The sequence below is a fragment of the Arthrobacter sp. TRD_SC_6 genome, from assembly GCF_055361185.1.
In genome coordinates, this window is the sequence record NZ_CM143953.1 from 1637908 (window position 1) to 1694137 (window position 56230).

Here is a 56230-nt window from a genome sequence, read left to right on the forward strand (position 1 = left end):
TGGTGGAGATCGGCTGGTCAGGAGTGAGGGCCATGGGGGTTTGCCCGTAGGGCTCGCCGCCTCGTTTGAGCTTTTCACGGATGATGAGGTGCTCGCCGTCGCGGTCGGCGTAGCTGTCGATGACCTCGGTGCCGAACCAGCCCGCCCGGCCGCCGACCTTCCCATCGAAAGGTTCAAGGCCCTCCGGGAGCGGCTCACCGTACATCCGGAACCAGGAGCTGCCCGGCCTGAATTCGGAGCCCTCCGAGGCGATTCCGCAGAGGTCGAGCACGCGAACAGGGTTGCTGCGTGCGTTCGGTTTCGTCCAGTCTTCGAGGACGGTTACGCGCCGTACGGCGAAGACATCACGGGTGTCGGACCAGTCATCCAACGGGGATCCGAGGCGGTCGAAGTGCTCCCACCAGTACTGCTTGGCTTCCCGGCGGTGGTAGCCCACGGCCGCCGCGACCATGGCGATTGCCTGCTCGTCCTTGCTCAGCGCACGGTGTGTCGGCAGCGACGTCACGTGGTTCAGCAGCAGCTGTTCCTCGGGCGAAGGAGGCTCTGACTTGTCCACCTTCTGTTCCCGCGGCTGCGCAGGGGGGATGTTGCGCGCCGACGCCAGCCCTAGCAGCCAGTTCCGCAGTTCAAGGGTGGAGAGGCAGTCGTACTGGTTGTAGTCGCTGATCCCGGCGAGGATCTCGGCCGCCTCATCCGCGTTCCCGCTGTCCCTCGCCTCGCAGAACTGGGCGTAGGCAACCACCGAGGCGCCGGCATCGGTCACGTCACCGGAGCGCAGGTTGCTGCCCATGTACAAGGGTTCGAGCTTTTTGATGCTGTAGGAGCGGTCGGAGATGCGCAGGCTGGTGCGCACCGTCTCATACAGGTCCACCAGTACGCCCTCGCGGAGCAGCGTATCCACCGTCTCTTCGCCGATGAGGTGGATGAGGGACAGGTTCCGCAGCGCCGACTTCTCGTAGGCCGCGTAGTGGTAGATGTGCAGGTTGGGATAACGACGGCGGCGCTCGGCCACGTAGTCGAGAAAGCTCGCGAACGCCTCGCGTTCCTCGGCGCGATCGTGCGCCCAGAAGGGTACGAACGGCGGCTCGGCATCCGGAGTGGCCGGGTTCTCGACGACACCGAACAGGTACTCGATACCCCAGCGGCCGGACAGGGGATCCTGCCACAGCGGGTCTCCCTCGAAGTCGAAGAAGATGTCGCCCTCATCCGGTTCCGGCAGGTTCGCCAGCGAGTTCTCCTCCAGGACGCGGTAGCTGAGCGTCTGCGTTTCGCCGTGCTTGTCGCGGTATTCGACGCTGCCGTCAATGTCGGCTATGCCGGTTTGCATGCGCGCCTGGTCGATGAGGGGACTCAGGCTCTCTTCCTCCTCGAAGGCGTCCAGGGCGGCCAGCTCATCAATGGTGTAGATGCCGTCCTGGTGCAACTTTGCCCGGCGGGTGGTGCTCATCCGGCCCACCAGCAGCAGATCCCGGGTTTCTGCGACCATGAGCTGGCAGTACTCGCACCGGCCGCACGCGAAGTGGGTTTCGGCACCCCATTGCACGGGATCAGGCTGGCTGCGATGACGGTCAACGAGGGTGAGGTAGCGGCTGCGGCGCTCGCGGTACACGGGCAGCAGGTCCGCGAGCCGATGCTCGCTGTGCTGTTGGTCGCCAAGCACCAGCGTGACCAGTGGCGCCGGCGTAATGCCGGCCTTCAGCATCTGGTCACCGTAGGCCGCGAGCTGCAGGAGGGCCCCGACTTTCGCATGCCGGGCGAGCTTCGTATCCCACACGGCGTACGAGCCGTCCACCTTCACCAGGAAGTCCGACCGCCCATGGAACTGCCCGTCGAAGAATGCCGCCTGGAAGACGACGTCGGCGCCGCTCCGCAGGGCGTCGATAGACTCCGCGTGCTTCGCGAGCAAGAGTGAGCGCTCCATGCCCTCCGCGGGAACGACGTCGTACACTCCCGTTCCGCGCGTTGGATCCCATTTGCCGTGCTCGGCGAGGAACTGCTCGAGGACGCGGTGTTCGTGGACGTCGCCCAGGCGGGCGGTGCGATCAAGCATCTCATCGGCGTCGAACGTTGGTTTATCCGCGCGGCCGAGCTTCTCGTCGAGGATGCGCAGGGTCCGGTACTCGCACACGGAGGCATTGACCAGGTCCGTGGCCGAGAAGATGAGGTCAGGCCCGGCGCCCGGCGTGGTTGGTTCGAGCAGGAACATAGTGCCTCCGTGAACTGTGCGTTACACCCATCGAATCATGCGTCGGTGACAATTCCGATGGACACCCGGAATCACTCGTTTTCGACAGGCAGCGGATCATTCGGCGCAAGGTAGTCCGCGAGGACCAGGATGGGCAGGTGGTCGGACGCGCCGCGGGGGAGTGTCTCCACTTTCTGGATCTTCAACCCGCGTGATGTTGCGAAGTCAAAGTGCCCCCGGAACACCATGTAGCGGGTGTAGGTGCGCCGGTCGCTGAGCGAGAGGTCGTAGCCGGCGTCGTTCATGTCCTCGGTGAGGCGCTGGGTGAAGAACGGGTAATTGAAGTCACCCACCATGAGTGTTGCCTGGCCGGTCCCCATCTCCAGCAGCTCGGCGTGCGCGGCATGGATCTGCTTGCGGCGGAGGGCGTTCGACGCCGTGAGGGGAGCTGCGTGGAATGAACCGGCGACCAGCTCGTGATCCGTTTTCAGGTCCACCAGTTTGACGCCGATCAGCCGCTCGTGGGCGGGGGTGAGGACGCGGTCATGGAGCGACTTCTTCAGCGAGAACGAGTCCGCGCGGACCATGTCGAACCGGTCGCGCTGGTAGTACATGGCAAGGCCAAGCCGGTTTTCCTTGGTGGCAGTTGCGAGCTGGAGGTCGCCGACGACGTCGGGCAGATCGCTGGCGTCGCATTCCTGCAGGCACAGCAGATCCGCCTTATGGTCCTCTGCGAGGGCCTCAAGCTCACCGCTCGCTTTATGCTCGCGGAGGTTGTAGCTGATGGTGCGTATCAGGACCGTGCTCCTTATGGCATGAACGGGAAGAGCAGGTTCAGTTTAGGCACACCGCATGAAGCGCGGTGACCAGTTGGGTGAACATCAGTCCGGTGGTTCGAAGTCGATCGTGGCTTCGGAGACCACGACGTGCATGGTGAGGGATCCTCCTACGGTGCTGTGATGCATTCTCGGCGGGTAGCATCCCTTTATGACATCGAGGCTGAAAGGGCGCCGACGAGCTGCCCATCAGATCATTGGTGAAGTTGTTGCCTGGGCAGAACAGGAAGACAGAGTGAGAGCCCTGGCTCTCGTGGGGTCTTACGCCCGAGGAGCTGAGCGAATGGCCAGCGATGTCGACCTAGTGGTGTTGAGCGATACTCCCGAGAGTCTTGAAGATGCGGCATGGTTTGAACAACTCGATCCCGGCGCGCGTCTCATTCGCTCTAAGGAATGGGGGCCAGTACGCGAACGCAGATTCCGGTTGGTGTCAGGATTGATCGTGGAATTGGGCATTGCTCCCTCGAGCTGGGCTGATGTCCCCTTGGACCAAGGAACGCGCCGCGTCCTGAGGGATGGGCATCGCATTTTGTACGACACAGGTCTCCTCGGAAGGGCTGCCGCAACCGTCGCCAGGTAAGAACCTGGCACCCGGGTGCCCACCGTCGATCCCCTTTCGTGCGGTGTTCCTGCTGCGGAACGAGTTTGACAGGGTGGCGATATGGGGAGCCTGGGAGCGCACCCTTGGCGCGTCCGATCAAGGTATAGGCGCCGTTGCGGTGCAGGCCTACGTATCCGCGGCCAGACGCCGCCGCAACTCTGCTGCCGCTGGTTCAATAGCGCCGTCGTCGGGCAGCGGCTCGCGGCCCCACAGCCAGAGCAGAATCGTATTTGCGTCGCCTGTGATGCGGGCGTTGGGATCGTCGATTCCCTCACCGGTGATGACGGTCTTGTCGGTGCGCAGGTAGGCGGTCCAGCTGAAGCCTTCGCTGTGGAGTACGACGGCGCCCGTCACCTTGCCGCCCGGCGCCGGCCCGCGTCCGAGCATGACCGTGAGGACTTCGTCGATCCCGTCGAGCGCCAGGGCGGTGTCGATCGGTTGGGGCTGGCCGAACGCGGCCTCGATGTCATAGCGGTGGATCGCCGTTTCGTGGGTGAGCCGGCGGATCCAGAATCCGACGGTCTGGTCTTCGACGACCCAGGATTCGGCGGCGTCGGACGGATTGTTAGTGTCGAACTCGTGGGTGAGGCGGTCGAAGCTCGTCTGCAGGAGTTCAACGGGCCTGAGTTTCAGGATGTCCTCAGGGATCCAATGCCCCTGCGGCTTGGATCCGGTCTGGATGGTCTCGGCCTTCTGCAGGTACACCATTGCGGTATGCCGGACAAGCTGCTCGACGTCCCAGTCCGAGCAGGTGGGCACCGGCGTCGTCAGCGTACTCCCGGCTTCGGCGGCTTGCGTGAGTTCCAGCAGCCGCGCGAAGTCCGCGGCCATCAGCTCGCGGTAGCGGGTGTAGGGGAGCGCGAAGGGGTAGCCGGGTTTCATTGCGGCGTACCGGTCAGCTCCGATAGATCCCCGGCTTCAATCGCCTGGAGTACTTCCCGCACGTTTTCGAAAACCCGCACTGCACCGGCGTCGCGCAGTTCTGCCTCGCTGGTGCCGCCGGAGGTGACGGCGATGGTCGGGATGCTGAGCTTGTTCGCGGCGACGATGTCCCAAACGGCATCACCGATGAAGACGGCGTCTTCCGGCTTGAGATCAGCGGTTTTTAGGGCGGCTTCGAGGATGTCGGGGGCGGGTTTGCTGACGCCGGTGTCGGAGGCGTTCGTGGCGCCGGTGATTGCGGCGTCGGCGTCGAGCACTTTACGGAGGACGGCCAGTTCTTCCTCTGAGGCAGAGGTGGCGAGCACGACGGCGAACCCCGCGTCCGCGCAATGCTTCAGGAGGTCGCGGGCGCCGTCGAACGCACGCAGTGACGGCCAGTGGGCGGAGAAGATGGCAGTGTGGGTAGCTTCGAGTTGCTCATCCTGGTCAACGTCCCTGTCTGTGCCGAGGAGATGCTCGATCAGCGTCGAGCCGCCCATGCCGATGGTGCGGTGGATGGCGGCCATCGGTACGTCATGATCGAAGCGGCGGAACGCCTGCCACCAGGCGAGCGTGTGCAGGTAGTTGGAGTCGATGAGTGTTCCGTCGACGTCGAAGAGAATGCCGCGCTTACGGCTGCTGTTGTGCTGTTCGGCCATGTTGCCCAACGTTAGTCGGTGGGGCTGGTCGGTGGGGAGGTTCACCCCGGCCAACCCGCCCTGGGAAGCGATTGCCGCCGTCGTCGTTGGCTTACGTCGCCACGAAACGCCGGTGGAATAGGATGTGCTTCAACGCGGGTGCTCGGCTCATTACGGAGGCCGCATTCCCCTTGTCTCAGAAGGAACTTTCAATGACCAGCTACTCCAGCCAGCACCGCACGCCCTACCCTAGCGAACAGCCCTTCGCTGGGCCTCCGACACGGGGTATGCCGATGTCGAACGCCGGCTATGAAGGCAAACGTTCCGCGCAGCTCTCACTTGCGTACGGGGTGCTGGGTCTGTTCATTTTCTGGTTCGTTTTCGGGCCGCTGGCGATTAGCCAGGCGAACAAGGCCGAGCGCATGGGCGAGCCCGCAGCGGGCGGGCGGCTGCTCGGTTGGGTTGCGATCATCCTCGGCGCACTGAGCATCCTGCTCATCATCGCGTGGGTCGCGTTCTTCGCTGCCACCTTCTCAACCATGATTCAGAACAACACCACTGTCTGAGTAGAGCGGAAGTGGGTTCGGACTATGAACCCTGACGCCAGCGATCCAGTATCAGTCGCGATGTTCGTCCGGGCACATGGCGGGAGTGTCGTGGCTACTACCGCGGATCACTGAGGCGAACTGGTAGGCGCTGGGCGACGGTTTCAATGCCGCCGCCTCATCGTTGTTGTGAGCGGTTCCTCTCGTGAGCCCAGACGGCCACCTCCACGCGGTTACGCGCTCCGAGCTTCTGCATGAGGCTCATGATGTGCGTCTTCACGGTGCTCAGCGTGATGTGCAGTTCGCTGGCAATTTCACCGTTGCTTCGGCCGCGCGCCACCGTTGCCAGAACCTGTTCCTCCCGTTCGGTCAGCGGTTCTCTCGGCGGCTGCGGGGCCGGGCCGGGGGCCGAGCCCGCGAACGCTTCCAGCAGCCGAACTGTCACACTGGGCGCAATGAGAGCATCTCCGTTGGCGGCCGCGCGCATCGCCTGGGCCAGCAGGTCGGCGCCAGCGTCCTTGAGGAGGAAGCCGCGGGCACCAGCGCGCAGGGCCGCATAAAGGTACTCGTCGTGATCGAACGTGGTGATGATGACTACGGCGATGGGGTCGACGACGTCGGGTCCCGCCAGTGCACGCGTTGCCTCGATGCCGTCCAGCAGCGGCATGCGGATATCGAACAGGCAGACGTCGGGGCGCAGCCTATGTGCCAGTTCGATCGCTCGCCTTCCGTCACCTGCTTCCCCGATCACCTCGATGTCCGGTTGGGCGTTCAGGATCATGGTCAGGCCGGTGCGCACCACCTCCTGGTCGTCGGCGATCAGAACGCGGATGCTCACTCTGCCCCTCCTGTTCTGGGCAGCGTCGCCTCTACAGTCCAGCCGCTACCGCCGGTGGGCCCGGCGGTGAAGGTTCCGCCGAGCAGCGCAGCGCGCTCCCGCATACCCGTGATCCCGAAACCGGGACTCGCCTGCGCGCGGTCAGCGCCGTCGTCGTGCACGTTGACGCGCACCTGCCGCTCGTCGGCGGTGACAGCGACGTCGATGTGGGTGGCTCGGAGGGCGTGGCGCCGCGCATTGGTCACCGATTCCTGCGCGATGCGGTAGACGGCAGTGCGGACGGTCGACGGGAGGCTGTCCAGTTCGCCGGTGAGATTCAGGTTCACGGTCGGGCCGCCTGGCTCGCGGCGGGCGAGCTGTTCGAGGTCCGCGAGGTGCGGATTGGGGTGCAGTTCGGCTTGGTCGTCGAACCGGAGCACCCGCAGCATGGTCCGTAGTTCGGTCAGGCTGCTCGATGCTTCGGACTCGATGACCCGGAGGGCGTTGGTGGCGGCTTGCGGATCAGTCGCCGCCGTCGCAAGTCCTGCCTGCGCGCGGATGGCGATCGCTGAGACGTGGTGGGCCACGGTGTCGTGAACGTCCCGGGCAAGCCGTTCCCGCTCGAGCATCCGCGCGCGCTCCAGTTCGCGGGTGCGCTCGCCGGACCGGAACCTTACGGCGAGGCCGAGGGTGATCACGGTGATCACCACAACATGTGCTCCGATGACATCCTCAAAGACCGGCCCGGCGATCAGTTCGGTGAGCCAGAGATGCAGGAGGACGACGGCGACACCCAGTACCGCCGATCGCCCGGTTCCCCACCGGGGGAGTGCGTAGAGCAGGACGACGAAGAAGACTGCGGTGAACGGTGCTTCATCCTCGCGGAGGATGACGGTTGCGATCGCTGTGACCGCCATGGCAATCACCACCATGGTGAGTGGCTTGGTGCGGCGCCACAACAGGGTAGGGGCGATTGCCGCAATCAGAAGAAGCATTGGCCAGGACGTGTTCGGGTTCATCGAGCTCTCCAGCAGCACACCCAGAACGACGACGGCGAGAAGTGCGTAGTCGCGCCACACCCGCACGGGAGGTGGAGGCGACGCGGCGGGCGACATCCAGACCGAGCGCAGCTGGGCAATCATGACCACATCATACGAGCGGTCCGGCAGCGTCGGATCGACTGGAAGCGCGGGGAGCCACGCGTCGCCGTCGGCGTTGGATCACGTACTCGGCCACTGCAAGGTTGATGACCCACCCGAGGCCCATCAGCACGACGGTTGCCATCATGTCCGGAGCGCCGAAAAGGACCACCCACGGCAGGTTGGTGAGCACCTGCGTTCCGGCGCCGATGCCAATGGCGTACGCCCTGGTCATCCACGCGCTGTGAGCAGGGATGTTCCGGTGCAGAACGGCGATGATGCCCAGTACGATGCTCGCCGCCATTGCCAGCCCGAAGAACAGCCTGAGTACGTTGAGCGTTACGTTGGTGCCGTCGGGGTGGGTATAAAAGAGGGTCATCCACACGCCGGAGAGCGCAGCGAGGAGGCCCAGCGGGGCGAGGAGTCGCCCGGACCGCTGATGCCAGTTCGGCCGCTTGCGGCGCAGGGACGGAACAAACTGGAAGGCTCCGAGGACGCTGTAGATGCTCGCAGCGATGATGTGAATGAGAACAGGGGAGGGCGACGCGAAGAACCGCGCATTCGCCTCGGTGATCTCAGCTCCAGCCATCAGTTCAGTAATGCGCATCGCTCCGGCAAGTACTGGCACAAGGCTGAGGATGATCAGGCCGGTTGGCACCTTCCAGTAGCGCTTCCTGGTGGGCCGGCGCACCTGCGTAGCGGGGCTGCGCGGCGTGGGTTTTGCGGATATTGGAGTGGTCATGAGAGAAGTGTCGCCGCAGATGCGGTGCCGGCTCATCGGGCGAAGGGCCGGAATGTGCTCACTCTTTCGGCGCAGGCACACTGTACTTTCGGTTGATCCCGGCGATGGTTCGCCCGCTTTTTTCGGCGGGTTAGCGTGGCAGCTCAGTCAGTGAACGCACGAACGACGACGACGGCGGTGTCCCGGGCGGCCGCTATCGGGTCGCCGGGGCTGCCGCGCAGGAAGCTCGCAAGCGTGCCGTTGTAGATAAGTAGCATTGCAGCGGCCAGTTGATCTGCCCTCGCACCGGCGAGAGGTCTGGATAGCTCCAGAAGCCGTTCATTCAAGAGCGCAGTGTCCGCGGCAACCAGCTCAGCTGCCGAGTCAACCTCCACAGCGGTGGCCAGGAACGCGCACCACCGGGTGTTCTGCTGTTCGCGGTACAGGTCCAATGCGCTAAAGATCGCGAGTAACCGCCCCTCAGGCGAATCGGCCGCGTCGATCGCGCCGTCCCAGACCGCCCGCCAGGTGTCCAACCGGTGGAGCAGGCTCGCCTCGAGCAGCCCGTCCTTGCTGCCGTAGTGCGCGTAGAGGGTGGCGACGGACACCCCGGCGTGTGAGAGGACGTCGTCAATCCCGGTGCTCGATATGCCTTTGCGGTAGAACAGTTCGTTGGCTGCGTCGAGCAATCGCTCACGCGCTGACCCTCTTGTTTGCGTTCCCATACTCCCAACTATAACCTCGGTTCTAGTATAACGCTGGTTCTAGTTTGGAGATTGGATGCGCACGTTCCTTGTCAGCGCCACAGCGCTCATCGCTGCGACGTACGGCCTGAGCCGGTTCGGGTATGGCCTGTTTGTCCCAGCGTTCGCTGAGTCCTTCGACCTGACGCCCACAGTCACCGGCAGCATCTCGAGCGGCAGCTTTGTCTCCTACTGCTTCGCTGCGGCGACGGCATACCGTCTGGCGGGCGCACCGAAACTCACCGTTGTCCTCGCTGGCAGCGTAGCGGCGATTGGCAGTGCCGGTGTGGCGTTGTCCAGTTCCGCGTCAATGCTGGCGGTGAGCATGCTGGTCGCTGGAGCGGGTGCTGGGTTCGCTTCTCCGGGGTTGGTCGCCTTGGTTCAGGAGCGGGTTCGGCCGCCCGGAGCCGCGCGGGCGCAGGCACTGGTCAACTCCGGCACCGGCTTCGGCGTGGTGGTGGCCGGGCCCCTCGCACTGCTGCTCGCCGACCAATGGCGCACCGCCTGGTGGATCATCGCCGCCACGAACGCCGCGGCGATGATCGCCGTACTTGTCACCGCCGGATCCACACGAACGACGACGTCGGCGCGGCTCACCTTCCAGTTCGCCGAGCTGAAGCCCCTGCGGACGGCAGCGGTCGCAGCGGCGCTCGCCGGTGTTTCCAGCGCCGCGGTGTGGACGTTCGGAAGGTCGCTGGTCACCAGCGAAGGAGGGTTGAGCGAATTCGCCGCGACGATCTTTTGGGTCTGTCTCGGCGCGGCAGGCATAGCGGGTGCTTTCTCGGGGGACTTGGTCACCCGGTGGGGCCTGCGCCGGGCCTGGTCCGCAACGGCGCTGCTGATGGGCCTTGCCACCCTTGTGCTCGGCGTCCTGCCATCGGACGTCTTCGCGGTCTATGCGGGCGGAGCCCTGTTCGGGGCCAGCTACGTGGCACTCAGCGGAGTGCTGATCGCCTGGGCCACCGAGACCTTGCCCGAGCGGGCAGCATCAGGGACGGCAGCGCTGTTCATCACCCTCGCCCTCGGCCAGGCTGCCGGAGCTATGCTGATCGGTGCGCTGCTCGACGCGACCACACCGCTGTTGGCCTTCGTGGCGGCGTCCGCCGTCGCCGTCGTAAGCGTCATTCCGGCGCTGCACGACGCCAGCGACTCTGCAGCGCGTCGCCTCACTTTATGAGGGCGCCAAACCTGTCGTAGCCGAGCGGCGGGAAGCGTTGCCAGGATCCGTCAAAGTGTTCATAGGTCATGCCCATGTTCCCGCTGAACTCATAGCCGGTGTCGATCCGCGGTGGCGGCTTGTAGGCGGGCATTTTTCCACTGGCCCAATGCGCCAGCTCGGTCCCGGTGACGATGGCGTCGTACGCCTCCAGTGCGTACCAGGCCGCTTTGACGTACGGGTTCTTCGTAGCCACCCACTTCGCCCCGTTCCAGGCGATTTTCAGCCCCTTGAAAAAGACCTCCTTAGTCGGCTTCGGCACCTCGGGGCAGCCCTCCTCTCGGCGGTGAAGCAATGGTGCGCCCAGAGGACCTCTGTCCGCAATAGCCTTTCCCCATCTGCTTATGGGAGGGCAAGCAAACGGCCGCCCGGATGACCGGACGGCCGTTCTTTCCACCATTACGTTAGCGGTCTTGTATTCCGCGAGTAGTTTGTGGCTTATCAGTCCACTTGCTTCTTCCGGCGGGACGCAAAGATCAGCAGGCCGCCGAGAGCCAGGACGATCACGCCGATCAATCCGCCCGTAATCAACGTGGCACTGCCTGTGTTGGGTAGGGATGACGGGGAGACAAGTGCGTTCGAAGCCTTCTCGCCATCGTTAGCTTCGCCGTCGGTTCGGGGTTTCTGTTCGGGCGTTGCATCGATAGTGGGGCTTGCTTCTTGGACCGGTGCCGGCTCCAACGTTGGTGTTGTGCTGGGGTCCGATTCCGTTGTTTGGGTTGGATCGGTGTCGGGATTTGATTCGGAGGTCGGCGTTGGTTCCGGTTCCAACGTGGGCGTTGTGTCGGCGCTTGGCTCCGGCTCCGGCTCCGGCTCTGGTTCAGGCTCTGGTTCAGGCTCGGGCGCTGGATCAACCGCAGGTACGCACTCCGGCAGGGTGCCGTTGAATGGGTAGGCGTGGAACTCCTGGCCCTCGCTGACGCCGCCACCGTGAATGATGCTGCCTGCCGTGAAGAAGCGGCCGTTCACTCCGGAACTGGTGACGTTGGCCGTGCTGTTGGGATCGCCGATCAGCGTGCTTCCTTCGAAGGAACCGTAGCCTCCAATCGAGATATTTGTTGCGCTAGGGATGTTCCAGAGGATCCGTTCCCGAAGTTCGGATGGTTCGCCGTAGTTGACGTTGTAAATCCAGTCCGTACCGGCGACCACATTCATCAGCACTGTTGCGCCTGCGGGGATTCCGTCAAAGGCGATTGCAATGGGTTCCCCGGTTGCTGTGGCCACATTACGGTCCACAGTGAACACCTGGAGGGCGGAAGTCCCATCGCCCGTGAAGCGGAGCGTATCGGGGAATTGCGTAACCTCGAGCGTCCCGGTTGCGGGGCGCGGTTCTACCAGGCCGGCGTAGCATTGCGAGGCCGTGGCAAGTTGACCGCCGATGGCTGTATCAGTGGCAAGAAGCCCATTGGGGTAGTCCGTGGGAGTTGGTTCAACCTTCCCGGTGGACGTGCCGGCCACGCGGATGACGCCGTCAGCAGCGCCAATGAGGCTCTGACCACCGGTGACCGTGAGATTCCCGCCTACCCGCAGGTTGTCTGCTCCTGCAGGGGGAGCCACACGCGAACCGACCCCGGCGAGGCCAACGTCGTAGACGGTTGAGCCATTGGGATCCTTGTTCTGTAAGAAATCTCCGCCTACTACAACCAGCCCTTCGGCTTCGGCAGCGCTGTCGATGACGGTGTAATTTCCACCCGCGTATACGTTGATGGCGGCGTCACGGTGGGTGATCGGACCATTATTTGGTTCGGGATAGGTGGTTGGGCATTCCGCCCCGACACAGGGCCCTGGCCCGGCGGAAGGAGTTTCCGCGGTGGCTGGAGGGGTGGCAATCAAACCCGCAAGCAGCAGTAACCCGGTGAGTCCAGCGCCCGCTTTGGGCATAAATTTGCGCGTACTTTGAGCGTCGTTCATTGAGACCTAATCGTCAGAAGTGGGGTGATGCGATTTCGGGTCTGGCCGCACGCGTGGCGGGGGAGGGCAGACCGTCAGGCATAGACGGCATTATCGTCTTTCCTCTGTTCCACAATATGGAAACTATTTCTTGCCTAATGAAAGAATATGGAGCGTTTGGAGGTCAGTCAAACGCCCTGGCTATGAAGCGAAGCCGGTGGCGCCGCAGCACTGGCCCGTAAGCGCAGGATGCTCACATCCCTGCCTGAAACCGAACTCTGGAGCATGACGAAGATCACAACTCCAATCCATGCGCTCGGCGGGTTGAACGCGAGCTAAGCGCAGCTAATGCGCTTAGCGCCAGAACACCGCGACCACGATGTTGAGCAGGGTCAGTCCACCGAGCACTCCGAGAATCGCGGACGGCACGGCGTCCTTCTTCCGGTTGATGAAGGCCAGTACGACGACGGCGATCATCACCAGGAGCTTGAGTCCAATCTTGATGTGGTTGAGGTCCGCAAGGTCGGCTGCTTCGATGACGCCGACCAGTGCCAGTCCCGTCGCCAGCTGTAGCCAGGCTCCGTGCATGATGCCAGCTGTAACCACAGCGCCGCCGGATCGCATGCTGCGGATCTGGGCCATCACCCCGCCGAGGATGGCGGCAAGTCCAATGAAGTGCAGGACGAGAAGCAGGTTGCGGAGGAATTCCATCCGGATAGTTTAGATGGGCGAGGGGCGCGCCGAGGCTTGTGGAGCTTCTGTTTTCAGCCCGAGCGGGTGGTGAAGGACCAGTCCCGCTGGATAGGCACTACTACCCATGGCCCCCGCGGTACCCCTCTGGATAAAGTGTCAAAGACTCGACACAACAACCAGGGGGAAACACAATGAAGCTCGCAACTAAGGTCTCGGCGGCTGTAGCGCTGGCAGGCGGCATACTTTTGGGCGCGGGTGTGCCGGCGAACGCCGCGCCGATCTGTTGCTGGACCATTACCAACGCTTCGTCGACATATTCGGGGTGTATGGCATCGCTCAAGAAGGAATTGCATAGCATCAATGCGCATCCCCAGACGCAGGTCCACTCCTATAAGTCGTGCTTCCGCGACGGCTCGTGGTACAGGTACGCCATCCGGTACATCTACAACATCTGAGCTGGCACCGCCATAACGATGAAGGAGTCCGCTTCTGAGCGGTCTCCTTCATCGCTTTCCAAGGAGGTGGAGGGGCGGCACCAAACGGTGCCGCCCCTCCCATGAAGTTGAGTTACTTCGTGAGCGGGTTCGGGATCGTGACGGAACGGACGACGTCGTTTGTGTTGTTGGTGCCGTTGGCTCCGGGAATGCCGAAGTCGCGTGCGTCGATGACCATGCGGTCAGGGAAGACGTCGATGGTCAGGCCGCGGTTGATGTCGCGGGTGACAATCTCGGTGATGCCTTCGGTGTTCTCGCCGCGGGCATCCCATTCGACCTGGATGGCGCCGGTGTTGACGGCCCAGAAGCCGTCAGGGTGGCCGCCGTCGGTGCGGCGCTGGGCGGCCCAGTCGCCGAGTTCGAACGGGTAGTGCGTGTGCCCGTTGAGCATCACGGCGTTGGGGTAGTTGCCGAGGATGTTGGTGAGCAGGTCATTGTGTTCGTAGTGCTCGTGGTACCAGGGGATCCAGGATGCGGAGGTGGTGTCGCCCAGCGGGAAGTGGGAGATGACCAGGATCTGCTTGTCCTGTTTGGTCCAGTACGCCAGGCGCTCCTTGAACCAGGCGATCTGCTCGGCGGACATCGGTACTTCCGGCGGGCGTGACTCTTCCTGCCCGAGGACCAACACGGGCACGTCGCCACCGTTGCCTTCGAGGACATACTCGTCCCAGACGCGATCGCGCTCGGCGAAGGTCAGGAAGCGGTCGCGGAGCACTTCCCACGGCTCTGACGTGTAGCTCTCGTGGTTGCCGATCGCTGCGGCGACGGTGTCGGGAAGAACTGCTTCGGCGTCGTCCATCACGGTGTAAATGTCCTGCCACTGTGCTTCGGTGCCGGAGGAGACGATGTCGCCGACCATCAGCAGGCCCGCGGCGTCGGGACGCACGGCGTCCAGGTCGGTGAAGGCGTGGGCGAGGTCGCGTGGGTGGCCCTGGATGTCGCTGACCACCCAAGCGCTGGTCGGCTCGGCTGCTGCGGGGAGGACCTCGCGGATGGAGACGGAGTCGATGGCCCAGTACCAGCTGTTGGCTTCGGCCTCGAAGTTCCAGCGGAAGGTAGCGTTCTTGGCGCCTTTCGGTACGTCGACGGTGACGGTTTCGTTGGCGTTGAGGACCGCGCCGTCGTAGTTGTTGGTCACCGAGGTGCTGTCGTAGCTGAGGATTTCGGTCTGCTCACCGGATCCGTCGAACTCGACGGTCACGGTTGCCGATTGGCCTGCCCAGCCGCGGTAGTGCGAGTCGAAGCTGAGCTCGACGGCGGTCTGGTCCTTCACCTTGATGCCTTCGGAGACCAGGCTGGTGCTGAAGTCGTGGGCGGCGTTGTTGCGGTCGGCGAACTCGTCGGAGTCAGCGACGGCCATGATGTTGTCTGCGCGAGCGAAGCGGTTGCGCATCTGGTCTTCGGCGTCCACCCAGAATTCGCGGGTGGTGAAGGACCAGCCACGCCATTCATCCACTCCGATGTTGGCCACCGACTCGTCGTTCTCGACGCTCCAGCCCTTGGGGGCGGTGTGCGTGAATCCGACGGTCCCGTCGACGATGTTCGGGTCGCTTGAACGAGGCTCAAGGTTCTTCGCAAGGTCGTTGAAGCTTTGGCGGTACAGGACGTCATCGGTGGACCGGGTATTGACCGGCTTGGTCTTACCGGCGCGGTCTTCGGGTGCCGCTGTGGCGATGGGGGTGGTGCCGAGGGTCAGCGGTACGACGACGGCGAGCGCCAGTGCGCTGGCCAGTGCACGCTTGCGGGGGTTGGTCCCGAGCATGGAGGTGCCTCTCGTGCGAGTGAAATGGACACCCCCGACGCTATGCATCGAGCCGTAATTGCAGACGCCGGAATGGGTACGCGGGGTTGAACGGGGGCCTAAGCGCAGGCGAACTCGCTTAGCGCCAGAACGCCGCGAACAGATTAAGGCGTTGGATTCCCGCGGCTGGAGACCGGGCCCGTCGACTTCCCGCCTTCGAGAGTGCACATCACCAGTTCCTGGCGGAGTTCGGACGTTCGGTCCTCCAGTTGGTCGATCAGCGCTTCCACGCCCATCCGGCCAAGCTCAACACTGGGGGAGGACATCACTGTCAGCTCGGGGTCCGCCATGGCAGCCATTTCCGCGGATGAACCCACTGACAGCACCGACATGTGCCGCGGTATATCGATCCCCGCGTGACGTAATCCGCTGACAAAGCCAGTAGCTGCGAGCTCGTTCTGGATGATGACCGCGGTGGTGGAGGGGAACTGTCGAAGCAGTTCCGCGGCCGCCGCCTTGCCGGCAGCAGGTGCGGCCTCGCAGGTGAACGCGGTTGGCGTCAGTTGTTGCCTGCGCATCTCGGCGTCGAAGCTCCGCCGCGATCGTCCAACGGGACCGAATTCCTCCAGGCTGCGGCTTCCGACGGCGTCGTCCAGCAAGGTGATGTGCTTATGCCCCAAAGCGGTGAGGTGCCTGACCGCCTCCACGAGTGTGTCTTCGAAGTTGATGTCCACGTAGGTCAGCGCCTCCGGTTCGCGGGTGCGGCCGATCAGGGCGAATGGGGTTCCCGAAGCCAGCAATTCATCGACGCGCGGATCTTCGAGCGGCACCTCCATGAGGATGACGCCGTCAACCAGGCCGCTTGAGGTGAGGTCCGTCGTCTGCCCCGGCTCATTGCTGATGGGCCACAGCACCAGGTTGTAGCCGCTCTCCCTGGCCGCGGCCGCAGCGCTGGTGAAGAACTGGACCACCGTGCCGCTGAAGGAGTGCTGCAGGGCGGGAAAGAGCAGGGCGATGATCCTGGTGCGTTTACCTGCCAACGCCCGGCCCACAATGTTCCGGCGAAAGCCCAGTTCGCGCATTGCGGCCTCGACCTTGGCCCGCGTTGCGGGGGCCACCGGCTTGGTGTTGTTGATGGTGAAGGACACCGTGGTGATTGACACGTTCGCGTGCCTCGCAACGTCCTGCATGGTAACCACGAAAGACCGTCCTCCAATCAGCATCGAGTACCACCAGAGCCGCCTGCTGGACTCTGTGACCACCTAAGTAAAGCGTTTAAATAAATCCTTGACAAGCCCTTGTGTAACCCAGCACACTCGATTCAGACAATCCGGTAAAGCGTTTTACCGGACGACCAAACAACCTCCCGCAGACCGCACAATTTCAATGACGAAGGAGTTGCTCCATGCCGCCACCTCTGAGAGTCGCACTCATTGGCTACTCGTTCATGGGCGCTATCCACGCCCATGCCTGGACCACCGCGCCCAGGTTCTTCGACCTTGGCGCGGCACCGCAGATCAGCCTGGTCAGCGGCCGGAACGGCGACGCCGCGGGAGAATTCGCGGCCAAGTTCGGCATACCGCGGGTCGAGACGGACTGGCGTAAGGCGGTGAATGACCCTGACATCGACGTCGTCGACATCTGCACTCCGGGTAATCTCCACGCTCCCATCGCCATCGCGGCGCTCAACGCCGGCAAGCACGTTCTCTGCGAGAAGCCACTCGCCAACACGCTCGACGAAGCCCAGGCCATGACCGACGCCGCCGAACAGGGTGCCGTCCACGGAGCCAAGTCCATGGTGGGATTCAGCTATCGCCGCACGCCGGCGCTGGCCTACGCCAAACAGCTGGTCGAGGATGGCCGCATCGGCACTATCCGCCACATCCGCGCCGCCTACCTCCAGGACTGGATCACTGACGAGAACTTTCCCCTCGTGTGGCGCCTGGACCGCGAGCAGGCCGGCTCCGGCGCGCTGGGTGACATTGGCGCCCATATCCTCGACCTAGCCCAACACCTCACCGGCCACACGATCACCGGCGTCAGCGCACTTACCGAGACGTTCGTGCCCACGCGGCCGCTGCCGTCGTCGTCCTCTGGACTCAGCGCCCAGAGCGCCAGCGGGGCAGCGAACGACGACGCCGCACTCCCACGCGGCGAGGTCACCGTCGACGACGCCGCAGTTGTGCTTGCCAGGACCGACGGCGGCGCGCTGGCCACCTTCGAAGCAACCCGGTTTGCGACCGGACGTAAAAACGCGCTGCGCATCGAGGTCAACGGATCCAGGGGCTCATTAGCCTTCGACTTTGAGAACCTCAACGAGCTCGAGTTCTACGACAATACCCAGCCGGCTGCATCGGAAGGGTTCAGGCGCATCCTCGTGACCGAACCCGAGCACCCCTACGCCGGCGCGTGGTGGCCGCCCGGACACGGGCTGGGTTATGAGTCCACTTTCATCCACCAGATTGCCGACTTTATCCGGTGCATTGCCACTGGCAAGGCACCGGAGCCATCGTTCCGCGACGGACTGCAGGTCCAGCAGCTCCTCGCGGCCGTCGAAGCCAGCGCCGCACAGAACGCGGCCTGGCACAGCATTCCATCCCTCACCCCCGTCCAGTAACAGCTCATCCTGCAAGGCAAAGGAGCCCCATGAAAACCCGGAAATTGACCACCCTGGCCGCAATGACCGCCGTCGCACCGCTTGTCCTCACGGCCTGTGGGGGAGGCGGAGGTGCAAGCACCAGCGGTGAAGTGGACACACTCACCGTCGTCGATTACTACAACAACGAACCGGACAGCACCCTGATTCAGGAAGCCATCGACCGCTGCGCAACCGAGCTGGATGTCACCATCGAGCGTGAGACGGTTCCGGGCAAGGACCTGATCCAGAAGGTGCTGCAGCGAGCGTCGTCGCAGACCCTGCCGGATGTCCTCATGCTCGACAATCCCGACGTCCAGGAGATCGCCGCGACGGGCGGCCTGTCACCGCTGAGCCAGTACGACGTCGACACAGCCGGTTTTGCGCAGGGAATGCTGGAAGCTGCCACGTACGAGGGCGAGGTCTACGGACTCGCCCCCACCGCCAACACCATCGGCATCTTTTACAACACGGAGCTGCTTGAGGCTGCCGGCGTCGAACCGCCCACCACCTGGGAAGAACTGAAGGCCGCCGCGGAGAAGCTGACCGAGGGCGACACCTACGGCATGGCGTTCTCGGCCATCGCCACCTATGAGGGCAGCTGGCAGTTCCTGCCGTTCATGTGGTCCAACGGCGGCGAGGAGACTGACCTCACCAGCCCCGAGGTCGCCGAGGGCCTGGCCCTGTGGAAGGACCTCGTTGACAGCGGGTCGGCGTCGAGCTCGGTGATCAACTGGTCGCAGGCTGATGTGAAGGACCAGTTCCTCGCGGGCAAGGCGGCCATGATGGTCAACGGTCCGTGGCAGATCCCTGCCCTCCAGGAGAACCCGGACGTGTTGTGGGATTCCGTGCAGATCCCCGTCAACGAAGAGGGCCAGACGTCCATCGCCCCGCTTGGCGGCGAGGTGTGGACCGTCCCGGTCACCGGTGACGACGCCAAGCAGGCAAAGTCCGCGGAGTTCGTCGAGTGCATGAGCAATGACGAGAACCAGCTTGCGCTCGCCGAAGCCCGCTACACCGTCCCCACCAAGACTGCGCTGGCCGAAGAGTACGTGGCCAAGGTCCCCGAGATGGAGACCTTCACCGAGCAGGTTGCCAACGCCCGCTCGCGCACCGGTCAGCTCGGCGAGGAGTGGCCGGAAGCCGCCACCGTCATCTACAACGCCATCCAGCTCGCCCTGACCGGCAAGGCTGAACCGGCTGAAGCTTTCGAGCAAGCTTCCGCCGGATAGGGCTGGCGCCAGCGATGTACAGCCAATATCCCGATCGACGCCGGAAAGGTCACCTCTGATGTCACGGAGCAGCACCGCGCAGGCGGGAACACAACCGACGACGACGGCGGACGCCTCGCCCGCGAAGGCCGCACCTCCCAGCCGCGCACCGCGGAAGTTGTCGCGCGAAGCCGTTACGCGACTGCTCTTCGTGGCGCCGGCAGCGCTCTACCTCCTGCTGTTCTTCGGCTACCCGGTGGTCAAGAACATCACCATGAGCCTGCAGGAGTACACCACCAAGACCTTCTTCACGGGGGAGGCGCCGTGGGTGGGCCTGGCGAATTACCAGACGGTGTTGAACAGCAACCTGTTCTGGCCTTCAATGGCCAACACGGCGTTGTTCACCATCGGGTCGATTGCCGGGCAGTTCATCATCGGACTGGCGCTGGCGTGCTACTTCAAGCGGCGCTTCCCGTTGAGCGGCTTCCTGCGTTCGATGCTGCTGCTGCCATGGTTGCTGCCGCTGATCGTCTCGAGTGCCACGTGGCGCTCGATCCTCGACCAGGATTCCGGGGTCCTCAACCGGTTCCTCGGCACCTTTGGGCTCGATGCGGTGCCGTGGCTGACCAGCCCGTCGGTGGCGTTGATCGCCGTCGTAATGGTGAACATCTGGGTGGGCATCCCGTTCAACGTGACCATCCTCTATGGGGGTCTGCAGGACATCCCGGATGAGCTGTATGAGGCGGGCGCGCTGGACGGTGCAACCGGGTGGAAGGCGTTCTGGAACATCACGCTGCCCAACCTGAAGCCGGTGATCAGTGTGGTTCTGGTGCTCGGCGTTGTCTACACCATCAAGGTGCTGGACATCATCCTGGGCTTGACCAACGGCGGGCCGGCGAATGCCACGCAAACGCTGTCCATCCGGTCCTACCAGGAGTCCTTCATCAACTTCGAGTTCGGGGTGGGCGCTGCGTTCAGCAACATCCTGATCCTGATTTCGCTCGTGTTCGCCGTCATCTACCTCCGCGCCAACCGGCGCGCAGTCGACGAGTAAGGGGACAGCCGTGACTACTGTGGAAACCGCCGTCGTACCCGCTCCTGCACCGCGGAATGCGGGCAGGCAACGCACCCGTTCCGCCGGCTACACCGCGCTGGGGATCGTTTTCCTGGCCGTGATGCTGTTCCCCGTCTACTGGATGGTGAACGCGTCGCTGCAGCCCTCGGGGAACACGCTGACCGCGAGCTTCTTCCCGTGGAACCCGAGCTTCGAAGGTTATGCCCGGGCTATCACGGAGCAGGGGCCAAACCTGGTGACCAGCCTGATCGTCTCGCTCGGCACCGTGGTGTTCAGCCTGCTGGTTGCGGCACCGGCGGCGTACGCGCTGGCGCAGTTCCGGTTCCGCTGGGTGAACATCGCGCTGCTGGCGATCCTGATTTCGCAGATGATCCCCGGGATCGTGATCGCGAATGCGCTGTACGCCGCGTACAACGACCTCGGGCTGCTCAACAGCATCCCCGGGCTGATCCTCGCTGACGCTACGCACGCCATCCCGTTTGTCATCCTCATCATGCGGGCGTTCATGATCGGCATTCCGACGTCGATCGTGGAGGCAGCACGGGTGGATGGAGCCGGGCTGGTGAGGGCGTTCGTGTCGATTGTGCTGCCGATCAGCCGGAACTCACTCATCACGGCGGGCCTGTTCGCGTTCCTGTTCTCCTGGAGCGACTTCCTGTTCGCGTTGACACTCACCACCACCGAGGAGGTGCGGCCGGTGACCCTGGGCATCTACCAGTACCTGGGCACTCAGGTGTCCAACTGGAGTGCCGTCATGGCCACTGCCGTCCTGTCCTCCCTGCCGGCGATCGTGCTGTTGATCCTGGCCCAGAAATACATTGCGGCCGGTGCCACCGGCGGGGCCGTGAAATAACGCTTCCAACTGAAAGAGAGATACACCATGACTACTTCTGACACCCTGCGCGTCCTCGTCTGGGGCGAGAACCGCCACGAGCAGGTACAGCCCGAAGTCCGCGCCATCTACCCCGACGGCATGCACAACACCATCCGTGAAGGGATCGAGGAGAACCTCGGCTCCCGGGCTGTCGTCAGCACCGCGACACTCGATGATCCCGAGCACGGCCTCACCGAAGAGGTCCTGAAGAACACCGACGTGCTGGTGTGGTGGGGCCACGCTGCGCACGGGGAGGTGGCGGATAGCGTCGTCGAGCGCGTCCACCGGCACGTGCTGGCAGGCATGGGGTTGCTGGTGCTGCACTCGGGCCACTGGTCGAAGATCTTCGGGAAGCTGATGGGTACCTCCTGCACACTGCGGTGGCGGTCCGAGAGGGACCGCGAGATCGTGTGGACCGTGAACCCTGCACACCCGATTGCGCAGGGTGTGCCGCACCCGTTCATCATCCCCGAGCAGGAGATGTACGGGGAATTCTTCGACATTCCCGCGCCGGATGAGCTGATCTTCCTCAGCACGTTCAGCGGGGGAGAGGTGTTCCGCAGCGGCTGCACGTTCAAGCGCGGGTTCGGGAAGATCTTCTTCTTCAGCCCGGGGGACCAGGACTATCCGGTCTACCACCACAAGGACGTGCGCCGCGTAATCTCCAACGGCGTCGAGTGGGCCAGGACGCTGCGGCCCGAACGCACCGACCCGGTGCTGCTCCGCTACGAGACCGAGGACTTCTACACCGGCCACGGCTACCAGGGGGCGATGAGCAGTTGATCACCTTCAAGACCGTTGAGGCCGCCGGGCCGCTGCGCGTGGTGCAGGTCGGTGCCGGTGGAATGGGCAAGGCGTGGATCAAGACACTTCAAGCGAACGACGACGTCGAGCTGGTCGGTCTCGTGGACCTCAACCTCGAGACCGCGCAGGCTGTGGTGGAGGAGTTCGGGCTCTCAGTGGGGCTTGGGACTTCCGTGTCCGAGGTCGCGGCTGCTTCTGGGGCTCACGCCGTCGTGAATGTGACGGTTCCGGCTGCGCATCATCCGGTGAATGTGGAGGCGATGTTCGCGGGGTTGCCGGTGCTGTGTGAGAAGCCGGTGGCGCCGACGGTGGCGGAGGGCCTGTCTTTGGCGGCTGCGGCGGAGGTGAGCGGGCAGTTGCTGATGATCAGCCAGTCGCGCCGGTATTTCCAGGGGCTGACGCAGCTGAAGGCTTTGACTGCTGAGTTGGGTGATATTGGTGTGGTGACGACCGAGTTCTTCAAGGCCCCGCACTTCGGTGGGTTCCGGGAGGAGATGGCGCATGTGCTGTTGGTGGACATGGCGATCCACCAGTTTGATGCGGTGCGGTTCCTGCTGGATCAGGATCCGGTGTCGGTGTATTGCGAGGAGTTCAATCCGTCGTGGAGTTGGTACAGCGGCGCTGCTGCCGCAACCGCGGTGTTCCAGCTGAGCGGCGGCACCCGGTACGTGTATACGGGGAGCTGGTGTGCGGACGGGTTGGAGACGTCGTGGAACGGTTCGTGGCGGGTGAACGGTGCCGGGGGGACTGTGGCGTGGGATGGTGCGGGTTCGCCGGTCGCCGAGATGGTGTCCGGTGCTGCTTCGGTTCCATCTGTTTCTCATGAAGAGGAGATTGCCGGGGCGCTGGCGGAGTTTGTGTCGGCGTTGCGGTCCGGTGAGGTGCCGTCGGGTGAAGTGCATTCAAACGTGTTGAGCCTGGCGATGGTGGAGGCAGCGGTGCAGTCGGCGTCGACGGGTCAGCGGGTGCTCATCGATGACGTAGTGGAAGAGGCGTACCGGGTTGCTGTGGCGTCGGAGCGGCGAGCCGATGTGCGGGCAGCACTGGAGGGTTGGGGTTCGGCAGTAGGCCATATCGGAAAGAGGGTCACAGCCCGCGCTTTTTAGGCAGCCTCATCAAATAAAAATGGACCTCTTTCAGGTGTGGCAGAGGCGGTGCGCCACGGGGGAAGCGCACCGCCTCAATCCGTCAGTTGACTGACGGACGTATTCGATCAGGTCGGCAGCCGTCCCTGGAGGTAAGGGTTGGCGATCATGTCGCGGTATCCCTGCAAGGATGCCGGGGTGGAGCGGATGTTGTAGGCTCCCCCGTATTCGGTGTTGTCCCGGTGGAACGCCACTATGCCGCTGATCTTCGGCATGTAGTTGCGCATGTGATCCGGTGCGGACCGCCACCATTCAGGCTTCCACGTAGCCTGATCCCCGGTGCCTTCTCTGGTGCCGGTCTCGAAGATCACGAACGGCTTACCTGGAGCGAGGACGCCAGTGATGTGGTCGTAGGGGCGCTTGAACAGGTCATAGAACCAACTCCATGGCCGAGGGTTCCACGCGGCCACGTTGTAGCCGTCCAGCCCGGTCCACGCTACGTACGTGCTGCCCGGGTAGGAGGCGGCGTTTGCGGTGTTGGATGCGGCGTTGGTGGGGCACCACCCAAACTGGACATTAGTCGCACCCTCAGCGCGGACAAGGTTCACAACCCGTTGGTACGCCCGCCGGTAGGTGTCGTTTGTGTTCCCGAGGTAGCCGATACCCCACGGATAGTTCCTCGTATCCTGCTCGTGCATCAACCGGACCAACAGCGGGCGCCCATACGCTTTTGCCTGTTGTGCCCACCCACGAATATAAGAGTCATGATGCCCGGCGAGAATTTCCGCATTGTTGTAGGCGGACTGATCCCACCCCCGACTCCAGTCGTAGGGCTCCCACGTAATGATGGGCTGTAAATTACGGCGGGCGATGTTGTCGAGAATTGCTGTCGGAAAGTCCCTATACCCAGCGTTGCCCCACGGAACATAGAAATGGACGATGGTAGGCCAACGGCCAGTCAGGTTGGCAAACTGGTCTATCGCCTGCCCGCTATCCATCTCATATAAGGACTGGAAATATGCGCCGTGCGCCACGCCTGAAGCTGTGGGTGCCGGGGGCAACGCCAACGGGGTGGGTGATGGACTGTGCCTCGGCTTTTTAGCCTGTGCCGCTGAGGGTGTCATGGCTAGCGCTGCTCCGCCTAGCGCTCCGAGCTTGAGGGCGTTTCTCCGTGTGTAATTCAATTGCTCTCTAATCTTCATGGAATCCGTCGGTTGACTGAGGGGTGTTCTGGGTTGTCGACCGACGGCTCGGTGATGGTGATAAAAAACTTGCAGGTATCAGCCTTACCGTCGGTGATCGCGTTACCGAGGACCGACGCGCCACGCACAGTGGATAATCGTCGCCGTCAGGACGCAGGCGTTCATGCTCTCGCTCCGAATGGGCGAGCACTGCCCCGTCGAAGAACTCGTGTTCCTCATTGAGTTTGGGAACAAGCTTGAGGAGTTTGGTGTGCCGCTGGTGGTCGCCGGCCGGTCGGAGGAGAAGGTCGAAGGTACGGCCCGCATCACCTGGCCGGGAGCGGGTATCAACCAACTGACCCCTCACGTTGCCCGCCCACCCGGGCCATGCCTTCGCGCCGCTGTTGCTTCGTGAAGCACCGAACTGGATCGCGGCTTCGGACATCACGTGACGTGATGATCGCCGGCGTAATTCCAAGCCCCAGCAGGATCAGACCGGGAAGAGCGGCGGCCGTCAGCACTTGCTGACCGAGGGACAGAAAATCGTCCGATGCTGCGGAGACTCCGGAAGCACCGGAGACCGGCGCCGACGACGAAGTCGAGCTGGTCGGTCTCGTGGACCTCAATCTCGACACCGCGCAAGCTGTGGTGGAGGAGTTTGGGCTATCCGTGGGGCTTGGGACTTCCGTGTCCGAGGTTGCGGCTGCAACCGGTGCTCACGCCGTGGTGAATGTGACGGTGCCGGCGGCGCATCATCCGGTGAATGTGGAGGCGATGTTCGCCGGGGTTGCCGATGTTGTGTGAGAAGCCGGTGGCGCCGACCGTTGCCGAGGGCTTGTCGCTCGCTGCTGCGGCGGAGGTGAGTGGGCAGCTGTTGATGATCAGCCAGTCGCGCCGGTACTTCCAGGGCCTGACCCAGCTGAAGGGGTTGACTTCATCGTTGGGTGACATCGGTGTGGTGACGACTAAGTTTTTCAAGGCTCCGCACTTCGGTGGGTTCCGTGAGGAGATGGCGCATGTGCTGCTGGTGGATATGGCGATCCACCAGTTTGATGCGGTGCGGTTTCTGCTGGATCAGGATCCGGTGTCGGTGTATTGCGAGGAGTTCAATCCGTCGTGGAGCTGGTACGACGGCGCTGCTGCCGCCACTGCAGTCTTCCAGCTGAGCGGCGGCACCCGGTACGTGTACACGGGGAGCTGGTGTGCGGACGGGTTGGAGACGTCGTGGAACGGGTCGTGGCGGGTGAACGGTGCCGGTGGTACAGCCGCCTGGGACGGTGTCGGCACACCGGTTGCCGAGCTGGTGTCCGGGGCTGCGTCGGTTCCGCCGGTGTCGCATGAGGAGGAGATCGCCGGGGCATTGGTGGAGTTTGTGTCGGTTTACGGTTCGGCGAGGTGCCGTCCGGTGAGATGCACTCGAATGTATTGAGCCTGGCGATGGTCGAGGCGGCGGTGCAGTCGGCGTCGACCGGCCACCGGGTGTTGATCGACGACGTTATGAAGGACGCGTACCGGGTTGCTGTGGCGTCGGAGCGGCGTGCAGATGTGCGGGCGGCGTTGGAGTCGTGGGGTTCGGCGCGGACCAAGTAGGGGAGCGGGCCAAAGCAAAGCCTCAAACGTGAGCCTAAGGAAAAGAGCGGCACCTGTCTTATGCTGCCCAGACTAGAGAACGGAAGCCACTAGGCGCCTAGCGCTATCAGGATCGGTCAGTCCCATGTGGCAGCAGCGAGCGTGGGAAACGCGCAGCAATCGCGGTCAACCTTTAGAACGGCGAGTGTTGGCTCCGCGGGCGAGAGAGCTCAACTCTTTCGACTTGAGAAATCCAGCCAGTTCAACATGCCCGTCGGAAAGAACGCGAACGTCTAAGCGATTTAGTGCGGTCTCAGGTTTATACGACGTGTACCTTGCTGTGAGGTGGATGAACTGCTGATTGGTTGATCCGACTAGCGATCTTCTGCTCTCTGGCAGACCAGCGACGTAGGGGCCGTCGACGAGAAGATCCGTGGCACTGAGCAGGGATCGTGCTTCATCATCCCTTGTCATTAGTTCCTGGTAGCCATATCCGGTGAAAGTGATGACACCTAATCCAGCAGCTTGAGCCGCACGCGCTAGCGCGGCGCAAGGGCCTGGTTGATCGAATGGTTCACCGCCCATACGGGATGAGCAACGCGCCCCGCTCGGCGGCTTGCTCCGCGGAGGCCAGGTTGAGTTCTTCGCCGCCCTTCGAGCAGTAGTTCCATCCCGCCGGGAGTCTGGGCTCGGCCTCTTGTCACACGATGTCCTGTGCTTAGGCTGCCGCAACGAAATCGGCAAAAGCCTAGTCAACCAAGCGATCAGCTGCAGTGAGCATCTCGGGGTACTTGCCGCCGCTGAAATCGATCGAACACACAGCGACGGCTCGGAACAACAGGTATGTCATCACGACCGGCTCCAATCAGGCCCGTGATATTGGGGAACTCGCCATAGCAGCGTCTGACCAAGGTGGTAAGTGAAGACCTCGGCGCAAGCTCCGCCGCGTGGTTGTCCTGAGATTCAATGCCCTGCGGATATGACTAACCAGATTCTGCCGAAACTGGGAGTGCCTCGCGCTATCGACAGCGACGGAACTCATGCTGACAGACGGGGATTTGTTCTGACTCGTCGTTACACATCCGGTACGCACACAACATGCGCTCGATGTCTCCCGTCATCCCAGGCTGGCCGAAGGCTACAGCAATGGTTGGGGCGGCCAACCCTCGGAAACGGACTCATGGAGGATCCTCGGCACCCCGGAACTAATGCAGGTTTCCTAGGGCATCGTGGCTTAGCACACCTACCCGCTCAGTTTCCCGGGGTATCAAAGTAGGACCCATAGAGCCTCAACAACCATCCTGACATTATGTTGTGTGGTAGCGGTGCGCATCGTTCAGGAGGCGAAGCTCGCCATCGATCAGAGGGACTGGCTGTCAGCTGCGAACCGTCGGCGAATGTTGCCAATATTGGCACGCAGCCCCGCCGAAGATGAGCAGGTCGCGCTACGAGGGCATCATGTTGCTACTTGAGGATGGGCACAAAGCCGGCTTGAGTGCTGAGGAAGCTAGGCAACTCGGAGTGTATCGGGAGGAAATCCGACGGGTCCCGGAGCGACTGATCGAAGTTGCTCGGCAAGTTGCGGCAGAAATTCTCTACTGGGGTTATAGCAACCAGATTGGCCGCCCTACAGTCCCAAGGCATACTTCCCCGTTGCTGCCAGTTAGTATCAAATGGGCTTGGCAATGTTGACAGCGCGAACTACGACTGGGGGGTCAGTGACAACCGAGCAGATCCTTCCGCCGGATCCGCATCTCATGGAGTCCATGCGCGCTGTCGGCTACACCCTGCCGACGGCGGTCGCTGACATCATAGATAATTCGATATCTGCGGGGGCAACCAAAGTCGACATATTCTTCGGCGATCAGCCTGCTCCGTACCTTGCGTTGGTTGATGACGGCGAAGGAATGACAGCTGAAAATGCCATCGAGGCGATGCGTCTGGCTGGTGCCAGCCCGATGAGGTCGAGAAGTTCAACGGACCTTGGACGCTTCGGTCTTGGATTAAAGACGGCTTCGTTGTCGCAGTGCCGAGACCTGATCGTCGTTTCGAAGCGCGACGGTGTCCTGTGCGGCTTCGAGTGGAACATTGATCATATGGTTGAACAGCAGACCTGGAGTTTGCTCGTCCTTGCCGAGGATGAACTGCAGGAGCTCCCCCGGTTCAGCGAACTGGCCGGGCTCACTTCGGGGACACTCGTCATCTGGCGGAACCTCGACAGGCTTGAAGCAACCGTCGGGGATCTCAGCTCGTCGTTCGATGCCGCGATGATGGATGTCAGAAGCCACTTGGCTCTTGTATTCCACAGATTTTTGGCCGGTGAACACGGTCGACGCTTCAAGATCTCGCTGAATCGCGTTCCCGTGCAAGGCTCTGACCCCTTCCTGGAGTCCCACAAGGCCACTCAGATCGGGCCATGGGAGTCCTTCTCAGTCGAGGGGGAGCAGATCGACGTGCAGCCGTACACGCTGCCGCATCTGAGCCGGATGACGACAGCGGAGAAGAAGCGGGCCCAAGTCGCCGGCCGCGTGCGTGACAGCCAGGGCTTCTACATCTACCGCGGGCGACGCTTGGTCATTTGGGGTACGTGGTTCCGCATAGCTCCCAAGGATGACATGGGGAAACTCGCCAGGGTCAGGGTCGATATCCCGAATACGCTGGATCATCTGTGGTCCCTGGACATCAAAAAAGCCTCAGCGACCCCTCCACCACAGATTCGAGAGAATCTTCGCCGGATCGCCGGTCGAATAGTGGAACCGAGCAAACGTGTGCACCTCTACCGGGGGCGCATCGTCCAGGAACAGTCACGCACGAGTCCTGTGTGGAACGTGGTCGATGACCGGGGCACCTTCAGATATGAGATCAATCGGCAGCATCCAGCTCTGGAGATGTTGGCCGAGCAGATGAGCCCCGACGATGTGGCGCAGATGATCGCGGTGCTTTCGCTGCTGGAGTCGACGTTCCCCGTCGAGGACGCATACAACAGAATCGGCCAGGACGAGAGCCACTCGCCGCTTCGACCACCTGATCGCGAGCTCGAGGACTTGGCCTCAGCGCTCTGGAAGGCCCACAAAGCTAGCGGGGGTGGTTCTGAACAGTTCGTAGCCGCGATGGCTTCGCTCGAACCTTTCGCTCTCATTCCCGCGCCCACCGAGCTTCTTTGGAAGGTAATCAATGACTAGTCAGGCTGCTTCGGATGCCAGTGTCATCCGTTCTCAAACGGAAAAATTGGAGACGGTCGTCAGTGCACTCCTGAGCAAGGACACCTACAGCGAGGCCTACCTCCGGGACCAGCTGGCAGCTTTTCGGCCGGTCGTGGCACCGGATGTGTCCGACGACGACATAACAACAGTCCACCGGCGGCTGGTGCACAAACTGAGCATCGATGTCGAGATGGGGGTCGGAATCACGGACAAGGACTTCAAGTCCTGGCTGCCGGAGAAGAGACACAACATCGATTGGACCCGTTGGCTGACCTACAAGCAGTGGCTGCGCAACAGCAATCGTTCTCCACTGGTCCTCGAGAAGATGGAGGAATTCACTGACATCATCCTCGACTACGTCGGGGACCCGACGCTTCCGGGGCCCTGGGATCGCAAGGGCCTGATCATTGGAGACGTGCAGTCCGGCAAGACACAAACATACTTGGGGCTGCTCAACAAGGCAGCGGACGCCGGTTACCGTCTGATCGTGCTTCTGGCCGGCAACACAGAGTACCTGCGCCAACAGACACAGATTCGCGTCGACGAGGGATTCCTGGGAAAGGACTCCAGCAGGAACATCTCCCGCCTGGGCACCGGTATGCCCGCAGCAGACCGGTACGTGGGGGTCGGACGGCTGAACAAACAACTGACCTACGCGACGGGAATGACGACCGTCGTCCAGGATTTCCTCCAAGCTAGCCGGGATGCGACCAGCATCACCGTTTCCGCGGATTCTCCGAATCCGTTCATCTTCGTCATAAAGAAGAACATCCACGTCCTCAAGGCACTCATCGACTGGACCAACGAACAACCCAAGTCGCACGGCAAGATCAATCTCCCGCTCCTCTTGGTCGACGACGAGTCGGACTACGCGTCCGTCAACACGGGCAAGGAGGACGACCCCACCCAGACGAACTTCCTCATCCGACAGCTCCTCAGCAAATATTCGCGGAACTCCTACGTAGCCATCACCGCGACTCCCTTCGCAAACATCCTCATCGATCATGAAGCCACGACCGAGAAGGAGGGCGAAACCCACAAGGACCTCTTTCCCAAGGACTTCATCTACGGCCTCGAAGCGCCGAGCAACTACGTCGGGGCCGTGGCCACGTTTGGCACAGAGGATGACGTTAACACCGACAAGGTGATCGATCTGCACGACGTCGAGGCTCTACTGCCCTTGAAACACAAGCAGACCCACCCACTGGCGGAACTCCCGGAGAGCCTCCGGACAGCCATTCGTGTCTTCGTTGTGGCCAATGCCGTACGAGACCTTCGCGGGCAGGGCGAAAAGCCTCGTGCAATGCTCATCAACATCTCGCGCTTCAAGCGCGTCCACACGCACATCTACGATCTCGTCAAACACGAATTGGACAGCATCCAGAATGCACTGGAGGCTCATGCCATCCTCTACACCGAGGGCATCGAGAACGACATCATCGACAGCCTCAAAGTCGCCTTCACCGATTTCTACTCCGGCACCGGGTTCACTTGGACCGAGGTGCTGGATGCCCTCAGCTCTGCAGCCAGCGAAATCACGGTGCGAACCTTCAACTCCGATACGGACAAGCTCCTGAAAGAGCAGGGAAAGAGCGCGGACATCCCGAAGAGGGTCATCGCGATCGGCGGGGACGTGTTGAGCCGCGGTCTCACACTCGAGGGGCTGATGATCAGCTACTTCTACAGGAACGCACGAGCCGCCGACACGATGATGCAAATGGCTCGATGGTTTGGCTACAGGGACGGTTTCGAAGACGTCTGCAGGATCTGGATCGACCCGGGAGTTGCCGCGGACTACAGATTCACCTCAGATACCATCGACGAGCTACGGGACGATCTTCGGCTCATGCGCCGGCAACAGCTCACTCCGCGGGACTTCGGCTTGGCCATCCGGATGCACCCCGGTGCGCTGCTCATCACCGCCAAGAACAAGTCCAAGGCCGCCGTCACGAAACCAAAATCCATCAGCCTCATCGGCCGCAGGATCGAGACCTCCCGGCTGGACGCGACCAGCAGCATCGTCGCTGGCAATCGCGAAGCAGCCGAGCGTCTCGCCAAAAAACTGGTAGAAGGTCACGGCGCCCCCGAGTCAACCCAGCGCAAGTACCCAAGGTTCACCAACGTTCCCCAATCCGTGGTGGCAGATTTCCTGAGTGACTACACGGCCCACAAGATGGACGAACTCTTCTTTGGCAACGCCATCGGCAAGTTCGTCAAAAACAACAGGCACCCACGGTTCTCATCATGGGACGTCGTTTTCGTCAACGGCGCGAAAAATTCTGAACAGGAGACGTCCTTCGGCGGAGTCACGATCTACCCGCCCGAGCGCGCCGTGACCGTAGGCTCCTCGGGCGAACTGCTGGTCTCGGGGAAAAGCAGTCGGCTCGCCGGTGGAGATGACTTGCGGAAGATCCTCGATCCGGCAGCTGATGCTGAGGTGACCGCGAAGTTCAAGCAGGAGCACCCCAACAAGACCCTCACGGAGTCACCGTTCTATGCGTCCTTGGTACGTCCGGCCCTTCTGATCTACGTCCTCCGTCCCAAAACCTCCGAATTACCCGAGGCCGACAGACTGAAGGTCCTACATCTCGAGGGACAACAGGTCGTGGGCATCAAAGTCGCCCTGCCTGGAGACCGGACCGATGTCAATAACCGGAACGGTGACGTCGAATACATGATCAACACGGTCGCGCAGAAGCAGTGGTTCGTCGAGTACACCGGCGCCGATGAGGACGACGATGTCTAATCCCGTCGAAGCCGCTTGGCTGAGCTGCATCGAGCAACGACTGCCCCGAACGCTCGAAGTCGATCCGGATATCGAGCTTCGTCTCGTCTGCGGCACCGACCAAGCCGGGCAGCCGATGTTCTGTTCCATCAGCAGCCTCAAACCGGGCATCCCACAGCTGTCGGACGCCGTCGACGTGGCCCGCACCCAGCGGACCATCGACGGCCACTGGGTACTCCTCCTCACGCTCAAGGAGACCAAATTCACCGACGTGTTCGTTCAGCTTTGCGCACACATCGTGGATCGCGTCTCCGAGGCCAGCTCCGAAGCCCAAGGACTCTCGGCGTTCATGGCCGGTGTCGAGGAGTGGCGAACTCTCCTCCAAGCTTCCTCAAGTCAACGACTCTCGCTGGAAGCTACGCGCGGCCTCTTCGGCGAACTCTGGTTGGGTTTCTCAAATTTGGTGAAGAAGTGCCCTGCCGGTCAGGTCATGGACGCGTGGCACGGCCCGTTCCGCAGTGACCAAGACTTTCAGTTTCCGGGAGGCCCATTGATCGAGGTCAAGACCGTCCACAGTCAAGCTCGACGCATCCAAATTTCATCAGAGAACCAGCTCGATGGCCCACCAGATCAGCACCTCTTCATCGGTGTTGTGATAGCCGACGACGCCACGGCGGACACTCCGGCGGCGATGACCGTTCCTGCGCTCCTCGACCAGACGGACCAGCTCCTCCACGAAGCTGGCGTCCTGCAGTCCGAACTCGCCCGCCGACTCGCCGAGCTCCGTTTCGACCGATCCGACCATATATACGCCGACATGCACTTCCTTCCGATAGGCGTCCAATATCTGGAAGTAACTGAGTCCTTCCCGCGGATCGAACCCGGCATGCTCCCGGAAGGCGTCAGCCGCGTCTCCTACTCATTGGATTTGGCGAATCTGGCACCCTTTGAAAACGATCTCTTGAAGCTCGGGCTACTCACTGCGAAACCGGAAGCGTCCTCAAATGATTCTTGACGACTTCTACTCAGACCTGCAGAACACCGTCAACGCCAAGGCAGTAGTCGACAACGACTACACGTCGATGGCGTTCATGGCAGAGGTTTCGGAACGCCTCGCCGAAGCCGGTGAGGTCGAGAACTTCACCGTGCTCCAGTTCGAAGGAACCGGTCAGCGCAACAAGAAGCTCGCAGTGAACGCGTACGACCTGGACGATGCCGACGAATCGGTCTCACTGGCCGTCCTCCTGCACTCGAACTCCGAATCCATCGACGTGATAACGGCAACTGAAGCCAAGAAACGCTTGTCAGCGGTCGAGAACTTCCTGATGGAGGCGGTGTCCGGACAGTTCACCACCGGTCGGGAGGAAAGCTCCGCCGCCTACCAGTTAGCCGCCGACCTGCACCACCGGGGACGGGCGGTATCTCGTTACCGCCTGTACCTCGTGACCAACGGCCGGCTCAGTGACCGCATCAAGGAAGTCCCCTCCTCGGTCCTCAACGGCGTCCCGGTGGATTTCCACCTCTGGGACCTCCAGAGACTCCACCAAGTCCAGGAGTCCCAGCAGGGTCGTGAGGCCCTCGAGATCAACCTGACCAAGTGGATCCCTGAGGGACTTCCGGTCCTGGAGATCAGCGGCGATTCGGCGGACTTCGCCACCTACATGGCTGCAGTCCCGGGTGCCCTCGTCGCCGACCTGTACGCGCAGTACGGAAGCAGACTGCTGGAAGGGAACGTCCGCTCCTTCCTCAGCGGTCGGGGAAAGGTCAACAAGGGCATCAAGACGACCATCTTGTCCGAGCCCGAGATGTTCATGGCGTACAACAACGGCATCACCGCCACGGCGACCGGCCTCGAGCGGACTCCGGACGGGCTCAGGGCAACCTCCGTCATCGACCTCCAGATCGTCAACGGCGGACAGACCACTGCGTCGCTGTTCTACGTGGCAAGGGAGAATGCCAAAAGCTCAGTTCTGGGCGACGTGTTCGTTCCGATGAAACTCGTCGTCGTGGACCCCGAAAAAGCAGTTGACCTCGTCCCGAAGATCTCAAGGTTTGCCAACAGCCAGAACCGGGTGAGCGAGGCCGACTTCTTTTCGAACAGCCCGTTCCATATCCGGCTGGAGGAGCTGTCCCGCACACTGCTCGTCCCAGCACGCCCGGGCGTCAACTACCACACCAAGTGGTACTACGAGCGGACCCGTGGGCAGTACCTCAACGAAAGGAACAAGCTCGCCACCGCCGATGCCAACAAGTTCTTAGCGACCTACCCACGAAACCAGGTCTTCAGCAAGACGGATGCGGCCAAGTACGCGGTCTCCTGGGACCAGAAACCTCACATCGTGAGTGCAGGCGCCCAGAAGAACTTTGTCGCCTTCGCCGAAAGCGTCGCCAAGACTTGGGAGACCTCGAACGAAGAAATCAATCAACAGTACTTCCGGGACCTCGTCGCTAAAGCGATTATGTACGAGGAGATCAGACGTTCGGTCGCGAAAGCGGACTGGTACGACAAAGGCTACCTCGCGAACATCGTCACCTACACGATGGCCAAGCTGGCCTTCGAGATCGGCAGACAGGCGCCCGGACGACACTTCGATTTCGCGGCGATCTGGCAGCACCAAGCCCTCACCGAAACGATGCTGGCGACGGCTCTTCCTGCAGCCAGAACCGTCTCGGACCTGCTCACCTCGCCCACCCGTCGGGTCGCGAACGTGACCGAGTGGGCGAAATCCCCAGCATGCTGGGAAGCGGTACGGACGGCGGCATTCTCATTACCGAGCGATTTCCTGGCCGAGCTTGTCGACTCGTCCGTACGGGCTGAGGCACAGAATGCGTCCAAGGCCACACAGAAAATCGACAACAGCATAGACATCCAGAAGCAGGTCTTCTCAACGACCAAGGAGGAGTGGGAGGAACTGCGCACATTCGCCGTCACGAATCGGGTCGCGGGCCCCACCGATATCGGTATCCTCGACGTGGTGACTGGGCGCAAGCGAGGCTTTCCGTCCGAGCGGCAAAGCGCTCGACTTATAGCAACCCTTCAGAAAGCGCGGGAAAAAGGCTTCTCCGCTTTTTAGCTCTCGCTGCCGCTGGGGCGAAGACGCAAGGTCTCGGCCACCTTCTCCGCTATGAGCCGAGCCAGTAAGGGAGGCACGGCATTTCCGACCTGGTGGAACTGCATTGTACGACTGCCTTCGAAGAAGTAATTGTCGGGGAAGGTCTGCAGCCGAGCTGCCTCGCGAACGGTCAAGCTCCTCATCTGCGTCTCATCGGGGTGGATGTAGTAGTGACCGTCCTTCGAGATATGGGACACGATCGTCGTCGACGGCGAGTCCCAGACCTGGACCCGGAAACGATCCAGGAAGGGCGTGTTCTCCTTGCCGATGTTTTTGTGGTTCGGCTCCAGGCCCGCCGGGAGGTGACTGAACTTGGGGCTCCTGCCCAGTTCAAGGGCCTTACACGCCAGATAACCGTATCTCTTGATGTCGCTCGCCATGTGCCGACGGGTTTCATGCTGGAGCGGCGCAGTCACTCGCGAGTCTTCAACCCACTCTCGGTAGGTCTTGAGCGCAATATTTACTTCCTCAGCGTCTGCCAACACCAAAGGTTCGTCCGAGGCTTTCTCAGACAGCGGCTCCGTTCGCAAGGCGATCACGTCGTTTCGAAGGGTTGCCCAAGCTTCGTCACTATCTAGTCTCGATGGTGATATCTGAGATCGGCGATGCGGCAGGTCGCCGATGGCGTCCCTCACCGTAACCGGCGAAGTCTCAGTAAGAACGACGCGGTCTGTCCGCTCAACAACGTCCGATCGGATGCCAAGCAGGATGATGCGATGTCGTTTTTGGGGTATGCCGTACTTCTCAGCCGGGATGACGAAATCTCCGGGCAGGAGTTGATGGGCGTGCTCGTCAACAACGAGCGACCGGATCTCGTAGTTCAGTTCAGGATTCGGATGGCGCAAATCATGCATAATTTGGCCGAACATGCCGACACCATTGTTAGTCGAAGACAACAGTCCCTTGACGTTCTCCATGACGAAAACGGCCGGCTTGAACCGCTCGATTATGTGGAGGTACTCCTCGTAGAGAAAGTGCTTGTGATCAAAGGCGAATTGATCGTCGTTCGTCCTACGCGAGCGTCCTGCAAGGGAATAGGCTTGACAGGGCGGGCCACCGATTAGAACCCAGTCCGCGTCCTCGTGCGCGCGTGCGGCATTCAGAGCTTCGGCAATTTTCGTGTCGACTTCGTCACGGGTTTTTTTGCCGAGCTCTATTTCGTGGACGTGCTTCCCTGCCTCGGCCAAGGCTTGGGAGACCGCGGGATCCTCCTCGAAGTCCTTCCGGGTCAGGGTGCCGGAGATGTAGTCGTAATACGCTTGTGGAACGTGCCCTGTACGTTTTAAGTGGCGGAAGACCGACCGGAGGGTCAGGGTCGAAACAGCATGTTTCTCCATCTCGAAGGAACCAACTGTGCGGAACACGGGGTCGCCTTCGCATTCACCGACGCTCGAGAATCCCTCGTTCAGGCCCCCCGGGCCGGCGAAGAGGTCTATGACCGGGATCGGCGTGGAGGCCGGTGTTCGTTCTGTGTCTTCCATTGTTCAACCAAATTACCAGGTCGTACGGGGGAACCGGGCATCCGGGACGATTCCGGCAAGATGATCAGTTCGACGTGCCGCTCACGGCGTCAGAAGTACCCGTGTGCCGGCTGCCGTGAACATCGCCCTCATGAAGGTTTGAAGATCGTCACCGCGTAGCACCGGTGGTTTGATCTGTCATGGAAGAAACCTCATGGTGCAAGTGATGACCGATTGTGGTTGATCGGAACGCCTAGAAGCCGATCGATTCCAAGAGCTCGACATGGTCACTGGCCCATCCATTCGGTGCCGAACCTCAGTGATATTCTTGGGAGCTGGCGTCAATCCATATTCTCCCATTCCCACATTCAGGAGGAAGGAGTGATATCAGGAGTCTTTGGGGGCTGTTCTTGCCCTGAGGGTTTCTTAGAGGCAGCATTGCAAAGAATGACGAAGACGCCTGACAACCGGAGAGATCTCGGCTTCACGGCTGGCGCAGAGGTGCCGCGCGAGGTCTCCTGTCGTATGTCCAAACAGGGGTCACGCGACACGAAACCCGAGATGGTGCTGAGGCGAGAGCTGCATCGGCGGGGGATGCGCTACCGGGTCGACACTGCGCTACCGGGAATGGGACGTCGCCGTGCCGACGTCCTCTTCCCTCGGGCCAAGGTGGCAGTCTTCGTCGACGGGTGTTTCTGGCATCGCTGTCCCGTGCATGGGGTGGCACCGAAGTCCAACGCGGCATGGTGGGACGCAAAACTGGCCGGGAACGTCGCCCGCGACTTGGATACCAATAGACATCTGACCAGCATCGGCTGGATAGTGCTCAGGTTTTGGGAGCATGAAGATATGAAGGACGCCGCGGGACGAGTACAGGACGTGCTCAAGGAGGTGGCAAGCGGTGCGCGCGGGTCGCTGAGGCACCCGCCGACGCCCCGGGTGAGCGGGTAATCGCCGCCGGCCGAGGATACTTTGAGTTCGCGCTGAACCAGCCACTACTGTTTCGGTGCCTTGCCAGCGGTTTTGGGCTGCCCGAGGACAACCCGGAAGGTAGTCCGTTCGCCGTACTGCTGGAGCTTGGCGGTACGCTCCAGGGCGAAGCCCCTTCAGGCGCGAATGACCATGGTGCACGGTTCGAGGCAGCGGTCGCCCTGTGGTCTGCGGCGCACGGCATTTCGGTGCTGTGCAGCTCCGGCGCCCTGCGCGATGTCCCGCAGGCGCGCAAGCGCGACCTGCTTGAGGTCACCCTGTCCGCCGCGCTGAGGGGCGTCCGGCTCTAAGCACCAACGCCCCGCTGCTCATCGAACCAGCGCTTCGTGGCGGGTGGTTGGTTGATAGCGCGTGGCCGGTGGCCGTAGTGTCGCTCACCACACCAAGACCTGTGGCGGGTAAGGCAAAATGACGGAGTTGGTCCGTTCGGCCAGCCTTGCGGAGCCGAAGAACGGGCCGAACCTGCCGACAGACCTAACATCCGCCGCCGTCGGCTTCTCAACGCTGATAAAGTCGGTACAAAGTATTGCCGTGCCGCCAGCGCTGAATCAGCGCGGTTTTCGGCCCCAGCAGGGCGTATCCGCCACGAAGCACCTTACCTCCGGTATTTGAGCTCCGGGTTCCCGCCCGATATAGAGATCGGATCCCATTGACTAGAACGTCACGCCACTCAGCACCCCGCACCGGCCAGACCCCGCCCAAGCTCGACAGGGGTGCCATGCGCATCGTCGCGCTCGGCGGGCTGGAGGAAATCGGCCGGAACATGACCGTGTTCGAATTCGGCGGCAAGCTGCTCATCGTCGACTGCGGCGTCCTCTTCCCCGAAGAGCACCACCCGGGCGTGGACCTCATCCTCCCCGACTTCTCCTACATTCGGGACCGGCTGGACGACGTCGTCGGACTCGTCCTCACCCACGGGCACGAAGACCACATCGGCGCCGTCCCCTACCTGTTGCGCGAACGCGCCGACATCCCCATCATCTCCGCGAAGCTCACCCTCGCGTTCATCAAGACCAAGCTCCAGGAACACCGCGTCACCCCCAAGACCGTCCAGGTCAAGGAAGGGGACCGGAAGAAGTTCGGGCCGTTCGATCTCGAATTCCTCGCCGTCAACCACTCCATCCCCGACGGCCTCGCAGTCGCCATCCGCACCCCGGCCGGGCTCGTGCTCGCCACCGGTGACTTCAAGATGGACCAGTTCCCCCTCGACGGGCGCATCACCGACCTCGCCGGATTCGCCCGGCTCGGCGAGGAAGGCGTTGACCTGTTCCTGCCCGACTCCACGAACGCCGACGTCCCCGGCTTCCAGATCTCCGAACAGGACCTCGCACCGGCCATCGACGAGGTGTTCCGCACCGCCCCGCGCCGCATTATCGTGTCCAGCTTCGCCAGCCACATCCACCGCATCCAGCAGGTCATCGACGCGGCACAGCTGTACAACCGGAAGGTCGCTTTCGTCGGCCGCTCCATGGTCCGCAACATGAAGACCGCACGTGAACTCGGCTACCTCAACGTGCCGCGTGGACTGCTCGTGGACTTCAAGGAACTCGACAAGATGGACCCCAAGAAGGCCGTCATCATCTGCACCGGCTCACAGGGTGAACCCATGGCAGCTCTGGCCCGCATGGCCAGCCAGGACCACATGATCGACCTCACCCAGGGCGACACCGTGCTCCTCGCCAGCTCGCTCATCCCGGGCAACGAGACCTCCATCTACCGGCTCATCAACGACCTCACCAAGCTCGGCGCCAACGTGGTCCACAAGGGCAACGCGAAGGTCCACGTCTCCGGCCACGCCAGCGCCGGTGAGCTCGTCTACTGCTACAACCTCGTGCGCCCCCGCAACGTCATGCCCGTCCACGGCGAACACCGTCACCTCAAGGCCAACGCCGAACTCGCGGTGCGCACCGGCGTCGACCCGAAGAATACCCTCGTGGTCGAAGACGGCACCACCATCGACCTGAAGGACGGCGTTGCCCGCGTCACTGGCAAGGTCACCGCGGACTACGTGTACGTGGAGAACATGGTCGCGGGAGCAGCGACGGAGGAGTCCCTTCAGGACCGCATCCGCCTCGCCGAAGACGGTGCACTCACGGTCCTCGCCATCGTCAACCCGGACACCGGAAAGCTGGAGGAGGACCCCGAGTTCTTCCCCGTCGGCTGGGCCCCGAAAGACGGCGAGCTGGACAAGGCCACCGACATCGTCGAGAAAACCCTCGCCCAGCTCAAGGGCGACAAGACTGGCCCGGATGCGGAGAAGGCGATCGCTGATGGACTGGTCCGCTGGTCCGACCGGTCGCTGCGCCGCAAGCCCGTGGTCACGGTCATCATCGTCGACGCTTAGTCACTTCTCGCTCGCGTCCAGTCCGGCGAACCACCAGACTGGTCCCTATGGACTGGACGCGCGCGAAGGACTGGTTGCTTGGTGCCGCTGGGATGCTTTTGCTCCTGGTTATTGTGGCCGTGATCTTTTGGTTTGCGGTCACTGATCCGGCGGGGGAGAACGACGCCGAACCAAGCCCGACGCCGTCAGCCAGTGCCGAGACAACCTCACCTGACGCTGAGCCACCCGCAGACCTGGGCGCGGACGACGTCTGGCTCGCCGACATGACATTGGACGCCGGGACAGTGGTGGCCGACGGCTCAACGCTCAACGACGTCCGGGCTGTCGGCAGCGACGTCATCGCGGCTCAGGACGGGCTTGTGGCTGGCCAGCTCACCGTCGACGTGACGGTGCCGTTCGACGTGATCGCCGCTGAACTCGGCGGAGGATCAGTAGTCAGCGCAGCCGACGACGGCGAGGCCCGGGTGGTGCGCACCGTCGAGTTTCTCGGACGCGGACTTGAAGTCACTGCCACCGGCACGGTCGAAGTGGTGGACGGGCTTCTCGTGGTGGAGCCCCGCTCAATCGACTTCGGCGGACCGGACTTCCTCTCGGACGCAACTGCCGCCGTCGTCCGCCAATTCGTGACGATCGAGCACGCGATCGAGGGCCTGCCCGAAGGGCTTGTCCTCCAGAAAGTCACCGTTCAGCAGGACGGCTTCCGCGCCAACCTGCGCGGCGAGGATGTGCGGCTCGTCGAGTAGGGGAGCATTCAGCTCACAATCCGACGCAGCTCCGCGCGGGTCTCCCGGTACACCTTCACCGGTTCGTGGGCCTGTCCGCTTGCCGCGAGTTCGCCCCACCGGACCCACGACGCCCGCCACACCGAAACCGCCACCTCAGTCACCAGCAGCACGGCCAGCGAATCGATGCTGTCCTCAACCTGTGCCATGATCCGGGACCGCAACTCGTTGGCCAACACCTGATCCTGCGCGGCAGCCAACCCGTGAAGTTCCGGTTCCGCCGCCAGCACCCGCATCACCCGGCCGTGCTCACCGAGATCCTCGGAAGACTCCTGCTCCATCACCGATTCCGCCATCGCCTCGACGTCGCTGAGCAGGTCCCGGGGATTCGACGCCGTGGTGTTGAATGACCGAATACCGGCGAGCATCCGGTGCTGGCCGGGCAGCGCCGCGTGCTCCTTGCGGGTGAAGTACCGGAAGAAGGTCCGCGACGAAACCCCCGCGCGGTCAGCGATCTGCTGAACCGTGGTGGCCTGGATGCCCTGGGCCTCGAACAGTTCCAGCGTGGCGCGGTGTATCTCCCGCTCGGTGTCGAGCCGGCGGCGGGCACGCAGCGAGGGGGCGCCGTCGTCGTCGTTCATTTGTTCTCCTATGAAACTCACCACATTGTCTTCTGGCAGCTTATGCCGAAGTGGCACTTTGTGACACTATGCTAGCGACCCAACGATCAGAAACAGGTACTCCATGCCGCCCTCCACAGTCAGTGGAACCGCTCCGGCTCCAGCCGTCGAGCCCGAAAAGACAACCCGAGTCGCGCCACTCATCGCGGTGTTGGCACTGTCCGCGTTCGTGATGATCCTGAACGAGACAGTAGTGGGCGTTGCCCTCCCGAACCTCATGCAGGAGTTCTCCGTAGCCGCAACAACGGCGCAATGGCTCACCACCGGCTTCCTCCTCACCATGGCCGTGGTCATCCCAACCACCGGTTTCCTACTGCAGCGCTTCACCACGCGCACCCTCTTTACCGCCGCACTCCTGCTCTTCATTGCCGGGACGCTGCTCGCTGCCGTGGCACCAACCTTCGGGATCATCCTCATCGCCCGCGTGGTGCAGGCCAGCGGCACCGCCATCATCCTGCCGCTGCTGATGACCACCACCCTCAACGAGGTGGCCCCCGCACACCGCGGCACCGTCATGGGACTGAACAGCGTGGTCATCTCGGTGGCGCCGGCGATCGGGCCGACCCTGTCCGGCGTCGTAGTCAACGCCTTGGGCTGGCGCTGGATCTTCGGGCTGATGCTGCCGGTCATCGCGATCGTTTTTGTGCTTGGCCTGATGCTCCTGAAGAAGGGCGGCAACACCCGCAAGGCACCTTTGGACGTGCCTTCCGTGGCGTTGTCCGCGGTGGCCTTCGGTGGCCTCGTGTACGGGCTGGCGTCCATCGACGCCGTACTTCACGGTGCGTGGCTTCCGGTGGTCGCGCTGGTGCTCGGCGTGCTGGCGCTCATTGTGTTCGCCCGGCGCCAGATCCGGCTGCAGCGTTCCTCCGACTCCGCCCTGCTGGACCTGCGCCCGTTCGCGGTCAGCAATTTCAGGATCTCCGTTGCCCTCCTGATGCTGGTGTTCGGGACCATGCTCGGCACGGTCACGGTCCTGCCGATCTACCTACAGAACGGCGTCGGCGCCAGCGTACTGACTACGGGCCTGCTCCTGCTGCCGGGCGGCGTTCTTCAGGGAATCGCGTCGCCAATCATCGGCAAAGTGTACGACGCCGTCGGCCCCCGCCCGCTGGTCATCCCCGGAGCCGTCCTGGTCGCCGTCGGCCAGTGGTGGCTTGCCAGCCTGGACGCCGAAACGCCGCTGCCGATGATCGGTGTCACGTACGGCATCTTCTCGCTCGGCCTGGCGATGCTCATGACCCCGCTCATGACGGCAGCCCTCAGCTCCCTGCCCCGCAACCTCTACGGACACGGGAGCGCAAGCCTCAACACGATGCAGCAGCTCGCCGGCGCGGCGGGCACAGCCGTCCTCGTAGCCGCCCTCACCATCGGTGCGACGACGGCGGCATCCGGGGGAGCGCCCGAAGCAGCTGCGCAGGCCTCGGGCGCGAATGCTGCGTTCCTGATCGGCGGGGTGCTGGGGCTTGTCGCCGTCGTGCTGTCGCCTTTCGTGCGGCGTGTGAAGAACGACGACGGCGGCGCCCGCTAGTTTGTCTCGCCGCCTGGGCCGGGGATCCTCGTCAAAGCTGAGCAAACCGGACAGAATGTTCCGCACTGGTATTAGTGAAATGAGGATTCATGGCCATCACGGACTTTGAACGTTATCCGCTCACCTTCGGCCCCAGCCCGGTGCACCACTTGCCCCGGCTGACCAAGCATCTTGGCGGCGCGCGGCTGTGGGCCAAGCGTGAGGATGTGAACTCCGGCCTGGCGTACGGCGGCAACAAGACCCGCAAGCTCGAGTACATCGTGCCCGACATTCTCGCCGAGGGCGCTGACACCATCGTGTCCATCGGCGGGTACCAGTCCAACCACACCCGGCAGGTCGCTGCCGTCGCAGCGAAGCTTGGGCTGAAGGCGGTGCTGGTGCAGGAGAACTGGGTCGACTGGCCGGACCCGCTCACCGACCGCGTGGGCAACATCCTGCTCTCCCGGATGATGGGCGCGGACGTCCGGCTTGACGCTGCCGGGTTCGACATCGGCATCCGCGACTCCTGGAAGAACGCCCTCGCAGAGGTGGAGGAAGCCGGCGGCAAACCGTACGCCATCCCGGCCGGAGCGTCGGAGCATAAACTCGGCGGGCTCGGCTTCGCCAACTGGGCGTACGAGGTGCAGCAACAGGAGGAAGAACTCGGCGTTTTCTTCGACACCATCGTGGTGTGCACGGTGACCGGGTCCACGCATGCGGGCATGATCGCCGGGTTCGCCGCCCTCGAAGATGCCGGCGGCCGCCCCCGCCGCGTGCTCGGAATCGACGCCTCCGCAACCCTTGAGAAGACGCGCGGCCAGGTAGCGCGAATCGCCAGGAACACGGCGAACCTCATCGGCCTCGAACGCGACCTCCGCGACGACGAAATCACCATCCTCCAAGGCTGGGCTGGCGACCTCTACGGCATCCCGGTCGAGTCGACACTCGAAGCCATGCGCCTCAGCGCCTCACTCGAGGCAATGATCACCGACCCGGTCTACGAGGGCAAGTCCATGGCCGGCATGATCGACCTCGTGGCCAGCAAAGAAATCCCCACGGACAGCAACGTGCTCTACGCGCACCTGGGCGGCCAGCAGGCCCTCAACGCGTACAGCGGTCTTTTCCGAAGCTAGGCGGACGACGACGACGGGCGTTGCCTAATCGATCGCGGCTTATTCGCCGCCGTCCGCCCCGCCGGCTTCGAAGGATCCGGCGAAATCGACGTGCGGTCCCGGTCCGGGCACTTCGGAGTAAGTCCCGCCTGAGTCACCACCGCGTAAGGCAGCGGGATCGCTGTAGACGGAGCCGGCGCCGTCGTCGGCTGCAAAGAACGCAGCCACCGCGCCCGGCGCGATCGCGGCGGCAGCGACTGCGCCGGGAATGCGTGATGCGGAGTCGTCTGAATCCGGTACTAACTCGACTTGGATGGGAACGTTAGCGCCGTCGTCGTTCGCTGCCATGGTGTCCTCCGTCGACCGGTTGATGTGTACTTCTGCCCTCATTATTGCTCGCGTGTCAACAGGAACGCCCTGCCAGTACGGGTAAACAACGCAGCCAATCCTGCGTCCAAGCTGCGGATAAGCCAGATTGTCTACACCCATACTGAATGCATCACAACCGCGTTCTTGAATCTGGGGATATCTATGTCGAAGACCATTCTGGCCAAGGTGACCTGACCCACCAGGAGGCTCATGAGGCATTGAAGGGCCGCTGGCGGAATCCGAAGATGCAGCACGTACAGCTCTTAGCAGTGCTCTCGCACCTGTCCGCACCTCAGCGTGCCCTTCTAGGCACTGTAGCCCGGGTCAAGTCGCCGAACGACGGCTAGCGGCTGATGACGAGTTTGCCCCCCAAATCCGGTCAGTGCGAGACCTGCAACTCCTTCGATCATGCGGCGGGTAAGCGGATGCGACAGCCGGTCCGGATAGCGGCGGCTCCCAGAATCGCGGCGAGGTATTCCGCCAACCCGCCCCGCCAAAGAGGATGGTTGTATTGCGCGAAGAAGCGCAGCCCGGCTTCCATCGCGTCAGAGGTGTAGAACCGTCTGCGCAAGAACTGCTGCGACGACGAAGGAGCTTGTTAGGGTCATGATCGCGACGACGACGACCCTCCAGCTGAGTTGCTTGATTGCACCTACGTCACGTCCAAGGCTCATACCGATCAGCGCCAACTGCAGAAGGCCGAAGAGCATGACGTTGATGCCGTCGACCAAACCAACGAAGGTGGCGGCGAATGGCATGAACGGGGCGCTGAGAATCGTGGCGATGCCAAGTACCCAGACGCTGGCCGGAACGGACGGAACCCATTTAGCGAGGCGGAAGGAGAGCGCCGTCAGCAGCACCAGCATGACCGTGCCTACAAGCTGGATTGGCTTGAACTCGCCTGTGCCCACAAAGTTCAGCAGCAGTCCAAGGATTCCGGCGCTGAGGTAGACGAAGAGTGAAATTTTCTTGCTGCGGGGCTCGGGTGGGTCAACAACAACCCCTAGTTCGGCGGCAGCCTCGGTTGTCGTCGGTTTCTTGTCTGACGCGTCCGAAACGGACGGATCGGAGATGCGGGCCTCCGTAGCACCGCCATCACGCGACGCATCACCTTCGGGGAAAATGCCTCGGGCGACGAGCTTCGCTTCGTCGATTTCGACCTGCGGGCGGCGCCAAACACGGGCCCAGAACAGATACAGCTTGCGCGCCATCGGCAGGGAGAGGAACACGCCTGCATAGAATCCGACGATGTTGGTGACCAGGTTGGATAGGCCTGCGACTGCCAGGATTTCGCCCGCCTGATCCGGATACAGAACCGACAGAGCGCCGACCCCGCCCAGCATCATCGACGACGAACCGAGCCCCAGACCCATCGCGAGGGCAAGCGGGCTCAGTATTCCAAGGCTGCCCAGGAGGCCTGCGATAAGGGAGATGTACAGGGCACCGAACAGCGAACCGAAGATCCAGACGCCGAACACGCCGCGGTACTCCGGTGCTCGGGTACCAAACTTCTCTATTGCGAAGGCGAGGTACGACTCGCGGTCCACTGACCAGCTTGCACCGATTGCTGCCCGGCCCATGCGCAACCCCACGGCGATTGGCAGGGCGATGATGACAGTGCCAAAGATGTGGCCGACTTCCTGCAGCATGATTGCCGGGCCGAGGTTGGTGATCCTGCCGAGGTTTGGGCCGATACCCATTCCAAGCAGAGCAAGGAAGAGGACGATCCCGATGCGGATTTGCGGGTCGCCGACGGCACGTACGCGCCCGGTCACTGGTTTGAGGCGCTGCAGTCCCACAATGGCGCCCAGCAAAACGGCCCAGATGATCGGGAACAGCACAACGGCGGCCGGCCCGATCTCTATCGTGTGTTGGCCGATAAGGATCGCGATCAGCGAAATAGAGACGGCTAGTCCCACGGAGATTGCCCAGTGTCTCAACTGGATGGCGGACCCTGTCGGAGGTGCCGATTTGCGGATTGTGGTCGAGTTGGTAGCCGGTTTGGAGTCTGACCTTTGATTCATTTTGTATACCAATCAGAAGTGTCGAGGGTTGTGTTGAGTGCAAGGCATTCACTTGATCGCACTAACTGTGCAGAAAAGCTACCCTAATGTGTCTTATCTCACAAGAGCCTTCACAAATCTGGTATACAAGTTACATGAACTATGTGATTCGCTCGAAGCACGCGCTAGTTGGTGCGGGGAAAAATCGGCGTTGGCTGAACAACGCGGTCGTCCATGTCCGCGATGGCCGCGTCGCCGCGGTGGGCAGCCATGGCGTGCTCGGTGATCAGGCAACTTCTGAAACCTGGATCGCAGAGGCAGGTACAGACAGCACCCCGATTGACTACGTCACCGCCGTGTCTGCGGCAGCGGAGGTAATTGATCTGGGCGATGCCGTGTTGTTCCCGGGGTTCATTGACCTCGACGCTCTCGTCGACATCGACCACCTCCTCTTGGACTCCTGGCACAGCCCACAGGATGCTTTGCTGCTCTCCGGCTCCGCTGAACACTGGCGCTCAGGCAGATCTGCGATCCTGACGCCCGAGGAGCGTTCGATTTTGCGCACCTTCGGGCTGGTGCAACTAGCCCTGCACGGCATCACAAGTTACATGCCGATCGCCTCTGAAGTGCACCTCGAATGGGGCGAATCCGCTGATGAGCTCCGCGAGATGGCGCGGGTGTCCAGAGATCTGGGCCTGCGTGGCTGGCTCGGCCCGTCGTATCGTTCCTCAGTGGCAGCCGCGGAGATGGATGAGAAGGGGACGGTGTCACGGACGCTAGTGACAAATGACGAATTGGGGCGCGAAGGTTTCAAGCAGGCCCTTGCCTTCGCCGATGAGCTCATCTCGGCAGACGATCCCCTCCTTCGTCCCGTTCTTCTCCCCTGCCGCATTGAGACGATGAGCGATGAGCTTCTGTCCGCGACGGCCGAGGCTGCAACTAAACGGGATCTCCTCATCCGGCTGCACAGCCTTCAGCAGGGGTGGGAGCGCGCCATGATTCAGGAGCGCCACGGAATTACCCCGCTTGACCTGCTGGACCGTCTCAACCTCCTGAACAATCGGCTGCTGATTCCGCATGCGCTCTGGACCGACCGGAACCCGGCACTGGGCGGGATGGAAGTTCCCGCGCAAAACTCGGTCGACTTGCGCCGCATCTCGGAGGCCGGCGCCAGCGTGGTGCACTGTCCCCTGACATCATTCCGGTACGGCGAAGTGCTCAACACATTGTCGGACTACAACGCTGCAGGCATCACGATGGCGCTTGGAACCGACTCTTTCCCACCGGACTTGATCCGCGGAATGGATGTCGGGGTGCACGCGGCGCGGTCGCGGTTTGGGTACGGTTCGGCGGATTTTGCCCAGTACATCAACGCCGCCACCACCGGCGGTGCGAAAGCGCTGCGCCGCCCTGACCTCGGCACAATCGAAGAGGGCGCTACGGCAGACTTCACTGCATTCTCCCTCGCCGATTTCCGCGACGGTGTCAACGACGATCCCCTGCGGACCCTCGTCCTCAATGGCACGGCGCGCAACGCCATCTTCTCCATGGTCGCGGGCCGCATCGTCATGCGTGACAGCGAGATTGCCGGCATTGACCTCGACAAACTTCGCGCCGATGCCGAAGCCATATTCGAAAAGCTACGCGAGGGGTACGCCCTACGAGACCCCCTTGGCCGGGTGTCCGACAGCATTTTCCCACCGACCTTCCCCGTGGTGGAATGATGCCGAATTCTTCCCGCTTCGAGTGCGTGCTCCTCATCGACTTCGACCGGCAAGGGCAGGCCGCTCACATCGCTGCGCCGACCGCGCTTCGCTTCGAGACGAATGAAGCGCCCTACTTTCATGGGCTCAAGCCCTACCTTCCAGCGCTACGGGTGAGAAATTGGGCCCTGACGGTGCGCCCAAGTCCCACGCGGGTCGATAAAACATCTCGAGCATCACAACTCGGCGACCGCGGCATTACGCTTTACGAGTCTGTCGGCACCAGCCTGCAAGCCACGGCAATTACTCGCCCCGTTTTGGAGGCGACGAGCCGCAGCCAAGATAAAGAAGGGAAGTGGCCCTGATGTCTGACCTATCAGCCGACGTAGCGAGCCTGACGGAGACGACGGAAATTGCGATTCGTGAAGGCATCGTTGTCGGCACCTATGCGCCCGGCGACCGCCTCCGTGAGCGCGAGTTGTCTGAGGACATTGGTGTTTCTCGCGTCCCGGTCCGCCAGGCGCTGCGCAATCTTGAGTTTCAAGGCTTCGTGACGATCCTTCCGCGACGTGGCGCAATTGTGCGAGAGATGTCCGCGCGGGATGTCGATGAGCTCTTCGATCTGCGCTGCGCGTTGGAGCCGCTGGCCGCAGGAGCTGCGGCGCGGCAGTACGCGGCGGGTTCCCCGCACGAGGGTCTCGATCATGCCATGCAGCGTGCCGACGCGGCCACAGCGTCGAAAGACGCGCAGGCCATTCTGCTTGCGAATGCCGAGTTCCACACGGAACTCATCCGTGCCGCCCAACATCGCATGCTCTCCGACACCATGCCTCCGGTCCTTGCGCGAACGCGCTGGTTGTTTGCTCAGACCGCCGACCGCAGCGCGGACGTTCAGGGCCACGAACACCATCAGATCTACGAAGCGATCCGCACTGGTCAGGCCCGGTTGGCGGAGGCGTACATGCTGGCTCACGTCGAATCGGGACGGCAGCCCTCACTGCAATCCATCACTACCCTGTCGTAGGAAGGTTCCTGTGTCTTCTCTCCTCCTGAAAAATGTCCGCCCTTGGGGAGGCGCCGCCGCGAATGTCTTCGTCAAGGATGGAGTAGTCGCTGATCTGCGCTCCGCCGATCCCTCGGTCCATGAAGTCGACGGACGTGGGCGTCTTCTCCTCCCGTCATTTTCCGATGTTCACGTGCACCTCGACTCGACGCGCATCGGACTGCCGTTCCGGCCGCACACAGGCTCGCCAGGTGTCTGGCCCATGGTCATGAACGACCGCAAGAACTGGCGAGGCGCTGAAGCATCGGCCGAGGAACGGGCGATGCTAACGCTCGGAAAAATGATCGAGCGCGGTGTCACGCGCGTGCGCAGCTATGCACAAATCGACGTGGATTGCGGACTTGAACGCTTCCACGCCGTACAGGCAGCAGCTGAGGCCCACAGAGATCGATGCGAGGTGCAAATCATCGCGTTTCCGCAGGCCGGCCTGCTACTTGAGCAGGGAACCGTGCCCCTCATCGAGCAGGCACTGCGCGAGGGCGCCCACTGGGTCGGCGGAATCGATCCCTGCACACTGGACCGCGACCCCAAAGGCCACCTTGACGTTCTGTTCTCCCTTGCGGAAAAGTTCCAAGTACCGATTGACGTACACCTTCATGAGCCCGGCCATCTCGGAGTCTTCTCCACGGATCTCATCCTGGAACGGGTAAGAGCCCTGAGCATGCAGAGCCAGCTGACAATGTCACACTCCTACGAACTAGGCAGCATCAATGAGACGACGACCCGTCGTTTGGTCGAGGAATTCGCCGAGCTCGACGTCGGCCTGGCCACCGTCGCACCGGCACAGCAGAAGGGTCTCCCTTTACAGGATCTCGTCGCGGCCGGCGTGCGCGTCGGGCTGGGCGAAGACGGGCAGCGCGACTACTGGTCTCCATACGGAAACGCCGACATGTTGGACCGAACATGGCAGTTGGCCTTCACGCACCAATTTCGCGCCGATGAGCTCATCGAGCATTGCGCCGCAATTGCAACAGTTGGTGGCGCAGCCATCATGTCGCCCGGAGTCACACGCCTCACATCAGTGTCCGACCGGCCCGGTCTTGCTATCGGAGACGTCGCCGACTTGGTGCTTTTGGCTGGCGACTCCGTGACGGCTGCCGTCATGGATCGTCTCGATGATCGCACGGTCATTCATGCAGGCCGGATCGTCGCCGACGGATTGGAGCTGATCTAAAACCAGGTGCCGCGAGCCGTACCAACAGGTTCGCGGCCCCGACGCTGCAGATCCTCACCTAATCACCGAACGTCCGTTTTCAAACCTAAGGTTTAGCATGACCCTTCTGCTCACTGCGTCCCATCTGGAAGCCATCGTCGACATGCCCGCAACCGTCGCAGCGGTCGAGCGTATCTTCGCGGAAATCGGTCTGGGAACCGCACACCAACCCGCTCCCACCGCCATGCAACTCCCGTCGTCAGATTCCAACTTCGTCGTGATGTCAGGACTCGCGGACGGGCCCGGCCTTGCTGCGGTGAAACTACTCTCAGACATCCCTTCCAATATTGGGGCCGGACTACCCACCCAGCGATCAACAATTCTCCTGGCTGATCAGCAGACCGGCGAGACGCTTGCCGTCCTTGACGGTCGCGTTCCTACCCGCACGAGAACAGCGGCCGCAAGCGCCGTGGCAAGCAAGTACCTTGCGCGCCCGGGAAGTACCACTTTGGGCCTGATTGGAGCCGGTGCCCTTGCGGCGGCGCATCTGGAAGCCATCCTGGTTGCGTTACCTATCGACACAGTGATTGTTTGGTCGCGCACGAAGGCAACGGTCCAAAGTTTCCGCCGCACCGTCGCTCACCATGACCTTAAAATCATTGAAGCATCCAGTGCCAGAGAGGTAGTGGAATCCGCAGACCTCGTATGCACTCTCACTCCGTCCGTTGAGCCCATAATCAAGGGCGAGTGGTTTCTGCCCGGTATACACATAAATGCGGTAGGTGCGCGGCCGCGCGGCTCCCATCGCGAAATCGACTCGTTTGGGATGGCCAGATCAACAGTCATTGTCGACAGCATGGCCACTGCCGTTGCGAAGTCCGGAGATCTTCTTCTCGCAGTCGAGGAAGGCGCCATGGCCCTTGAAGACGTAGCCGGCGAACTCGGCGACGTCGTCGCAGGAACCACCACCGGCCGCAAGTTTGACACAGACATAACACTGTTCAACTCCGTCGGCATTGGCTTACTCGATCTCGCGATCGGACGAATCCTTTATGAAGCTGCATCCGAGAGAAACATAGGACTCACCGTGAACATGGCCGGGTAGGCCCGCACCGCCATCATCCGAATCACTTATCGTAAGTTCGTCGTTCTCCTGGTTCTGAGATGCTCGACGAAGCGCCCGCTAATGGATGCTGAACCGTCTTCACTGTGAACGGCGAGGAAGCTGCCCCGACCGGTTCCCATCATGGAGTTGGGCCCACGCTGCGCATAATCAGCGCGAGCGGCAGCGGCAACGGGCCGTCCTACGTGCAGGGCCCGGTAACCGTGGTCGGCACCGGTTGCGAGAACTGACCTGCAAGCGGGATCACTAGGAGTGGCGCCACTCTTTTGGGCGCCGCCGCTTCTCTCAGCGGGGGCCAGCGTTTGTTCACCCGAAACGAGACCGCCCGTCACCGAAGTGTCACCGGGCCCCGGTAGCCTGTCGACACCGCATCACTAACAGGAGCTGATTTCACGTGTCAGAAAGTTTCACCAAAGGGCGTCGCGCCGTCGCACTGCTTGCCCTTACGAGCGTCGCCGCACTCGGCCTCGCCCCCGCAGCATCGGCCGCTCCCGGCGGAGCCAAAGGCCCTAAAGACAAGTCGGTCAACATCACGGTCATGGGTACCAGCGACCTCCACGGCTACATTGAGAACTGGGATTACTTCACCAACACCGAGTACACAGACGCCGCGTCCAACGACATCGGCCTCGCCAAAATCTCCAGCCTGGTGAACTCCGTCCGCGAAGTGCGCGGCGCTGAGTCCACGCTCCTCATCGACAACGGCGACACCATTCAGGGATCCCCTTTGACGGACTACTTCGCCAACGTGGAGCCAGTCACCGAGACAGGCGAAATCCACCCCATGGCCGCCGCCATGAACGCCATGGATTACGACGCCACCACCCTGGGCAACCACGAATTCAACTACGGCCTGGAGCTCCTGGGCACCTTCGAAGATCAGATCGACTTCCCGCTGCTCGGTGCCAATGTGGTGGATTGGGAGACCGGCGAGAACGCGTTCACCCCGTACGTGATCAAGACGGTCAAGCTCAAGGGCCAGAAGCCCATTCGGGTGGGTATCCTGGGCCTCACAACCCCGGGCAGCGCCATCTGGGACAAGAACAACGTCGAAGGTGAACTCCGCTTCCTCGACATGGTGGAGCAGGCCGAGAGGTACGTACCCGAGATGAAGGCGGCAGGTGCCGACGTCGTCGTCGTCAGTTCGCACTCGGGCCCGTCCGGAACGTCCTCCTACGGCGGAGGCCTGCCTGTCGAGAACGCGTCCACGCTGATCGCCGAGCAGGTGGCCGGAATCGATGCCATCCTCGCCGGACACGAGCACCAGGAGATTCCCGAACGCTATGTCACCAACCAGGAAACCGGCGAGCAGGTACTTCTGACTGAACCGAAGAACTGGGGCCAACGCCTGTCTGTGATGGACTTCGAACTGATCAAGGTCCGCGGGCAATGGGACGTCGTTTCGGCCAACTCGGAATTGCTGAACGCCAACACAGTCGCTGCCGACCCGAAGATCTCCGCGCTGGTTGCCGATCAGCACCAGCGCACCATCGACTACGTGAACACGGCGATCGGTACTGCAACGGAAACCATGTCGGCGGCGGACTCACGCCTCCGCGATACTGCCGTCATGGACTTCGTCAACAAGGTGCAGGCCGACGCAGTGGACCAGGCACTGGAGGGAACGCCCAACGCCGACCTACCCGTCCTGTCACTTGTGGCACCTTTCAACCGCGCCGCCGTCATACCTGAAGGTCCTGTGACCATCCGCGACATCGCCGGCCTCTATGTCTTCCCGAACACGCTTTTCGGTGTCGAGATGACCGGTGCGCAGATCAAGGACTACCTCGAGTTCTCGGCAAAGTACTTCAACCAGACCGCGTCCGGCGCACCGGTTGACCCCGCCACGCTGACCAACGCCGGGGGCACACCCGACTACAACTACGACATGCTCTCCGGCGTCTCCTACGACATCGACATCAGCAAGCCGGTGGGCCAGCGCATCACCAACCTGAGCTACGACGATGCGCCGATTGACCCGGCACAACGCTTCGCGGTAGCCACGAACAACTACCGGCAGTCCGGCGGAGGCAACTTCCCACACATCGCCACGGCACCGGTACTCGTGAACCAGACAACGGAAATCCGCCAGCTCCTCATCGATTACCTGATCGTGGAAGGGAGCATTGACCCTTCCGATTTCTTCGTGGAGAACTGGCAGCTCACCCGCAACGGTGAGCCCGTTTTCAACTAGCACGACGGCGGTAACCCCTGGTGTAGCGAGCGGCACCTTGGCAGGGTGTGGACGATCAGTCCACGCCCTGCTTGCTTGAGTAGGCGGTGCGGGACGGGAATGCGATGCGGTGCGATTTCGTTGGGGTAGCTACGTGCCGCCGTCGAGGGGAAATAGCGCATGGAATCTTTGATCGTTTCGACCGATCACCGCTCAATACAAGCGCAGGTCGAAAGGCTTGTGGAACTGGGCGTTTCGGCGCTGGCAGGCCTGGGCCCTGATGAGTTTCGCCACCTCGGTGCGCAGCTTCCGGAAGCAGGACCGGATTCGGTGGTCGCCGTTTCTCCGTCCCTAGTCCCAGCCGGCGTGCTGGCCACGCTCCTGTCCCGCGACGGCAAGCGCGGCTTTGTTGTGGAGGACATGACAGACATCGCCGAGTTCACGCCTATCGAGGGACTCTCCATCTCATCGGCACCGCTCTACCTTGTGCACTCCGTGGACAGGGGCGATGACATGCTGAACTGGAGCCCCGACGAGGCGCTGCCGGAAATCACCAGACGACGACGCCGGCCCCTCACCCTGAGCGAGGGCATCTCCTGGCTCCTGCAGCACCCGGAGCAGCTCGAACCTAACCGTTGCTTCATGACCATCGGCTCGCGCAAGCGGAAAGGCGCAAAGCTCGACGCGCGGACACCGGCAATCTGGATCAGCGGCGGTACCGGCCGGGATGGCCGGGAGAACAAGGGGGCGCCGAAGGTCGGATGGTGCTGGGCCGGGAACCGCCATACGTGGCTCGGTTTTGCATCGGTGGTCCTTGAGCCCGGGGTTCGAGCCGCCGACTAGCCCGAAGTCAGCTCGCGGTGCAGCTGCTCAACCCGACGGCGAATATCCTCACGGATCAGGCGCATCCGTTCCATTCCTTCGATCCCGCGTTGCGACGGTTCGTCCGTTTCCCACACCTCGAACCGTTGCCCGGGTAGGGGTTCGAGCTTCGCTTCGGTTCCCAGAACGATGACCGTCCCCACGGTGCCGAGCACCTCGTCCGTCACAGGCTTCGGGTATTCGCCATCGGTTGAGACTCCAACCTCCTGCAGCGACTCGACCGACTGCGGATTGAGGTCACTACCCGGCTTAGTACCAGCGGAATGGACAGCGACGCTCTCGCCGGCGAGGTGCCGCATCAGGCCTGCAGCCAGCTGGGACTTGCCGCCATTCTTGCTGCAGACAAAGAGCACGCCGGGGGTTTCGGAAGGGTTGGTCATGGCGCTGATTCTACGTCTGCTGGGTGAACTGGAGCGGCATCCTCATGACCGTCCGGAGCGGAGCGGTCCAGGCCTCATTCTCGGCGAAAGGGCTCATGCCAAGCTTCTCCGCCACTCGCTGGGACGCACGATTGTCGGGGTGGATGATCGCGAAAAGCTCGACGGCGCCAATGCGGTCGCGGGCGAGGTCGCGGCAGGCGGCGGCCGCCTCCGTCGCAAGCCCCTGACCCTGCAGCCCGCTTCGTACGTGATACCCAACCTCGAGCGCCGGGGATCCGTTCACCCGCTGTAACGTCAGCCCGCAGTCGCCGGCGAACCCGCCGTCGTGCGTTTCGATGATCCACAAACCGTGCCCGTGATCCGCGTAGTTCTTTTCATTCCACGCGATCCACCGTGCGGCCTCTTCGCGGGTTTTCGGTGCGGGGTAGTAACGCATCACCTCGGGGTCGCCAAGCAGCGCGGCCATCTGGTCGAGATCAGTCGGAACCATCTCGCGGAAGCGCAACCGGGCAGTCGGTAGAGGTGGTGTCATATCGGAAGCGTTCACGTCCCACACTGTAGCGCCGGGGCTCCAGCTATGCCGGAGCTTCCCAGGACAGCAGTGAGGCTCCGGCGCGCATTGCCGGACCCGCGGGGACCACTTTCAGCAGGGCCTTGCGGGCAGTGATACCCAATCTGCTTCGAACATCCGCTCCGATCCGTCCGGTGCGTTGCGATTGGCGGGCAATGCCTTGAGTTCGCGGGCGACGGACTGCGTCGAACCTGGCGAGCGCGGCTTGCAGGGGTGTTCCTTCATTGACCGGCCGGCCAATCAGGAGCCCGATACAGGCGCCGTCTTCCAGGGAAGAATTAGCACCCTGGCCCATTGTTGGAACCATGGCGTGAGCGGCGTCCCCAATGAGGACCACCCGGCCATGGACGTACGTCTCAAGGGCGGGACCGAGCGAGTACACATCGTGCCGCATCACGCGATGCTCCGCGGTCTCACTGATCAGGAACTGCACTTGCTCAGTCCAACCGCGGAAATGGCTCACTGCCGCAGTCTTTTCGTTCGGCCAGCGGTGACCCTCTTCCGAGTGCGTGTACCCGTACCAGTACACGCGATCGGTTCCGATGCGCACGGCCCCGAATTCGGTGCCCGGGCCCCATCGGACAATGAAGTCCTCGGTGACGAGCGATGAATCTTCGACGATGCCGCGCCAGGACGACTTGCCGCTGAACCTGGGAACTGTCCGCGGGGCAAGACGACCTCTGACGGCACTGTTCACACCGTCCGCGCCGATGACGAGGTCAGCTTCGAACACGGTTAGGACACCCTCGGCGTCGACGCACTCCACGCTGGCCCGGTGCCCGGCTGGGTCTCCTGGGATGACGCCGGTGACCCGCACGCCGCTTACCAGTACAGCTTGCTGGGTAGCACCGAGTAACACCCCATGCAGTTGCTGCCGATGGATTCCGTACACCTCGTGGCCAGGTTTAGCCGACGCGTTCAATGGCGCACGCATCAGCCAGGCACCCCGCTCATCAGTGGTCCCGGCCATCCGCACCCGGTGACCAGCGCTGCGTGTCGCGGCGTCGGCGCCGATGGATGCCAGTGCGGACATTCCATTGGGGGTGATCGCCAACCCCGCGCCTACTTCGCCGAATGCCTGGGCCCGCTCCAGCACAGTCACAGCCCAACCTTCACGAACAAGGGAGGCTGCGGCCATCAGGCCCGCAATACCGCCACCAACAACAACAGCGTCGCGCGTGTACGTCATGCCACCGGCGTCCTATCTGTGAGTGTTTGAGAGTCAGCGCGTGTTTCGAGGGCGGCTGCTTCAGCTGAACTGCAGCACGCCCTCCTTATAAATCTGCCCGATCATCGACCTCAACCGCGGAAGCTGCTCGGCCGATTCCAACAGCCCGTCA

Annotated in this window: 54 protein-coding genes (2 of these 54 running past the window's edge); 31 read left to right on the forward strand and 23 right to left on the reverse strand. The window is 62.5% G+C overall.

Annotated elements, in window-relative coordinates; genetic code table 11:
• Positions 1 to 2206: the 5' portion of a TM0106 family RecB-like putative nuclease gene (locus ACWA1U_RS07985; RefSeq protein ID WP_463724796.1), read on the reverse strand. 1325 nt of this gene lie to the left of the window's left edge; 2206 of the gene's 3531 nt are visible here — the first part of the coding sequence; its start codon is at positions 2204 to 2206; its stop codon lies off the left edge, out of view.
• Between the two features lie 71 nt (positions 2207 to 2277).
• Positions 2278 to 2979 carry an endonuclease/exonuclease/phosphatase family protein gene (locus tag ACWA1U_RS07990; RefSeq protein ID WP_463724972.1) on the reverse strand — a complete coding sequence of 234 codons (702 nt, stop codon included), beginning with the start codon at positions 2977 to 2979 and terminating at the stop codon, positions 2278 to 2280.
• A 193-nt stretch (positions 2980 to 3172) separates the two neighbouring features.
• On the opposite strand from ACWA1U_RS07990, the gene ACWA1U_RS07995 reads away from it, so the two are divergent.
• Entirely contained in the window at positions 3173 to 3601 is a 429-nt protein-coding gene (locus tag ACWA1U_RS07995) for a nucleotidyltransferase domain-containing protein (RefSeq protein ID WP_463724797.1), read from the forward strand.
• Positions 3602 to 3748: 147 nt separating this feature from the next.
• Here ACWA1U_RS07995 and ACWA1U_RS08000 read toward each other — a convergent pair whose 3' ends face one another.
• Together ACWA1U_RS08000 and ACWA1U_RS08005 are read right to left on the reverse strand one after the other, a co-directional pair.
• Positions 3749 to 4504 (reverse strand): maleylpyruvate isomerase family mycothiol-dependent enzyme, encoded by a 756-nt coding sequence (locus ACWA1U_RS08000; RefSeq protein WP_463724798.1) that lies wholly within the window; start codon positions 4502 to 4504, stop codon positions 3749 to 3751.
• Positions 4501 to 5202, reverse strand: a complete 702-nt coding sequence (locus tag ACWA1U_RS08005) for an HAD family hydrolase (RefSeq protein WP_463724799.1) — start codon at positions 5200 to 5202, stop codon at positions 4501 to 4503. The genes ACWA1U_RS08000 and ACWA1U_RS08005 overlap by 4 nt, the downstream gene beginning before the upstream one ends.
• Before the next feature lie 191 nt (positions 5203 to 5393).
• Here ACWA1U_RS08005 and ACWA1U_RS08010 point away from each other — a divergent pair, with 191 nt between their 5' ends.
• Entirely contained in the window at positions 5394 to 5747 is a 354-nt protein-coding gene (locus ACWA1U_RS08010; protein ID WP_463724800.1) for a hypothetical protein, read from the forward strand.
• A gap of 157 nt (positions 5748 to 5904) precedes the next feature.
• Here ACWA1U_RS08010 and ACWA1U_RS08015 read toward each other — a convergent pair whose 3' ends face one another.
• The 4 genes from ACWA1U_RS08015 to ACWA1U_RS08030 form a co-directional block, all read right to left on the reverse strand.
• On the reverse strand, positions 5905 to 6564 hold the full coding sequence (locus tag ACWA1U_RS08015; RefSeq protein ID WP_463724801.1) for a response regulator: 660 nt from the start codon (positions 6562 to 6564) through the stop codon (positions 5905 to 5907).
• Entirely contained in the window at positions 6561 to 7685 is a 1125-nt protein-coding gene (locus ACWA1U_RS08020; RefSeq protein ID WP_463724802.1) for a sensor histidine kinase, read from the reverse strand. The genes ACWA1U_RS08015 and ACWA1U_RS08020 overlap by 4 nt, the downstream gene beginning before the upstream one ends.
• Positions 7686 to 7692: 7 nt before the next feature.
• Positions 7693 to 8424, reverse strand: a complete 732-nt coding sequence (locus tag ACWA1U_RS08025) for a DUF2306 domain-containing protein (RefSeq protein WP_463724803.1) — start codon at positions 8422 to 8424, stop codon at positions 7693 to 7695.
• 143 nt (positions 8425 to 8567) lie between these two features.
• Complete coding sequence (locus tag ACWA1U_RS08030; protein ID WP_463724804.1) at positions 8568 to 9128, reverse strand: TetR/AcrR family transcriptional regulator; 561 nt, start codon at positions 9126 to 9128, stop codon at positions 8568 to 8570.
• Positions 9129 to 9183: 55 nt separating this feature from the next.
• On the opposite strand from ACWA1U_RS08030, the gene ACWA1U_RS08035 reads away from it, so the two are divergent.
• Positions 9184 to 10323 carry an MFS transporter gene (locus ACWA1U_RS08035; RefSeq protein ID WP_463724805.1) on the forward strand — a complete coding sequence of 380 codons (1140 nt, stop codon included), beginning with the start codon at positions 9184 to 9186 and terminating at the stop codon, positions 10321 to 10323.
• On the opposite strand, the gene ACWA1U_RS08040 is transcribed toward ACWA1U_RS08035, so the two are convergent.
• The 3 genes from ACWA1U_RS08040 to ACWA1U_RS08050 all read right to left on the reverse strand — a co-directional run bounded on the left by ACWA1U_RS08040 (position 10313) and on the right by ACWA1U_RS08050 (position 12963).
• Positions 10313 to 10624 (reverse strand): hypothetical protein, encoded by a 312-nt coding sequence (locus tag ACWA1U_RS08040; RefSeq protein ID WP_463724806.1) that lies wholly within the window; start codon positions 10622 to 10624, stop codon positions 10313 to 10315. The genes ACWA1U_RS08035 and ACWA1U_RS08040 overlap by 11 nt on opposite strands.
• A 179-nt stretch (positions 10625 to 10803) precedes the next feature.
• On the reverse strand, positions 10804 to 12273 hold the full coding sequence (locus ACWA1U_RS08045) for a choice-of-anchor A family protein (RefSeq protein WP_463724807.1): 1470 nt from the start codon (positions 12271 to 12273) through the stop codon (positions 10804 to 10806).
• 333 nt (positions 12274 to 12606) lie between these two features.
• Positions 12607 to 12963, reverse strand: a complete 357-nt coding sequence (locus tag ACWA1U_RS08050) for a hypothetical protein (protein WP_463724808.1) — start codon at positions 12961 to 12963, stop codon at positions 12607 to 12609.
• Between the two features lie 173 nt (positions 12964 to 13136).
• Between ACWA1U_RS08050 and ACWA1U_RS08055 the strand changes: the two genes are divergently transcribed.
• Positions 13137 to 13400, forward strand: a complete 264-nt coding sequence (locus tag ACWA1U_RS08055) for a hypothetical protein (RefSeq protein ID WP_463724809.1) — start codon at positions 13137 to 13139, stop codon at positions 13398 to 13400.
• Between the two features lie 112 nt (positions 13401 to 13512).
• Here ACWA1U_RS08055 and ACWA1U_RS08060 read toward each other — a convergent pair whose 3' ends face one another.
• Together ACWA1U_RS08060 and ACWA1U_RS08065 are read right to left on the reverse strand one after the other, a co-directional pair.
• Positions 13513 to 15201 carry a metallophosphoesterase family protein gene (locus ACWA1U_RS08060; RefSeq protein WP_463724810.1) on the reverse strand — a complete coding sequence of 563 codons (1689 nt, stop codon included), beginning with the start codon at positions 15199 to 15201 and terminating at the stop codon, positions 13513 to 13515.
• A gap of 143 nt (positions 15202 to 15344) precedes the next feature.
• The gene (locus ACWA1U_RS08065; RefSeq protein WP_463724973.1) at positions 15345 to 16370 is read right to left on the reverse strand and encodes a LacI family DNA-binding transcriptional regulator; all 1026 of its coding nucleotides are present in this window, start codon (positions 16368 to 16370) and stop codon (positions 15345 to 15347) included.
• 215 nt (positions 16371 to 16585) lie between these two features.
• Here ACWA1U_RS08065 and ACWA1U_RS08070 point away from each other — a divergent pair, with 215 nt between their 5' ends.
• The 6 genes from ACWA1U_RS08070 (at position 16586) to ACWA1U_RS08095 (ending at position 22885) form a co-directional block, all read left to right on the forward strand.
• Positions 16586 to 17797: a Gfo/Idh/MocA family protein gene (locus ACWA1U_RS08070; protein WP_463724811.1), complete on the forward strand. Its 1212-nt coding sequence runs from the start codon at positions 16586 to 16588 to the stop codon at positions 17795 to 17797.
• A gap of 29 nt (positions 17798 to 17826) precedes the next feature.
• Entirely contained in the window at positions 17827 to 19047 is a 1221-nt protein-coding gene (locus ACWA1U_RS08075) for a sugar ABC transporter substrate-binding protein (RefSeq protein WP_463724812.1), read from the forward strand.
• A 58-nt stretch (positions 19048 to 19105) separates the two neighbouring features.
• Positions 19106 to 20080: a carbohydrate ABC transporter permease gene (locus ACWA1U_RS08080; protein WP_463724813.1), complete on the forward strand. Its 975-nt coding sequence runs from the start codon at positions 19106 to 19108 to the stop codon at positions 20078 to 20080.
• A 10-nt stretch (positions 20081 to 20090) separates the two neighbouring features.
• Positions 20091 to 20954, forward strand: coding sequence for a carbohydrate ABC transporter permease (locus tag ACWA1U_RS08085; protein ID WP_463724814.1), 864 nt, complete (start codon positions 20091 to 20093; stop codon positions 20952 to 20954).
• 27 nt (positions 20955 to 20981) lie between these two features.
• Positions 20982 to 21758, forward strand: coding sequence for a ThuA domain-containing protein (locus tag ACWA1U_RS08090; RefSeq protein ID WP_463724815.1), 777 nt, complete (start codon positions 20982 to 20984; stop codon positions 21756 to 21758).
• 62 nt (positions 21759 to 21820) lie between these two features.
• Entirely contained in the window at positions 21821 to 22885 is a 1065-nt protein-coding gene (locus ACWA1U_RS08095; protein WP_463724974.1) for a Gfo/Idh/MocA family protein, read from the forward strand.
• Between the two features lie 107 nt (positions 22886 to 22992).
• Here the strand turns inward: ACWA1U_RS08095 and ACWA1U_RS08100 are convergent, their stop codons facing one another.
• The gene (locus ACWA1U_RS08100) at positions 22993 to 23862 is read right to left on the reverse strand and encodes a glycoside hydrolase family 26 protein (protein ID WP_463724816.1); all 870 of its coding nucleotides are present in this window, start codon (positions 23860 to 23862) and stop codon (positions 22993 to 22995) included.
• A 367-nt stretch (positions 23863 to 24229) separates the two neighbouring features.
• Between ACWA1U_RS08100 and ACWA1U_RS08105 the strand changes: the two genes are divergently transcribed.
• The 4 genes from ACWA1U_RS08105 to ACWA1U_RS08120 all read left to right on the forward strand — a co-directional run bounded on the left by ACWA1U_RS08105 (position 24230) and on the right by ACWA1U_RS08120 (position 25635).
• On the forward strand, positions 24230 to 24460 hold the full coding sequence (locus ACWA1U_RS08105) for a hypothetical protein (RefSeq protein WP_463724817.1): 231 nt from the start codon (positions 24230 to 24232) through the stop codon (positions 24458 to 24460).
• 200 nt (positions 24461 to 24660) lie between these two features.
• A complete protein-coding gene (locus tag ACWA1U_RS08110; protein ID WP_463724818.1) occupies positions 24661 to 24849 on the forward strand; it encodes a hypothetical protein in 189 nt (62 codons plus the stop codon).
• Positions 24839 to 25474: a Gfo/Idh/MocA family protein gene (locus tag ACWA1U_RS08115; RefSeq protein ID WP_463724819.1), complete on the forward strand. Its 636-nt coding sequence runs from the start codon at positions 24839 to 24841 to the stop codon at positions 25472 to 25474. Before ACWA1U_RS08110 ends, ACWA1U_RS08115 begins: the two co-directional genes overlap by 11 nt.
• Complete coding sequence (locus tag ACWA1U_RS08120) at positions 25456 to 25635, forward strand: hypothetical protein (protein ID WP_463724820.1); 180 nt, start codon at positions 25456 to 25458, stop codon at positions 25633 to 25635. Before ACWA1U_RS08115 ends, ACWA1U_RS08120 begins: the two co-directional genes overlap by 19 nt.
• A gap of 165 nt (positions 25636 to 25800) precedes the next feature.
• Here ACWA1U_RS08120 and ACWA1U_RS08125 read toward each other — a convergent pair whose 3' ends face one another.
• Positions 25801 to 26199 carry a 4Fe-4S cluster-binding domain-containing protein gene (locus tag ACWA1U_RS08125; RefSeq protein WP_463724821.1) on the reverse strand — a complete coding sequence of 133 codons (399 nt, stop codon included), beginning with the start codon at positions 26197 to 26199 and terminating at the stop codon, positions 25801 to 25803.
• Positions 26200 to 27332: 1133 nt separating this feature from the next.
• On the opposite strand from ACWA1U_RS08125, the gene ACWA1U_RS08130 reads away from it, so the two are divergent.
• The 4 genes from ACWA1U_RS08130 to ACWA1U_RS08145 are packed head-to-tail and all read left to right on the forward strand — an operon-like array spanning position 27333 to position 34616.
• Positions 27333 to 28796, forward strand: coding sequence for an ATP-binding protein (locus ACWA1U_RS08130; protein ID WP_463724822.1), 1464 nt, complete (start codon positions 27333 to 27335; stop codon positions 28794 to 28796).
• Positions 28789 to 31563: a Z1 domain-containing protein gene (locus ACWA1U_RS08135; RefSeq protein WP_463724823.1), complete on the forward strand. Its 2775-nt coding sequence runs from the start codon at positions 28789 to 28791 to the stop codon at positions 31561 to 31563. Before ACWA1U_RS08130 ends, ACWA1U_RS08135 begins: the two co-directional genes overlap by 8 nt.
• The gene (locus ACWA1U_RS08140; protein WP_463724824.1) at positions 31556 to 32557 is read left to right on the forward strand and encodes a PD-(D/E)XK motif protein; all 1002 of its coding nucleotides are present in this window, start codon (positions 31556 to 31558) and stop codon (positions 32555 to 32557) included. Before ACWA1U_RS08135 ends, ACWA1U_RS08140 begins: the two co-directional genes overlap by 8 nt.
• Positions 32547 to 34616 (forward strand): AIPR family protein, encoded by a 2070-nt coding sequence (locus ACWA1U_RS08145; RefSeq protein WP_463724825.1) that lies wholly within the window; start codon positions 32547 to 32549, stop codon positions 34614 to 34616. The genes ACWA1U_RS08140 and ACWA1U_RS08145 overlap by 11 nt, the downstream gene beginning before the upstream one ends.
• On the opposite strand, the gene ACWA1U_RS08150 is transcribed toward ACWA1U_RS08145, so the two are convergent.
• Entirely contained in the window at positions 34613 to 36136 is a 1524-nt protein-coding gene (locus ACWA1U_RS08150) for a DNA cytosine methyltransferase (protein ID WP_463724826.1), read from the reverse strand. The genes ACWA1U_RS08145 and ACWA1U_RS08150 overlap by 4 nt on opposite strands.
• 426 nt (positions 36137 to 36562) lie before the next feature.
• Here ACWA1U_RS08150 and ACWA1U_RS08155 point away from each other — a divergent pair, with 426 nt between their 5' ends.
• From ACWA1U_RS08155 to ACWA1U_RS08170, 4 genes are all read left to right on the forward strand, one after another.
• Positions 36563 to 37066: a very short patch repair endonuclease gene (locus ACWA1U_RS08155; RefSeq protein WP_463724827.1), complete on the forward strand. Its 504-nt coding sequence runs from the start codon at positions 36563 to 36565 to the stop codon at positions 37064 to 37066.
• The gene (locus ACWA1U_RS08160) at positions 37066 to 37395 is read left to right on the forward strand and encodes a TetR-like C-terminal domain-containing protein (RefSeq protein WP_463724975.1); all 330 of its coding nucleotides are present in this window, start codon (positions 37066 to 37068) and stop codon (positions 37393 to 37395) included. The genes ACWA1U_RS08155 and ACWA1U_RS08160 overlap by 1 nt, the downstream gene beginning before the upstream one ends.
• A 428-nt stretch (positions 37396 to 37823) precedes the next feature.
• Positions 37824 to 39449: a ribonuclease J gene (locus ACWA1U_RS08165; protein WP_463724976.1), complete on the forward strand. Its 1626-nt coding sequence runs from the start codon at positions 37824 to 37826 to the stop codon at positions 39447 to 39449.
• 47 nt (positions 39450 to 39496) lie between these two features.
• Complete coding sequence (locus ACWA1U_RS08170; RefSeq protein WP_463724828.1) at positions 39497 to 40192, forward strand: LmeA family phospholipid-binding protein; 696 nt, start codon at positions 39497 to 39499, stop codon at positions 40190 to 40192.
• 8 nt (positions 40193 to 40200) lie between these two features.
• Here the strand turns inward: ACWA1U_RS08170 and ACWA1U_RS08175 are convergent, their stop codons facing one another.
• Entirely contained in the window at positions 40201 to 40812 is a 612-nt protein-coding gene (locus ACWA1U_RS08175; protein WP_463724829.1) for a TetR family transcriptional regulator, read from the reverse strand.
• Positions 40813 to 40915: 103 nt separating this feature from the next.
• On the opposite strand from ACWA1U_RS08175, the gene ACWA1U_RS08180 reads away from it, so the two are divergent.
• Both ACWA1U_RS08180 and ACWA1U_RS08185 read left to right on the forward strand, forming a co-directional pair.
• The gene (locus ACWA1U_RS08180) at positions 40916 to 42379 is read left to right on the forward strand and encodes an MDR family MFS transporter (protein ID WP_463724830.1); all 1464 of its coding nucleotides are present in this window, start codon (positions 40916 to 40918) and stop codon (positions 42377 to 42379) included.
• Positions 42380 to 42468: 89 nt separating this feature from the next.
• Positions 42469 to 43491, forward strand: a complete 1023-nt coding sequence (locus ACWA1U_RS08185; protein ID WP_463724831.1) for a 1-aminocyclopropane-1-carboxylate deaminase — start codon at positions 42469 to 42471, stop codon at positions 43489 to 43491.
• Between the two features lie 39 nt (positions 43492 to 43530).
• On the opposite strand, the gene ACWA1U_RS08190 is transcribed toward ACWA1U_RS08185, so the two are convergent.
• Together ACWA1U_RS08190 and ACWA1U_RS08195 are read right to left on the reverse strand one after the other, a co-directional pair.
• A complete protein-coding gene (locus tag ACWA1U_RS08190) occupies positions 43531 to 43959 on the reverse strand; it encodes a hypothetical protein (protein WP_463724832.1) in 429 nt (142 codons plus the stop codon).
• Between the two features lie 425 nt (positions 43960 to 44384).
• Positions 44385 to 45758: a DUF3100 domain-containing protein gene (locus ACWA1U_RS08195; protein WP_463724833.1), complete on the reverse strand. Its 1374-nt coding sequence runs from the start codon at positions 45756 to 45758 to the stop codon at positions 44385 to 44387.
• Positions 45759 to 45997: 239 nt separating this feature from the next.
• Here ACWA1U_RS08195 and ACWA1U_RS08200 point away from each other — a divergent pair, with 239 nt between their 5' ends.
• From ACWA1U_RS08200 to ACWA1U_RS08230, 7 genes are all read left to right on the forward strand, one after another.
• Positions 45998 to 47566 carry a chlorohydrolase family protein gene (locus ACWA1U_RS08200; protein WP_463724834.1) on the forward strand — a complete coding sequence of 523 codons (1569 nt, stop codon included), beginning with the start codon at positions 45998 to 46000 and terminating at the stop codon, positions 47564 to 47566.
• 343 nt (positions 47567 to 47909) lie between these two features.
• On the forward strand, positions 47910 to 48569 hold the full coding sequence (locus ACWA1U_RS08205) for a GntR family transcriptional regulator (RefSeq protein WP_463724835.1): 660 nt from the start codon (positions 47910 to 47912) through the stop codon (positions 48567 to 48569).
• Between the two features lie 10 nt (positions 48570 to 48579).
• Positions 48580 to 49782, forward strand: a complete 1203-nt coding sequence (locus tag ACWA1U_RS08210) for an amidohydrolase family protein (RefSeq protein ID WP_463724836.1) — start codon at positions 48580 to 48582, stop codon at positions 49780 to 49782.
• 97 nt (positions 49783 to 49879) lie between these two features.
• On the forward strand, positions 49880 to 50866 hold the full coding sequence (locus ACWA1U_RS08215) for an ornithine cyclodeaminase family protein (protein ID WP_463724837.1): 987 nt from the start codon (positions 49880 to 49882) through the stop codon (positions 50864 to 50866).
• Positions 50867 to 50970: 104 nt separating this feature from the next.
• A complete protein-coding gene (locus ACWA1U_RS08220) occupies positions 50971 to 51114 on the forward strand; it encodes a hypothetical protein (protein WP_463724838.1) in 144 nt (47 codons plus the stop codon).
• 164 nt (positions 51115 to 51278) lie between these two features.
• A complete protein-coding gene (locus ACWA1U_RS08225; protein WP_463724839.1) occupies positions 51279 to 53078 on the forward strand; it encodes a bifunctional metallophosphatase/5'-nucleotidase in 1800 nt (599 codons plus the stop codon).
• Positions 53079 to 53237: 159 nt separating this feature from the next.
• Positions 53238 to 53900 (forward strand): DUF5701 family protein, encoded by a 663-nt coding sequence (locus tag ACWA1U_RS08230; RefSeq protein WP_463724840.1) that lies wholly within the window; start codon positions 53238 to 53240, stop codon positions 53898 to 53900.
• On the opposite strand, the gene ACWA1U_RS08235 is transcribed toward ACWA1U_RS08230, so the two are convergent.
• The 4 genes in view from ACWA1U_RS08235 to ACWA1U_RS08250 are tightly spaced (at most 60 nt apart) and all read right to left on the reverse strand, a layout consistent with a single transcriptional unit that may run on beyond the window.
• Positions 53897 to 54319 carry an arsenate-mycothiol transferase ArsC gene (locus ACWA1U_RS08235; RefSeq protein ID WP_463724841.1) on the reverse strand — a complete coding sequence of 141 codons (423 nt, stop codon included), beginning with the start codon at positions 54317 to 54319 and terminating at the stop codon, positions 53897 to 53899. The two genes, ACWA1U_RS08230 and ACWA1U_RS08235, sit on opposite strands and share 4 nt — an antisense overlap.
• Positions 54320 to 54329: 10 nt before the next feature.
• A complete protein-coding gene (locus tag ACWA1U_RS08240) occupies positions 54330 to 54851 on the reverse strand; it encodes a GNAT family N-acetyltransferase (protein WP_463724977.1) in 522 nt (173 codons plus the stop codon).
• A gap of 43 nt (positions 54852 to 54894) precedes the next feature.
• Positions 54895 to 56079: an FAD-dependent oxidoreductase gene (locus ACWA1U_RS08245; RefSeq protein ID WP_463724842.1), complete on the reverse strand. Its 1185-nt coding sequence runs from the start codon at positions 56077 to 56079 to the stop codon at positions 54895 to 54897.
• 60 nt (positions 56080 to 56139) lie between these two features.
• Positions 56140 to 56230: the 3' end of a metal-dependent hydrolase family protein gene (locus ACWA1U_RS08250; RefSeq protein ID WP_463724843.1), read on the reverse strand. 1151 nt of this gene lie beyond the right edge of the window; the window shows 91 of its 1242 coding nt (coding positions 1152-1242); the start codon falls outside the window, past its right edge — the gene reads right to left on this strand; it ends in the stop codon at positions 56140 to 56142.

What these genes read in the sequence shown, in the direction of transcription:
- ACWA1U_RS08175 (WP_463724829.1), bottom strand. Translation starts at nt 40,812, where the DNA reads ATGAACGACGACGACGGCGCCCCCTCGCTGCGTGCCCGCCGCCGGCTC.
- ACWA1U_RS08080 (WP_463724813.1), top strand. Translation starts at nt 19,106, where the DNA reads ATGTCACGGAGCAGCACCGCGCAGGCGGGAACACAACCGACGACGACG.
- ACWA1U_RS07995 (WP_463724797.1), top strand. Translation starts at nt 3,173, where the DNA reads ATGACATCGAGGCTGAAAGGGCGCCGACGAGCTGCCCATCAGATCATT.
- ACWA1U_RS08070 (WP_463724811.1), top strand. Translation starts at nt 16,586, where the DNA reads ATGCCGCCACCTCTGAGAGTCGCACTCATTGGCTACTCGTTCATGGGC.
- ACWA1U_RS08090 (WP_463724815.1), top strand. Translation starts at nt 20,982, where the DNA reads ATGACTACTTCTGACACCCTGCGCGTCCTCGTCTGGGGCGAGAACCGC.
- ACWA1U_RS08145 (WP_463724825.1), top strand. Translation starts at nt 32,547, where the DNA reads ATGATTCTTGACGACTTCTACTCAGACCTGCAGAACACCGTCAACGCC.
- ACWA1U_RS08190 (WP_463724832.1), bottom strand. Translation starts at nt 43,959, where the DNA reads ATGGGTGTAGACAATCTGGCTTATCCGCAGCTTGGACGCAGGATTGGC.
- ACWA1U_RS08200 (WP_463724834.1), top strand. Translation starts at nt 45,998, where the DNA reads ATGAACTATGTGATTCGCTCGAAGCACGCGCTAGTTGGTGCGGGGAAA.
- ACWA1U_RS08230 (WP_463724840.1), top strand. Translation starts at nt 53,238, where the DNA reads ATGGAATCTTTGATCGTTTCGACCGATCACCGCTCAATACAAGCGCAG.
- ACWA1U_RS08045 (WP_463724807.1), bottom strand. Translation starts at nt 12,273, where the DNA reads ATGAACGACGCTCAAAGTACGCGCAAATTTATGCCCAAAGCGGGCGCT.
- ACWA1U_RS08005 (WP_463724799.1), bottom strand. Translation starts at nt 5,202, where the DNA reads ATGGCCGAACAGCACAACAGCAGCCGTAAGCGCGGCATTCTCTTCGAC.
- ACWA1U_RS08135 (WP_463724823.1), top strand. Translation starts at nt 28,789, where the DNA reads ATGACTAGTCAGGCTGCTTCGGATGCCAGTGTCATCCGTTCTCAAACG.
- ACWA1U_RS08115 (WP_463724819.1), top strand. Translation starts at nt 24,839, where the DNA reads ATGTTGTGTGAGAAGCCGGTGGCGCCGACCGTTGCCGAGGGCTTGTCG.
- ACWA1U_RS08100 (WP_463724816.1), bottom strand. Translation starts at nt 23,862, where the DNA reads ATGGATAGCGGGCAGGCGATAGACCAGTTTGCCAACCTGACTGGCCGT.
- ACWA1U_RS08245 (WP_463724842.1), bottom strand. Translation starts at nt 56,079, where the DNA reads ATGACGTACACGCGCGACGCTGTTGTTGTTGGTGGCGGTATTGCGGGC.
- ACWA1U_RS08055 (WP_463724809.1), top strand. Translation starts at nt 13,137, where the DNA reads ATGAAGCTCGCAACTAAGGTCTCGGCGGCTGTAGCGCTGGCAGGCGGC.
- ACWA1U_RS08170 (WP_463724828.1), top strand. Translation starts at nt 39,497, where the DNA reads ATGGACTGGACGCGCGCGAAGGACTGGTTGCTTGGTGCCGCTGGGATG.
- ACWA1U_RS08205 (WP_463724835.1), top strand. Translation starts at nt 47,910, where the DNA reads ATGTCTGACCTATCAGCCGACGTAGCGAGCCTGACGGAGACGACGGAA.
- ACWA1U_RS08025 (WP_463724803.1), bottom strand. Translation starts at nt 8,424, where the DNA reads ATGACCACTCCAATATCCGCAAAACCCACGCCGCGCAGCCCCGCTACG.
- ACWA1U_RS08140 (WP_463724824.1), top strand. Translation starts at nt 31,556, where the DNA reads ATGTCTAATCCCGTCGAAGCCGCTTGGCTGAGCTGCATCGAGCAACGA.
- ACWA1U_RS08105 (WP_463724817.1), top strand. Translation starts at nt 24,230, where the DNA reads ATGCTCTCGCTCCGAATGGGCGAGCACTGCCCCGTCGAAGAACTCGTG.
- ACWA1U_RS08125 (WP_463724821.1), bottom strand. Translation starts at nt 26,199, where the DNA reads ATGGGCGGTGAACCATTCGATCAACCAGGCCCTTGCGCCGCGCTAGCG.
- ACWA1U_RS08235 (WP_463724841.1), bottom strand. Translation starts at nt 54,319, where the DNA reads ATGACCAACCCTTCCGAAACCCCCGGCGTGCTCTTTGTCTGCAGCAAG.
- ACWA1U_RS08065 (WP_463724973.1), bottom strand. Translation starts at nt 16,370, where the DNA reads ATGCAGGACGTTGCGAGGCACGCGAACGTGTCAATCACCACGGTGTCC.
- ACWA1U_RS08060 (WP_463724810.1), bottom strand. Translation starts at nt 15,201, where the DNA reads ATGCTCGGGACCAACCCCCGCAAGCGTGCACTGGCCAGCGCACTGGCG.
- ACWA1U_RS08020 (WP_463724802.1), bottom strand. Translation starts at nt 7,685, where the DNA reads ATGATTGCCCAGCTGCGCTCGGTCTGGATGTCGCCCGCCGCGTCGCCT.
- ACWA1U_RS08155 (WP_463724827.1), top strand. Translation starts at nt 36,563, where the DNA reads ATGACGAAGACGCCTGACAACCGGAGAGATCTCGGCTTCACGGCTGGC.
- ACWA1U_RS08150 (WP_463724826.1), bottom strand. Translation starts at nt 36,136, where the DNA reads ATGGAAGACACAGAACGAACACCGGCCTCCACGCCGATCCCGGTCATA.
- ACWA1U_RS08185 (WP_463724831.1), top strand. Translation starts at nt 42,469, where the DNA reads ATGGCCATCACGGACTTTGAACGTTATCCGCTCACCTTCGGCCCCAGC.
- ACWA1U_RS08035 (WP_463724805.1), top strand. Translation starts at nt 9,184, where the DNA reads ATGCGCACGTTCCTTGTCAGCGCCACAGCGCTCATCGCTGCGACGTAC.
- ACWA1U_RS08165 (WP_463724976.1), top strand. Translation starts at nt 37,824, where the DNA reads ATGCGCATCGTCGCGCTCGGCGGGCTGGAGGAAATCGGCCGGAACATG.
- ACWA1U_RS08000 (WP_463724798.1), bottom strand. Translation starts at nt 4,504, where the DNA reads ATGAAACCCGGCTACCCCTTCGCGCTCCCCTACACCCGCTACCGCGAG.
- ACWA1U_RS08120 (WP_463724820.1), top strand. Translation starts at nt 25,456, where the DNA reads ATGCACTCGAATGTATTGAGCCTGGCGATGGTCGAGGCGGCGGTGCAG.
- ACWA1U_RS08010 (WP_463724800.1), top strand. Translation starts at nt 5,394, where the DNA reads ATGACCAGCTACTCCAGCCAGCACCGCACGCCCTACCCTAGCGAACAG.
- ACWA1U_RS08095 (WP_463724974.1), top strand. Translation starts at nt 21,821, where the DNA reads ATGGGCAAGGCGTGGATCAAGACACTTCAAGCGAACGACGACGTCGAG.
- ACWA1U_RS08180 (WP_463724830.1), top strand. Translation starts at nt 40,916, where the DNA reads ATGCCGCCCTCCACAGTCAGTGGAACCGCTCCGGCTCCAGCCGTCGAG.
- ACWA1U_RS08050 (WP_463724808.1), bottom strand. Translation starts at nt 12,963, where the DNA reads ATGGAATTCCTCCGCAACCTGCTTCTCGTCCTGCACTTCATTGGACTT.
- ACWA1U_RS08240 (WP_463724977.1), bottom strand. Translation starts at nt 54,851, where the DNA reads ATGACACCACCTCTACCGACTGCCCGGTTGCGCTTCCGCGAGATGGTT.
- ACWA1U_RS08075 (WP_463724812.1), top strand. Translation starts at nt 17,827, where the DNA reads ATGAAAACCCGGAAATTGACCACCCTGGCCGCAATGACCGCCGTCGCA.
- ACWA1U_RS08215 (WP_463724837.1), top strand. Translation starts at nt 49,880, where the DNA reads ATGACCCTTCTGCTCACTGCGTCCCATCTGGAAGCCATCGTCGACATG.
- ACWA1U_RS08030 (WP_463724804.1), bottom strand. Translation starts at nt 9,128, where the DNA reads ATGGGAACGCAAACAAGAGGGTCAGCGCGTGAGCGATTGCTCGACGCA.